This window comes from Spirosoma areae (genome assembly GCF_054781775.1).
In genome coordinates this window covers 1-51172 of sequence record NZ_BAAGTT010000018.1, presented here as the reverse complement: position 1 = coordinate 51172, position 51172 = coordinate 1, and the positions used below count along the sequence as shown (strand labels likewise).

Here is a 51172-nt window from a genome sequence, read left to right as displayed (position 1 = left end):
TGGTCGATAAAGCCTGTCGAATCCTACTAACAAATTATTTTTCATTTATTTGAGTGACCTACGGCTATGGCTTCCGTCAAAAGCACACGCTGGGTATTCACACCGATTCTATCGCCCGATCACTAAACTGATCGGGCTTTTCTGTGTTTATGCCAGTCTGATGGGTATTCCTAAGATGAAGAAGCTAATGTAGTATGGATTGATACATCCACACTCGGAGTAGCCGATTCGTCAAGCGCAACGGTAAGCTTGACTTTTAGCGCATTGGCTATTTTTTGCAGTGTATCGACGGTGAAGTTTTAGTCGCCTGTTTCGTAGCGGCCAACTGTCGTTCGGCCAATGCCTAATTTAGTCCCTAATTGCTCTTGACTTAGCCCCTTTTGGATTCGGCGTTCTCGAATTAGCTGGCCTATCTGTTCTCTAATGGCTGACATTTACGTAATTACTTTGGCGTACGTACCACTCTTACGACTGTGAAAATATAGAGCGTCACGCCCAATGATGACCGGTTAATCAATCTCTTTGCAGCAGACTGAGCCAGTAGCCTTCTGAAAAGTCCACACACTGAGCGTTTCACAGCGGATCGCCACTAATGGTATATACCTCTGTGGCTGAACGGTTCGGCCAAAAGAACGGTAGCCAGATCACTGAAACTGCTATTTACGAGCAGGTTATTGAGGAGAACACGACCCTGAGCCGGGCCGCCTGTAGCATTGCGGCAGGCGATACAGGTGAATGCGGAGTCTGTTCATCATAGAAAGAAAAGGCCTCACAATATCATCTGAAATAACGCCACCACCTTGACAAGTGGTGGCTTCTTATTTTGAACCCTGTGATTGACCGATTATCGTTTCTGCTGGTTTACTTGTCCACTTGCCAGCCACGCATCAATATCGCCCTTCCGATACCAGACGCTGTTCTTTCCTTTTTTGTAATAATCAAGACCCAGCTTTCGATAGTAAAGAAGCGTATCCTCGTTAATGCCACTCAGGTAGGTACACGCCTGCTGAATACTAAACTGCGTATTCTGGTCGGCCATCTGGCTGGCTTCGGCTAACTGCTGGCGCATCTCGATTAGCGTTTGCCTGCATTCAGCCAATGTACTGATTAAATCTTCGGCCAAGTCCTGGTCAATAACAAATGCCTTGTGTCCCATTGCTTCGTGTTGGTTTTACAGTTTTTAACGGGTAATTACGGACTAACTTAATCAACCAAAGCCATGACCTTAGTTGTTGATGAGAAATTGGGCGAGCGCCTACGAGTAGTACTGGATAAGTGCGAGGCTCACTTCGCAAAATCCGCCGAGCGTGAAATACAGATGCAGGCTGAACTCGAACGGCGACGGTTGTTGACCGAAAAAGAGGCAATGGCCTATTTAGGCCGGGATGCTAATCCGCTATTGTATTACCGCAGGCACGGACTTAACTACTACAAGAAGGGCGGTGATGCCTGGTATGCAAAAGGCGATATTGACGACTGGCTGGCGTCAGGCAAAGTGAATAGACGCGCTGGCTAAACTATTCAGGAATTTCCAGATAAAGACAACAGCCCGGACGACTGCCGAGGCTGTTACTACTATCACCCATTTATTCAACTAAACTATTCAGCAGGCGGAGGTGGCAGCTTATGCTTTGCCTTGTGGAGAATAGCGGCTGATTCAGAAAGACGAGTATACATCACATCAAGCGCTGCTATTTCGATTTCGTCAATGAGTTCCAGGATGAGGTTCTGCTGAGGGCCACTGGGCCAGTCGGCAACGCTCTGCCTGTAGGCAAACAGGGCCGACAGAAACACGTCTACCTGGGACGCACCCAAATTCACCTCATCCCGCCCCTGAACGGCCAGATAGATCGGAATACTGATGTAGGAAGGGTTGAAGGGTATGCCCTCCGCCAAGGGCTGTTGCGGATTATCCATTGGTCACCCCTCCTTTCTGAGCAGCCTTAAGCCGACCCTCTATGCGTTCCATCGGCTGTATCTGTTCCCATCGCGCATGCACCTCCACCAGAAATGTGCTTATCCGCAGTGTATTGTAGGTAATGGTAGCACTGTACTCCCTGGTCACCTTACGTTCGCGCTTGCGAAGCCAGAGATAAAACAGTTCGTTGATAACGGTGATATTGTCAGCCGCCTAAGTCGCCGACACAAAGTCGGACAGTAGTGCATCCAATTCCTGCCGATGGGTAGGCAGGCCGAGATGAGTCCTCCGCGTATCGGCAGAGGAAATCTGCTGGGTGGGGGCGGGGTTAGTTTTGGCCGATTGCTCAGAATCGGTTGCATGGGAAGCCCCTTCCCCGTAGTTTTGCTCGGTGTTCATTTGATTAAAGAAAGTTAGGTGAACTACTCGCCCGCGCTATCGCCTCGGAAACTGTAGCGACGGGCTTTTTTATTGATTATCAACTGGGTACATACGGTCCAGCGGGCAACCTCCTCAGTACTATAGCGCCTTTTCTGTTCCTGATTGACAATACAAATATAGGTGAAATATTGATTATAATTAACATTAATTGACACTAAACATTAATTATAACTAATTATTTATTTTCCGGTAGGCTTTTTAAGACTGAATGACACTTGTAGATCATACCCCAAAGCATCAGCTATTTTGTTTATTGTAGCGAGGGTCATATTTGTTCGTCCTGTTTCAAAGTGGGTATAGGTAGCGGTTTTAACACCTATTATTTCTGCTATGGCAGCTTGAGTTAAGCCCTTCAGCTTTCTCAACTGTTTAATATAGTCTCCTATCTCTTTGGGCGTATTCATTTTTGATCTTTTTTACAACAATACAAACGTACACTAAATATTAGCTATAATCAATATAGGTATTGGCATGTTAGTAAGCGGTACGCTGTCAGACCCAGAACATGCCCATTCTATGATTGGCTTAAAACATTCTTGTACCACTACTGCTGGCGAGTAAAGCCCCATGTTCGTAGTAACATCACCAACTCAATACAACCTATGGAAAGCAAGAATGCAACACCCGCAGAGACGCCCAAGCTGAAAGTACCACCCAAACCCAAACGACCGAAACGGCCAAGAATTAAAAAAGGGTCGCAAGCGGCATCAACAACATACTAATTAGTAGGCAATTATTTCATGTGTAAGAAATGCTTAAAGATGAAAAATAATTAAGCTATTTTTCATCTTTACCTATCCATAGAGGAGTACAAGACTAATGTAGCTACGCGAATAGTTCCAGCCAGCATCACTATTATAGTTCATCTGCTATTTCGGTCACGTAGTCGAATAAAATCGGATAAATGAAAGATTTTGCATACTTTGCTGCTTAAAGCTATCCGTATGGTTAAGGTTCTACTCGCTCTCACAATTGCCATAAATTCAGCTTATGGGCAGAATTGCAAGGACATCGAAAAGAAAGTGGATAGACTCAATGGCCGTATTTCCTTTATGGCACTGGCTACAGGTCAGCTTGGGCGAATAGGCGATGCAGGAACAATTAGTATTATAGGTATTGGGAAAATAATTGAAAGGCAGATACCGCTTACGTTCTTTCCCTCAGTATTGATGTGTATAGTATACCCGATTCGGCCTTAAGAAAGGGCGTAATCCTGCTTTTTAGCGATGGAACTCGAATCGAAAGGCCGGAACAGGCAGTAGCCCTTACCTCTTCGGGAGGACGAACCTATTTAAATGCAGAGTTATTGTTTGATGAGGCTGATTTTGGGAGGCTAACTAAAAAGACACTCACGGACGTGAAGATTGCCACAAAAGACAAAACCGTTCACCCAAAACTGGCAAGATCGGTGAATAATTTCGCGTATTGCCTCTTGAAATCCTGGTAGTAATGCCCATTAATCGTCCTGGTCTAAATTGTCATAGCGGACTCAGCTAAGCGCTACTCACCATGAGGGTGCGATTTCAAATCCGACCCTAAACAGTAAGGGGCGAGGGGTTTCTTACCGACTTTGTTACTTCTTATTTACCAACTGCCTGACTATGACCATGATGAGGAGATTTCCTGTTTTGGGAATGGATAATGCGCAATCGGGCAGACGGTTACTGTTTGTCCTGCTCATCGGATGCCCTTTCGTGAGTTACGGGCAGGGGCTTCGGCTGCTGGGCATTCCGCTCGATACCCTGCTGAAAACCGCCACACCACGCGTTGATCGGGCCTTCATCACAACGTATCACCGGCAATTACATCTGTATGCTGTCAGCGACCGGCAGGATTACTCGTTGCGGGTGGTTGGCAGGCCCCAGTCACTAATCTACAAACCAAATCTGGCCTGGACAGTTGGGCTGGGCCTCGACTACAAATGGGTCGGAACGGAACTAACGATAAAACTGCCTTTCTTCGGCTATAATATCGACCGGCGGGGCAAAACAAAGCCCTTTGGCGTGATCATCAATCTAAATAATCGTAGGCTTTGGTTTTCGGCCCAATACCAGTTTTACCGGGGCTTTTATCTGAGCAACCCCGACATCCTGCAAGCGAACTGGTTCGACCATACCTCGGCCTATCCGTACCGGAATGATTTACGAAGCCAGACCGTGACGAGTCGTGTGCTGTATCAATTCAATCCTCGGCGACTCTCAATTCCCGCTACCTTACTTCAACGGGAGGAGCAGCGAAAAAATGCCCGTTCGTGGGGCATCGGCGGGTCTTTCACCTATCAGTTTATTCGGGCCGATTCGTCGCTGGTGCCCTCAGCCCTGGAAGCCGATTTTCGGCCGGAGGCCCGCCTGCTGAATCTGCATTCGCTGTCAGTGGGTGTCGATGCAAGCTATACGCAGACGATTATTTTGGGCAAGCATTATTTTGCCAGTTTTAGTGTACGACCGGGTCTGACGATTTTGCATCAGCGAAGCAGCACCGTACTGAATGAATCGGAACGTCACGTTCAGGTGGGATGGGAAGGAATTGCATCGGTGACGGTTGGCTATAGCTCGAATGTCTTTTATGGCGGGTTGTATGGGTCAACCACACTGGCAAACCGGACGTTCTCCCAAGGGTTGATCAATACCAACGCCGACTATATCCGATTCGTTTTCGGCAAGCGGATTCGCTTCAAACCCAAAGGGATTTTGAAGCAAGTTCCTGGCCTGTAGGCATGTATACTGGATTCGAGCGGTCAAGCCTGACGCTACGAAGGACGATATTATTTTTCGACGGTTTAACTGAATTTATTAGGGCGTGTTGACAATCAAGCTAATAAAATCAGGGCCGAGTCCAAATAAATGAAGCCAGCAAAGCTGGTTACAGGGCCATAGAGGTATAGGTTTATAGAACTATAGCCATTTTTTTGCCAACCCAGAAACGGAGCAAATTTAAAGTTAGCAAGATGTGTTTTTATGGCCATAAAAACCTTTATAAGCCTATATCCCTATAGCCTCCGAAGTTGGCTAAGGTTTAGAAATTGTACGTTAAGGCAAACTTGTTTTTATCCTCTTTCCAACCTATGAACGAGGAGCAAGTTACTGCCTCAAGGCCCGGTTGCGTCAGGCAACTGAATAACAAACTCAGTACCTTCTCCTTCCTGACTCTTCACCAACAGCGAACCACCATGACCTTTGGTGACAATATCGTAGCTGAGCGACAAGCCTAAGCCCGTGCCCTCGCCGGTTGGTTTTGTCGTGAAAAAGGGCTGGAAAATCTTGGCTTTCACCAACTCAGGCATACCTACCCCGTTGTCTTTGACCCGAATTGTCACCTGACCATCGACTTGGGCAGTCCTGACCATGACAGTAGGCTGGTAATCCGAAGAAGCCGTCTTCTGTTTTTGCTGTGCCGCATAAAAGGCGTTGTTGTACAGGTTCAGCAACACTCGCCCAATCTCCTGAGGTATGAGATCAACCTTCCCCAGGGTCGAGTCAAAATCCGTCACTAACTCGCAGGTGAACGGGTTGTCTTTGCCCCGAAAGCCCTGATACGCCAGTCGTAAGTATTCATCGGCCAGGGCGTTGAGGTCAGTAAGTTGGCGTTCGCCCGTAGTGGTTCGGGAGTGTTCCAACATGCCTTTAACAATGCTACTGGCCCGCCCCCCATGTAGGGTGATTTTTTGCAGATTTTGTTTTAAATCGCCTAACAGTTCCGTTTCCAGTTGAGTATCCCGGGTGGGCTTTTTCTGTTCATCCTCCAATTCGCTAACCAACTCCGTGGAGACCTCTGAGAAGTTATTAACGAAGTTCAAGGGGTTCTGAATCTCGTGGGCAATGCCCGCCGTCAATTCGCCCAAACTGGCCATTTTCTCGCGCTGAATGAGTTGGGTCTGGGTGGCTTTGAGTTCGGTTAAGGAATGATTTAATTCAGCAGTACGTATGATTACCTGTTTTTCGAGAACTTCGTTCTGGGTGACGAGAATTTGCTGTTTTTCGGTGGAGAGCTGCTGGACTTCCGAAAGCTTTTCTGTCAAGGCGCGGCTGGTATAAGAAGATTCAAGGGCGAGGTAAACAGAAATAGCGACTGGAATGCCTAAAGCACTAATATTGTATGCCAGATGGACATAAAGCCTGCTAGGACCACCCGGTAAATACCCGAAGACGAATACATAAAAAAGTGCAAAAAAAATAAGATAACTGACCGCTCCCCAGAAAACGATGTTTGCTCCCCGTTGCCTTTTTTTTATTGCGAGAAAAACTATTCGTGTACATTCCAGAGGAATGAGGACTATGAGAACGGTTGATCCATAATTGAAGCCATTACGATAATCAGTAAATAATACGATAAGGCTAAATAATGCATATGCCATTATAGACCAATAAATAATACCCCTATGGTGATTAAAAATAGTGTAAACGGCTGTTAGGAACGGGATATAGCCTACTAGTGATGCTAAAACTGTCCCATAGAGAAAGAGCATTTTAGTAGCGGCAAAATCAATCTGAATGTAGACAAGGCCAATCAGGATAGAAGCAAGGGCATTCAGAAAGGCGTACAAAAAAAAATAGAGATTTGATTTTTGCGAAGGAGTAAACCAAAATAAAGCTAGATGGAGTATTGAAAGGCTTAAAAATAAGCCGAACCGCAAAAAGTCAAAATAGTGCGTGATTGTGCTTTGCGTAGTAGGCCCTATGGATTTTGTTTCTAGTAGCCGTAGCGCCACAGTGGTATTTGGTCGATTCGCGAAAAGCAGGTAAGGAAGGTTCTTCTGCACTGCAAATCGAACGGCCAGTACCTGCTCCCCCGATTTCTGGATTGGTATGCCGATGTATGTGCCATTAGCAGGGGTGGCAGCTCTAACCTGGCGAGAATCGTCACTTATTTCGCCAAATCGACCAATCAGTTGACCATTCAGGAAGATTTCCGACGCTCCGGTTTGCTGAACCAGCATAGCAATTGACTTCTGGGTAAGTGAGCTATCTATCGTAAATCGGAGTCGGAACCAGCCTATGTCTGTCTGCCACAGTTGAGGAATATCCATGATATCCCGCGTCGGGTCAATATTTTCCCAATTCTTGTCATCAAATTCCGGCCTGGTCCAATCGGGGTTATCTCCGGCCTGCCACTTCCAGCCTTTGTCGAACAACACACCTTGTGGCGGCAAGCTGTCAATCCGAAAAACGGATGCGGTATCGGCGGGTGGTTTATTCTGAGCCAGGACTGGCCAAGTAGTCAGCAACGAGAGCAGGGCGATTAAAACGAGTCGAGGCATCATCAGCGTCAGGAGAAACCAGAAGCGAATGTACTAAACTAAAGCATAGTTGGGTAGTTCGCGGTTGAATCAGAAGCTGTCAACCCAGCAGGGGGCAATTATGGAGTATGTATAACCACTAACCCAGGGTCGGATTTCAAATCGTACCCTTAACCCTTCACAGCCCTCACTCCTCCGCCTACCTGACCCGTTCCCTTCGTCTCCTCTCCCCACCTCATCCAGACCCGCCCACTGCACTTTCCAAAACCCAAAAGCAAACACAGTCCTCACAAAAAGACCCCTACCACCCTATTTACACAGGCCACCCCAACCAGGGGGGATAGCAAAAAACACCCCGCAGCCAGGTAGGGGCCCAGGCGATAGCCCCAGCTATGTACCGATGCGGTTTTTCATAAATCAGTTTTCTCCCGGCTGGATTCGCGCCTACCGGGGTAGTTTAAACTACCCTGTACCGGTCTTATTTAAAAGCGATGGAAGCGGCATGGCCCATTGGAACACCTAGTACAGAAAAGGCTCGACTTGGTCCAAAACCCTGAACGACTAAATTGAACGGGTTAATTGGACGCGAAAAGGCTGATTTTAGGCCACTTCTTGCCTACCCCGTCACCGTTCAAATAAACGTCGGTATGTTTTTCCGACAAGACATGAGATTTTACTATCTGTCCAAAGCTATCCGTCACATGCGCAAACAAAAGTGACGTTTATGCTTGTCCGTCAACCTTTTAGAATTCTATTTGAAATTTGGCCGCGCCACGGTGGCCTGCTTAAGTAATGGCAACCTACACCTTCTTAATTGAGGCCAAACGTCAGGTAGCCTCCCTTATAGCCTGTGGACGGATTAGGGCTAACCGCAAGGGTAATATATTGTTTACCCGCAAGGGCATACGTAGCAGGAATGCAAGTACCATTGCCCGGGAGTTGAACTTGCCAGAGTATTTCACCCGTTTTCTGGTCAAACGCCCGAAACGTTCGGTCTACTGTTGCAGCAATGAATATAAGCCCGCCCGCCGTAGCAATCCCCCCGCCCCGGTTGTAGATACCAGACTGTTTAATACCCATTTTGGCTAATTTAGGGTCTTCGCCCAGCGGCACTTGCCAAAGCGTATTCCCGGTATTAAGGTCGATAGCGTTCAACGTTCCGAATGGAGGTTTTATGGTAGGATTGCCATTACCATCCGTGTAAGAATCATAGCCCGAAAACCCGTAAGGTTCATTACTTTCTTCATACCTTGCCCGCTTTCCAGCGGATAAGCCAATTTGTTGGCCTTTCAAAAAGCCAATAATTGCCGATATTTGCTCCTGCGGTAAGTGCCTGAACGAGGGCATGGGTTCTGCTCCTTTGCGAATAATGTTCTCTAATTTTTGAACATTGTAAGAAGTCGTTTTTGCTAAGATATTTGGCCCATAATTTGTGCCTTTTCTATCTACACCGTGGCAGCTACTGCAATACATTTTGAACAGATTTTCTCCGCTCAGGTTGTTATTCTCTTTGATTTTTTTCAGTTCAGTGAGTTTGAGAAACCAGGGTAAATCGGTAGAGTTTACAAACAGGATACCCGTTTTTGGGTTAACTGAGGCACCGCCCCAATTAGCCCCACCATTTGCTGCAGGAAGGATAATTGAGCCATTTAAACTAGGCGGTTCGTAAATGCCCGTATTGTATTTATTCTCAGCGATTTGCTTCTTAATGTCTCGTTCAGATTCCGGGGTTAAGTTGCTAAAATATTCTTCTTTATATCCTTGTCTCGCAAAGGGAGCAGGTTTTGTTGGTATAGGTTGAGTCGGCCAGGGTTTTTCGCCGGGCATAGTACTTTTGGTCGAAACAGCTACTTCATTAATTGGGAATAAGGACTTTCCGGTGAACCTATCGAACAGAAATAAATAGCCCATTTTCGTTACGAGCGCTACCGCATCGACCTGTTTTCCCCCTTGATTAATCGTAACTAAATTCGGCGGAGAGCCATTGTCTCTGTCCCAAAGATCGTGGTGGGTGGTCTGGAAATGCCAGATACGTTTTCCCGTTTTAGCATCCAACGCTAAAAGGCAATTAGCAAAAAGGTTTTTCCCTGGCCGGTCGGCACCGTAAAAATCAAAAGAAGGGGAAGCCGTAGGCACATAGACAATGCCTCGCTTTTGATCTAATGCCATGCCTCCCCAGCAATTAGCACCTCCATTTTTTTCTCGGGCGTTTGCGGCCCATGTTTCAGCTCCGAATTCTCCTTTTTGGGGAATGGTATGAAATACCCAGACCAATTTTCCTGTAAAGACATTAAACGCCCGGATATCGCCCGAAGTAGAGGGAAGCTCGTCGGGAACTTTACAACCCACAATAAATAAATCTTCGTAAATAACTCCTGGAGCGTTGCTCGTCACATGAACCCGGCTTCTCATGGAATCGGCTACGGACAAACCGGTATAGAAATCTACCCGACCCTGCTTGCCAAATTCATCGATTAGTTTTCCATCTTGGGCGTTAACAGCGTAGAGAGTACCCCCCGAAATGAACAAAACGACATCAGGCTTGCCATTTTTGCCTGCGTGATAGGTTACGGATTTACTCCAATTAGCTATATACGTATTGTCGGGTATAAACTCCCAAATAAGTTCACCATTGGCCGCGTTGAGGGCTACTAATTTTTTGGAAGGTAATAACGCAATCATTTTTCCGTTGACTACTAACGGATTAAAGAAAATACTCGAGCCTTCCTGTGTTTCCTGATGATGCCATATTTCCTTTAAATTAATTACATTATTTACATTGATATAGGCTAAGTCTGAATACTTATTGTTGGTAGCATCATGACCATAGTGGCCCCAGTTTTCATCTAAACCTTCTTTTTTTTCTGTGAATGCATTTATAAACAAAAACACTACGGTCAACACAAGCAAACCTGCACCCATAAGTACTATATTGATGTGTTTCTTCATGGGATTGATTAGTTTGATTATTAACTACTTTTGCTGGTGATTGCCGAAGTATAATTTACTTAGAGAAAGCCTTGTTCAAGAATCACCTGTCTGTGAAAACGAATTGGTAAGATGCCGGTTAGGGTTAAAACTTAAACCAATAATTTCAGTGGATAAACTCCTTTTTATTTTAAAGGAGCGTTTTTATTCCACCAACTAATTGATTTACTTAGAATTTCCAATTTATCCCCTTTAATATTATAACACTGTAAACCAATAGGTCCCTCATAGCCCATATTTTTCAATGCATTAAGTAGAGCCAAATTATTAAATGTGCCTTCTCCAAGCGGCTGAATCAAGTAGTCCCAGATCGCCTGCTCACTAATGGCCTTTTTTTCTTCATCTGTTACCGGAGTGGCTCCACATATGCTGACCGCAAAAAGATAAGGTTTTGCTTTTCTCAATATAGTGGGTATATTCTCAATCTCGCTCTGTGGTTTTAGAGCAAGATAATGCGGTAAATTGAATGTGATCCCTACATTCTTTCGGTCTATACGCTTGACCAAATCGACACCCTTTTCAAAATCTTCGAGCCAAAACCAGATATGCGGATAAAGTATGATTCTTGTGCCTGTTGTTTCGGCTAAATCAGCTATTTCACGCACAATACGTATAGCGGTCGTATCGCCAGCGGGCGAGGAGGCAGCGTAAGTTTTTGCTTTGCTGGTTATATTCAGCCAAAGCATAGTTTTGCGCCCTTTTAATTTTTGAAGCACTGCGGGCAGGCGAGCATCATAGTGCGGTGTAGTTGGGTCAAGATTCACATTGACATAAATTGTAAAAAGTTGTAGTTTCTGACGGTCTAATTCTAGTAAAATCTCATCTATATTGTCGAAACCCCCTTTTTCCATACCATCGTACCCCAGATTTTTAAGCAAAGTTACTTGTTTCGCCGGGGTATCGTAATCTATAGATCGAACCCCATTGTTGAAGGCGAAAAATGGATTTCTTTGCCCTTCTACCTGTAATACATTGACTAATAAAAGGCCCAACAGCACCCACTGTTTTTTCTTTAGTATGCAATCCATAGTCTATTAGTTATTTAGAAAGATTAAGGTTACCGGCGGCACAACGGTGGTACTTTCCGTCTTTTTGTTTCAGGACAGCAGCAGGCCTATCAAGGCATAGGCAATTGGGGACATAACGAACGGTTTCATTTTTGGCAATTTAACGGGGTTCTACTGAATTGAGTTATCGATTAGCTACCATTCCGGGGTTAGCATGAACACTCAGTCTGGCCGTTTGGTCAATCGGGGTAGCTGGCTGGATCGTGATTCGGCTTACACCGGGATTGGGCGAATCCTGCGGATTGCGGGCGGCTGACACATCGTTTATCACAGCGGGCAAAGATGCGCGGGTGGGCGGGCAGCGTTTCGATGAACGACTCGGCCACGCTGTTCGGTTCCGTCTGTGCCCAGCCAATGCCTGGCTGAAGCAGACCGAGTAGGAGGGCGGTCAATAATAAGGAGGGCTGACGTTTCATAAGGTCGATTTCTCAGCAATCAAAACATGATAGTCCGGTACTAGCAAACGGGTGAACGTGTACATTTTCCCGGTTTTCGACTAACTATTTTTTGAAATCGCATACACCTCACCCGTAATTAAATCCACAAACACAGGCTGTGGAATATCCTTAGAGCAGGAAGGTGGCCACCAGAGCCCTGTAAGTCTTTTTCATGTTATGCTAATATTGGTAGACAACACAAAAGTAGCGGATGCTCTCTCAGCAGGTTAAGGCCAAGCGATCAAAAAGTGTGGCTAAACGGTCAACTTTGTAATTGGTATTGTTTAGGCGTAACGCCATAGGCATGCTTGAAGGATTGAATGAAACTCGACAGGTTTTCGTAACCAACCTGATAATAGACGTCGCTGGTTTTCAGATTGTCTTACACTGAAATCGCTCGATTGTGCGGGTACCATTGAATACCCAGGACAACTGGAGTAGGCAAACTGGATCTTGCTGGCTAACTCGTTTTGACTTCAGAAAGAAGCGGTACGGGCCCGCGACGGCGGACCGTTCGCAGTGGCCGGTACGCCGTCGCGGCCCCACCCCCGTCATCAACCTATACTGGTACATAGTAATCCTTACTGAAATCTGGGCTGGAATGGATAAGGTCTCCCAAAGAGGCACTTGTTGAATTCACTGGTACTTGCACAATCAGATGGTTTCAGGATGGGTCAAATCTAATTTCGTTCAGTAAAAGGGTAACCAATACTATTTAGTGAACTATCTATTTTACTATCAATGAATGGGTTGTGTTACTATCAGCAACCATTGTAAGTCGTCCACGAAACCCTCCGAATCCGGCCGGGACTGGCCAGGATGTAAAAGAGGAATGAAGTAGGTTTTTTCTTCCCTTTCCAACCGACTGTACCAAAAAATTCATTAGGCTAAGGAGCCGCGGCAAGACTCGACTGACGCGGCTTTTCTATTGGAGGAAGTGTGCTGGCTACATCACCTCTTTTACCCTTGATGTAGAAGAATAACCCGCCCCGAGAAGCGTAGATATTCTTGGCTGATGCGACCCTATTGCTTATCTGTGGACAATTCATTTGCTTTCAGTAAGTGTGTGTTTTCGATCACCGAAGCATATTGTACTCAATAATACGCTTACATTTAACACATGAAACTGTTAGTCGTTGAAGACGAACCTAAGACGCTCCAGGCTATTCAGCAGGGGCTGGAAGAGAGTCAGTTTGAGGTCGATGTAGCGTATGATGGGCTGATTGCCAAGCGTCTGGCCCTGAAAAACAATTATGCGGCCATCATCACCGACCTGATTCTGCCCGGACTCAACGGCTATGAACTCTGCCGACAACTCCGGGCCGAAGGGCTGACAACACCTATTCTGATGCTGACCGCTCTGGGCGAAATCGAGGATAAAGTCATGGGCTTCGACGCCGGAGCCGACCAGTATCTGACCAAGCCCTTCCAGTTTGCCGAATTGCTGGCAAGGGTCCGTTCGCTGACCAAACGGGGAACGCAGGTAGCCATGACGGCTCAGATGCTCCGCTACGGTGGGGTTGAACTGAATCTGGATGCGAAGACCATTACCCGCGACGGCCAGCCGATTGAGCTGACCGCCCGCGAGTTTGCCCTGCTCGAATTCCTGATGCGAAATCAGGGGCGGGTATTGTCGAAACCCACCATCGCCGAACACGTCTGGGACATCAACTTCGACACGGGGACCAACGTCGTAGAGGTTTACATCAATTACCTGCGCAAGAAAATTGACCGGGACTTTCCCAAAAAGCTGATTCACACCCAATTCGGCATGGGGTATGTTCTCAAAGAGGAGTAAAACCCATCTGATTGTCAAGGCGTTGTTAATTTATTTACTAACTGTCTAACTTTTTTTCAGGTGTCGGGAACAAATAGACCGACTGGTCTGTATTATGAACAATGAAGGCCAGTAACGCTATGATGAGTATTGACACCGACCGTCGCCCGTCTGAAGTCCGCCAACGGATTTTGGATACAGCCGCCCGGCTTTTTCACCGGCAGGGCTATAATTCGACGGGCATCAACCAGCTTATCGCCGAAGCCGGGGTAGCCAAAGCCAGCCTTTATCAGCATTTCAAAACCAAAAACGATATTTTGCACGCTTACCTGATGGAAACCAGCCGGGGCTGGTTTGAGGAAGTGGCCAACCGGATAGCCGCCACCGACACGGCAAAAGGCAAAGTACTGGCCCTGTTCGATATGTTGCATGACTTTACGGCAAGCGTCGATTTTCGGGGCTGCAATTTTCAGAATGCCCTGATTGAATTAGACGTTGCCGAAACCGACACAAGGCAGTTTATCCAGGCCCACAAATCGCGCATGGCGCAGGTGTTTGCTGATTTACTCACCGATGCCGGGCCAGACGTAGCCGACGAGGTGGGCCTGTTGTTCGAGGGTGCCCTGATTACCAGCCAACTCCACCGCACTACCGAACCCGTCAGCAAAGCACGCCGTATTGTGGAGCGAATTTTGTAATTTTTTTGTCCTGAATTATACAGACTTGTCTGTCCATTTATTACTCATAATACCCTGTTTATTTTCTACTCAGTTTCATAACAAACCAATCAAACACAATGACAACCTTCACAGTACCAACCCGCGACGAGGTGTCGCCCACATCGCAAGCCGCTTTCGATAGTCTGCAAAACGCCCTCGGTTTTGTGCCGAATCTCTACGCCACCATTGCCTACTCGGATAATGCCCTGCCGAAGTACCTGGCTTTTCAGGGCGCGAAAACGTCGCTCTCCAACAAAGAGAAAGAAGTGGTCAACCTGGTCGTGAGCGAAGTAAATGGCTGTCGGTATTGCCAAAGTGCCCATTCGGTGCTGGGCAAAATGAACGGTTTTGTGGATGATGAAATCCTGAACCTGCGGGCTGGTCACAGCAGTAACCCGAAATTGAACGCGCTGGTGACGATTGCCAAAGATATTACCGAAAACAAAGGCCGGGTGTCGCCCGCCAACCTCGACGCTTTTTATGCCGCCGGGTACACCAACGGCAATCTGGTGGACGTAATTTTGCAGGTCAGTGACAAAATTGCCATGAATTACCTGCACAACCTGACAGAGATTCCCATTGATTTCCCGGTAGCTCCCGCGTTGGAAACCGAAGCTACAGTTTGATGAGGAAAAAGAACGCAGATTTTTAGGATAACCCACTGATTTTATAAGTTGTAGAAATCTGCGTTCTATCCGTTGTGTAACCCAAAAAAGACGTGAACCCAACCGAAAATTTTGACGACGAAGCCCCCTTTGTTCGCGAAGAATGTGGCGATACAATGTGGGACGACAATGTACTAAACCAACTGACAATCACCATGAACCAACGCCCGCCCCTGCCGCCGTTTACGCTCGAAACGGCCCGCCAGAAAGTACAAGTAGCCGAAGATGCCTGGAATACCAAAGACCCCGAAAGGGTGAGCCTTGCCTACACGCCTGACACTGAATGGCGCAACCGCACTGATTTCATCAATGGCCGTGAGGAAGTAAAGGCGTTCCTGACCCGGAAATGGGCAAAAGAACTCGATTACCGGCTCAAAAAAGAACTATGGGGGTTCCGCGAAAATCGGATGGCTGTTCGGTTTGAATACGAATGGCACGATGAAAGCGGCCAATGGTACCGCAGCTACGGCAACGAACTGTGGGAGTTTGACGAAAATGGGCTGATGGCCAAACGCTACGCCAGCATTAACGATGCCCCGATTCTGGAAACCGAACGGCGCGTTTTCTGATATCTTTATGGCCCGAAACTACGCGTCTCTGGCGTTTACCGAACCCATTAAGGCGTTGCAGGAACGCTACGGTAGCCGCCAGACTTACGCCCGCGTGGAAGCGAAATCCCACTTTAACGGCCTGACCGACTCCGAAACAGAGTTTATCGCCAACCGCGACAGTTTTTACATGGCGAGCATCGGCGAAAATGGCTTTCCGTATATCCAGCACCGGGGTGGACCTAAAGGTTTTTTGAAGCCGATTGACCCCATGACGCTCGGCTTTGTCGATTTCACGGGCAACCGGCAGTACATATCCGTCGGCAATCTGCAAACGCATCCGCAAGTGTCGCTTTTTCTGATGGATTATGCCCGCAAAGCCCGGCTGAAAATCTACGCCGAAGCCCAAATCGTAGAGCTAACTGACCGCCCTGATTTGCTCGGCCAATTGAACCCGACGCACTACAAACACACGCCCGAACGGATGATTTTGCTACACATAAAAGCCTTTGACTGGAACTGCCCGCAACACATCACCCCGCGCTACACGACCGACGAAATCAACGAAGCCTTAACCCCACAACGGGACTATATAGCGAAGCTGGAAGCCGACGTAGCACGGTTACGGGCAGAAATGACCGATAAAAATACGTAGGTCATGGTATCGCTTTAGAGACTGTTGGCCATTATCGAAACAGACCGAGCATCTTTGCGGCTATTTCCAAAACTTGTCTGTCATGAAAATAGCCCTCACTGCGGTTCTATGCTGTTTAGCCACCTACTGTTCCGTTGCCCAACCTGCCGCTTCGCCCGCTGATACGCTGCCGTTTCGCCAAATTCCCGATTATCCGCCAACCTATACCGCCAAAACGATTCTCGTCCGTATGATTGACGGCCTGGGGTTTCGCTATTACTGGGCCACCAACACCCTGACGGATAGGGATTTAGCCTACAAACCGAACGAAAAAGCCCGAACCACCGAAGAAACCATCGACCATATTCTGGGGCTGTCCGCTGTGGTGGTTAACGCCATGCAGAAGAAAGTGAATACCCGGTCGGGGGAAGAAACCTCGTCACTGGCCTTCGCCACGAAGCGACAACGGACGCTCCAAAACCTCAAACTCGCCCGCGATTTGCTACTGACCGCCCCGGATAGCCTCGAAACGTATGCCATTGTGTTCCAGAACGGGACCAAAACAACCCGCTACCCGGTCTGGAACCTCGTCAACGGCCCGCTCGAAGATGCCCTCTGGCACATTGGTCAGGTCGTCTCGTTCCGGCGGTCTTCGGGCAACCCGGTGCATCCGAAACTGGACGTAATGACGGGGAAGGTGGGCCAGTAGCTGGCTTCAGTACCAGACCGCTATGTCGGCTAAAGGCTTGCGGGTCAGGACGGGAACGCGGGCATCGGGAGCCGGATAACCAACGGGAATCAGCAGAAACGGGCGTTCGTTGACGGGGCGGTTCAGCAGCGTGGTCAGGAAATTCATCGGGCTGGGAGTGTGGGTGAGGGCTACCAGACCCGCGTGGTGAATGGCAGCCAACAGCAACCCGCAGGCGATCCCGACCGATTCGTTGACGTAATAATTGGTACGCTTCGTGCCGTCGGGAAGCAGGTCGTAGGGTTTGCGGAAGACCACAATCAGGTACGGAGCCGTTTCCAGAAACGGTTTTTGCCAGTCGGTGCCAAACGGTTTGAGGTCCTTGAGCCATTCGTTGTTCATGCGACCCGCGTAGTTTTCCCGCTCTTCGGCTTCGGCCCCTTCGCGGATGTGGCGTTTCAGCACGGGGTTAGCCACAACGCAAAACGTCCAGGGCTGTTTGTGCGCCCCCGACGGTGCCGTGCCAGCCGTCCGCACGATCTCTTCGATTACGTCGCGGGGTACGGCCCGGTCCGTGAAGTCGCGCACGGTTCGGCGGGTGTCGAGCCAGGCATAAAAATCGCGGCTGCGGGTCAGCATCTCCTCCACCGGGTAAGACATGGGCGAATACCCCACAAAAGCAGGGTCGTTGGTGGGTTCGGTTGCTGGATTCATCGGGTAAAGATACAGGCTTATCCTAAAATCGTACCGTTGCCCGAACGGATGGCTATGCCGTTACCGACCGTTTCAACAGCCGCCGAATGGACACCAGATGCCCGAATAAAACGATAGGCACCACAAACGTAGGCAGCCAGCTAAAAGGGAAGTTGCCGATGGCGCGGTTGGGCTGCTCGAAGGCGAAACGTTGCAAGGGTGTGGGGGCCGATAAAAACGCGATGGCGATGATCGTCAGCAGCAAACCCAGACAAACGATGTTCCAGACTAAAATCAATTGTCGGCTCATTTTTCCTTTTGTCAGGCCGAACCAAGCCACAAACGGGGCCGTGATGCCGGAGAAAATATCGTAGTTCCGGCCCTCGAATGTCATTAGTTCCGGCACGGCTTTGTCCAGGAAAAGCCAGTACAGCACCAATTCGACCACTACCCGGACGGTGTTCAGGTACGTCAGATTCACGAGCGGCAAACTATCCGCAAACCGCCGACCGGCTGACGTAGCGAATACCGAAACAACCGTGAGCATAACGGGCAAAATGCCGAACAGCACAATGCGCGGTGGCCCGGCAGCGGGGATAGATTTGTACAGGCCATTGAACGTCAGCACGGCCTGAAGCAGTAGCCAGATGAGTAGCCCAATCAGAATCGGGGTCGCTTTTTGTCGTGCGGCTTCGCTATTGGCCTGATTGACAACTCGGTAGAAAAGCAGGAGCGTAGCCAAAACGGTCAGACCGAAGGTGATGGGTACGTAGACGGGTATGTTCGGAATCATGGCTTATTGGTTTAGGCGTTCGCGTTCGCTGGCATTCGGCACGGGCGTAAGGGGCATCATCATAAATTTTTTCATGGCCGATAGCCAGTTCCCGAAGCTGCGCTCCCGATACGGCGACCGGGCAAAGTAGTCCCGGGTGATGGTCTCAAAATCGTCCGGTTCACGGCCCGTCAGTTGTTTCACTACGTCGGTTGGCACGATGTCGAAGCGGTTCATCCGCATCTGCCGATTATAGAGATTGGCCTGCACAATGGCAAACGGGTCGAAGCCAAATTCGGGACCGAGCATCATGCCCGCTTTCAGAAATAACCAATCCGGCGAGTTAACAACCCGGACGGTTCGCCCACTGACTGTCGAGAAAATAGCCGCCATTTCGTTCGTATTGATGGATGTTGGCCCCGTTGGAAACAGTTTTTGCCCGTAATAGGGAGCCGGATTCTTAAGCAGCGCGGCAATCGACCGGCTCATGTCGCCGTTGGAAATCCAGGGATTTTTTCCCTGGCCAAAGGGTGATGGCAGCAGACCAAGCTGCAGCACAAACTCCGTGACGACGAAGGCATTATCGGCGAAATAGCCCGGCACAAAATACACTACGTTCAGGCCCGACTCGGCAAACAGGCGGTATGCGGTTCGGGTGTCGTTCGTCATTACGCTGCCTGTATCGGCAAATTCGGCAATGCGCTGCCCCATAAACACGACCGCGTCGATGGCTGCTTCTCTGGCCGCTTTGATGAACTGGGCCACGTTTTCGGGCATCCTGGGCATAATGGGGTAGCAGTAATAGACCCGGCTAATGCCCGTCAGCGCGTTTTGCAACTGCCTGTAATTATCGAACGTGCCGAGGGCGATTTCGGCACCGAGCTTTTCCAGTTCGAGTGCTCTGGCGTTTCGGGAGCGGACAAAGATGCGTACCGGATAGCCTTCGTTCAGCAGTTGCACCGTGGCGGCATAGCCCGTTTTTCCGGTGGCAGAAGTAATGAGAATTTTCTCGTTCATGGTCTTTCGTTGCGTCAACAATTGATGATGCAAAGGAAGACATGGCGGGCACGGCCACACCTGCCACAAGACAAGAACGCACTTGTCAATTGGCAAGAAAACAGCCAATCACCCTTTTCGGGCAAATTCACGCCGGATTCGGCTTAGGGACGTATCGGTGATGCCGAGGTAGGAAGCGATGTATTTGAGGGGTGCGTGCTGGAACAGGTCGCCGTTGGTCTCGATTAAATCAGCGTAGCGTTCCTCAGCACGTTTGTTAATCAGCGACAGGGTTCGCTGCTTAAAAGCCGCAAATTCTTTCACCAGCATGGCCCGGCCAAATTCCCGAAATTCGGGCAGCGAATGGAACAGCGTGTTCAACGTCCCGAACTCGATGACGAAGACGGTACTGTCGGTCAGAGCCTGCATGGTTTCGGTCGAAACGGTACGCATGAACAGGGACGACACCTCGAAAACGGCCCGGTTCTTACCAAAGAAATTGGTTGTCACTTCCTGCCCGTCGGCATCAAGCGTGAAGGCCCGCACGAACCCATCGGCCAGAAAAAAATACTCGTTACTGACCCGGCCTGCTTTGAGCAGGTACTCATTTTTGGCCAGCAGCCGCTCGTCAAAATGTCCGGCAATCGTCTCTACCGTCTGCCGCGTGGCCGGTACGTGCTGTTGAATAAACTGAATCAGCGGTTCTTTGTCCATGTAGCCCGGTAATAGCTGACCAGGTGGACCGGCGCGGTCAGCCTGTTTAGGACACAAGTTACAAATAACTCAACCACGAGTATGAATACCGACGTTTGATACTGCCGTACTAGCGGCAGGGGTAGTACATACCGACCCGCGCAAACCCATGCCAACCGTATTATCTTTGACGTAGTTTACTTAATTTGCCGTAGTAGCAGGCTATTACGATTGCTAAGAACCCAGTAGTTACGCAGGAACCTGTAGCCTATGACCATCCGTGACCGGCTGACCCTTCGCTTTACCGCGTTGGTATCCAGTATTCTGCTGCTGGCGTTTGTGAGTATCTACGCCTTCTGCTGGTACTTTATCGCGCAGGATTTTTACCGGCGGCTCGACCGCAAAGCCGCTACCACGGGCGATATGCTCATCCGCCACCGCTTGGATGCCAACCTTATTCGGCAACTCAGCCGCATCCGGCGCGACCAGTTGCCAAACCAGAAAATTAGGGCCTTCGACGGGCGGGATTCACTGATTTTTTCCACCAACGATACCCTGGCCCTGACCATTTCCCCCTCGGTGCTGGCTAACATTCGCCACAGCAAACAAGCCGATTTCCGGCAGGATGGCTACTACCTGTCGGGAAGCCGCTACATGACAGCCGCTGGTCAGTTTGTGGTCGTGGCCAGTGCCGAAAACGTCTATGGCGACGCGTTTCTTCGGCGGTTGCTGTGGGCGTTGGCCGGGCTGTTTGGCCTCAGTATTGGCATTACCGCCCTGGCGGGCCGGTTGTTTGCGGGCGATGCCCTGCGGCCCGTGCAACAAATTGACCAGACGCTCGGCCATATCTTTCCCAAAAATCGTGACGAGCGGTTGCCGGTACGGGCTGAGCCGGACGAGATCACCCGCCTGTCTGGCACCATCAACCGCCTGCTCGACCGGGTGGCCGAGTCGTTCCGGTTGCAGCGGCTGTTCGTGGCCAACGTTTCCCACGAGCTGAAAAACCCCCTCACCCAAATCAGCTCGCAGTTAGAGGTGAGCCTGCTCAACCAGCGCGAACCGGAAACCTACCGGCAAACCATCCGTTCGGTTTTGGACGATGTACGTCAGCTATCGGCTTTGACCCACGAACTGCTGCAACTCTCGCAGGTCAATCAGGAGGACGCGCCGGACCTGCTCACCGACACGGTACGGGTGGACGAACTGGTGTGGGACATCCGCGACGAGGTGGCCGCCATAAACCCGCGCTACCGGGTGACGGTTGAGTTGGGTACATTGCCCGAAGACCCTGACGGGCTGACCCTGACGGGCAACAAAACTTTGCTCTGTACGGCCCTGAAAAACCTGACCGAAAACGCCTGTAAGTTCTCCGACGACGGCCACGCACTCATCCGCGTTGGCTTTGCCCCCACCGGCGTGCAGATTGACGTGCAGAACAATGGCAATCCCATACCCGAAGCCGATCTGCCGTACATCTTCGAGCCGTTCTACCGCAGCCGCCAGACCGCCGATCAGGTGCGGGGGTACGGCGTAGGGCTGTCGCTGGTGGAGCGGATTGTGCGGCTGCACGGCGGGCAAATAAGTGTCAACTCGCAAGTGGGTATTCCGACAACTTTCCAGATTGCATTGCCGCGCTGATGCCGCGTTCTAAGCAAATTCTAAGGAGTTTATCAGCAAAAACTAAGGCTACGGGGAGAACTTTGATTTGTACGCAGCCCCATTGCCAATGTTGATTACCTCCGTAGTACATGCCTATTCAACTTTTTCGCCCGACTCTGCCCGAACCGATTCGTCGCGGGAGCAGGTCAGACCGCCTGCCGGGAATGAACCACCCCGAAAACCCGACTGGCTGCTGGTTATGGTGAGCATCCTGTTTCTGCTGACTCTGCTGATTGCCTGGCTGGTTGGCGTACCCGTGTTGGGTCGTTGATGCACCTGAAAAGGAAGCCTGCCCGTTTACTCCACAATCAGCTTGATGCGCTTGCTTTTGGTACGGCTTTGCAGCCACCGTTCGATACGCTGTCGCTCGGACCGGGTGTGCCGCCGGGAGAATTTGGCGTACACCAGCATGACCGTATCGGGCCGGGCACTGCTGGCGTTCATCACCAGCGACCGGGCGGCCGTGAACGTCTGCACGTCGGGCATGAGCGTTTTTAGCTCGTTCCGCAGGTCGGCCACGGGTAGCCGCGACGTTTGGGTCAGTTCGATGTATCGGCGCAGCGAGTCGATGGTTTGATCCTTGCGGGCAATAGACGACTGACTGAATTGGATAACCTGCTCGGTAATGGTCGTTTTGAGCGCATCTACGTCCACGTCTTCGTCCTTGAAACTCCCTTGCTTCACAAGTAGCTGGGCATCACCTAACCCGTAGGGGGGCATTTTGGCCCGCAGCAAATTAATGGAATCGGGGGGCAGCGGCTCCCCCACTACCGTAAGTTCCAGCCGACTCTGATGGCGGTTAAACCGCGCTGCGTAGCTGACGACCTGCCGGTACTGAAAGTTGCACTCGTTAGTCACGAACCGCTTGGTGGCCTGCTCAAAAATGGTTTTGCGGACGATCTGATAGGCAAGGTAGCTGCTCGGAATAACCACCAGCAGTACGGCCAGCCAGATCGTGTGGCGCACCCGCCGTTCGACCCCCGCACTCGGATATTCCTTCTGGTGGTAGCCCAGAAAGCGAACAATCAGAAACGTGGCTAAGCTGATGCAGACGCTGTTGATGAGAAACAGGTAAAAGGCCCCGGCGAAATAGTACAGGTTGCCCGATGCCAGCCCGTAGCCCGCCGTGCAGAGGGGTGGCATGAGGGCGGTGGCAATGGCGACCCCCGGAACAACGTTGGTCACTTTGTCCCGGCGCGACCCCGCCACGATGCCTGCCAGTCCGCCAAAAAAGGCGATAAACGCATCCCAGACGGTGGGCGAGGTGCGGGCCAGTAATTCGGCCTGGGCAATATGCAGCGGACTGACAAGAAAATACACCGTTGAGGTCAGCAGGCTGATGAACACGGCTAAACCCAGGTTCTTCAGTGCCCGCAGAATCATGGCCAGGTCATTGATGCCAATGCCAAGCCCGATACCCATGATCGGTCCCATCAGGGGCGAGATGAGCATGGCCCCGATGATGACCGCCGTTGAATTGACGTTCAGCCCGATGGAGGCAATGAAGATGGCAAAGATGAGCGTCCACAGGTTGATACCCCGGAACTCGATGCCCCGGCTGACGGACTGAATGACCCCGGCTTCGTCGTCCTTGTCTTCGTCTAAGCTGAACCGATACCGCACAAACGCGCCCAGGCGGGTCAGCACGTCCGGGCGTTTGGTGTGGGGCAGGTTGGGGTCGTTAACAAGCATAATCAACGGTAAAATGTATACGCTGGTAAACGGTAGTACCTTTACCAAACGAAAATTAGTGCAATCTTCCGTCATTCCCCCCCGTTCGATGAATTTATTTACCCTCATTACGCTCCTGATTGTTGTAGCCGCTCTGTTCGCCTACCTCAACACCCGCTTTCTGAAACTGCCCGATGCCATCGGGGTCATGGTGCTCTCGCTGCTGTTTTCGCTACTGCTCATTGGCGTAAACGCCCTACTGCCGACTGCGTTTACGCTTGTTCGGCAAACGGTGGCGCAAATCGACTTTGGGCGGGTGCTGTTCGAGGTGATGCTCAGTTTTCTGCTCTTTGCCGGTGCCTTTCATACCGACGCGGCTCAGCTCCGGGTCGAACGGCGGTCGGTGATGCTGTTCGCTTTTGTGGGGGTGCTGCTCAGTACCGCTCTCGTCGGCACAGGGTTGTATTATCTGTCACAGGGCATGCATCTGGGGATTCCGTATCTGGTTTGTCTGCTGTTTGGGGCGCTCATCTCGCCTACCGATCCGATTGCCGTGCTGGGGATTCTGGCTAAGTTCAAACTGCCCGAAAACGTGAAGCTCAACATCGTGGGCGAATCACTCTTCAACGACGGGGTGGGCGTGGTCGTGTTTGCCACCATTTATCGCCTTGTGGTCAATGGCTCCGATAGCGTAAGCGCGGGCGAAATTGGGCTGACGTTCCTGGAAGAAGCCGGGGGCGGGGTGCTGTTCGGGCTGGCCCTCGGCTACACCATGTACCGGCTGCTGCGCTCCATCAATCACTACCAGACCGAGGTGATTGTGACCGTAGCGGGGGTGATGGGGGGCTATTTGCTGGCCCAGCAACTGCATATTTCGGGGCCGCTGGCGATGGTGGTGGCCGGGCTGTTTGTAGGCGACCATGCCCGCGAACACGCCATGAGCCGCCAGACGGAAGACTATATCGATAAGTTCTGGGAGTTGATGGACAGCATCCTGAATGCCCTGCTGTTCGTGCTGATTGGGCTTGAACTGCTGCTGATTAAGTTTGACCTGACCCACTGGACCATTTACCTGTTGGCGATTCTGCTGGTGCTGCTGGCGCGTTACCTGGCCATTCTGATTCCCTTCACGGTGGCGCGTCGCTGGCTCGACCTCGACGATAACGCCCCCGTCATGCTCACCTGGGGCGGGCTGCGCGGGGGACTGTCCATTGCCATGGCCCTGTCGATTCCCGACACGCTGCCCCATAAAGACCTCATCGTCACCATCACCTACGCCGTGGTGCTGTTTTCGGTCATCGGGCAGGGCCTGACGATGGAGCGGCTCATCCGACGGTTGTATCCGAATGGGTAAGAGCGGGACAGCCGTTACCCCTCCCTGGTTGCCGTTGCTACCTGATTCAGGTTAACGGTTCGATAGGGCGGTTCATAGTAAATGGTCGTCTCAAACGGTTTCGAGGCAAACACCATCAACACGGCATCGGGGCTGAAGCGCTGCATCAGCCGCCAGTCGTGCGCGTCCAGAAACAGATACTGACTGGCCGACTCCAGTGTAAACTGCTGATCGATTGCCGGGGTCTGCACATAGACATCCACCGAACCCCGCAGGCAGTGCAGCACCATCTGGCAGGAGTGATGACGATGCCCCCCACGCGAGTCGGTTGGCGGAACCCCATATATCCAGAAAATTCGTTCAACAGGCTGCTGCCAAATTGCCTGAATCCAGTCCGATTCAGCTAGTTCACGCGTACCGGGGGTTAACAGGCGGGCCATTGGTTCAGGAAATTACATCGCTATAAGGTAACGAATTGATACCCAAAAGTAAGGCTCTTCCGGTTTTCTAAGCAAATCCTAAGCAATCTTTAAGCAGTCTGTTAGGTCTGAGCATGAGATTTGTGTGCATAAACGCTACGAATCACGTCGCTTAACTTACTACCGATATGGAAGACTACGAACAAAAAACGGGCTGGCTCACCTGGCTGCTGGGTGGGCTGTCGCTGGTGCTGCTGGCGGGGGGGATCTATTTCTGGAACGGCAACAAGACCCTGACCCGACAGAACGACCGGGCCGAACGCCGGGCCGATTCGCTGCTGTCGGTACGCCTGCAGCTTGAAACGGACCTGAGTAAGCTCAACGACCAGTTGGCCACCACCAAAGTCGATAACACGGACCTGAACAAGCGCATCGAAGCGGCTTACCAGCGACTGGCGCAAAACGATGCCCGCCTGGGCGAACTCCGGCGGAGTACCGCCGGGCGGGTGCTCACCATCCGCGAACTAAACCAGAACGTGGCGACCCTAACCACCCAGCGCGACAGCCTGGGCAACCAGATGAACGCCATGAACGCTAAAATTGGCTGGCTAACCGACTCCAGCACGGTTTACCAGAGCCGAAACGAACAGCTTGGTCAGGAAATAACCCAACTCAACAGTACCCTGCTGACGATGGTGCCACGAACCAGCCTGACGGGCGATGGATTTCGGGTCGAAGCTGTCAAGTCAAACGACAAGGCAACGGCCAAAGCCAAAAAAGTGGAGACCCTCACCATTTCCCTGAACGTACCGGCCGAACTGGGCCTGACCGGGCAGCAGGACGTTTATCTGAGCCTGACCAACGAAGCCAGCAAGGCCATGATGCCCCCCCTGCGAAGCGAAACCGTTACGCTGCCGACTCTCAACGAAACAATTCCGGTTCATGCCGTACAGTCGATTACGTTCGGTTCGGCAAAGCAGCGCATCACCTTCCGGCTCGACCCCGGCGCGAACCTCAAACCGGGCTTCTACCGGGCCGCTGTCTACACGAAGAACGCTTATTTAGGTTCAGTTGAGTTCCGGTTCCGGGATAGCTTCTGGTTTTTCTAAGTGAATTCTAAGCAAACCTTAAGCCCGCTCTCAGTTCCGGGTGGTTATTTGCTTACGTAGCCTTACCGATTGGGAAGGGCACACTGCTAAACGCTAATCAACGCACATGAAAACGTACCTGATAACACTGTTGACGACTGTCGCTACGGCGGGCGTTGCCACAACCGCTCTCGCGCAGACCCAAGCCCCTGATGCGGCTACCCTGATGAACATGGGCCGCTTTGGAGAAGTCAAAGCCCAGCTCATCCGCAACGCACAGCAGAATCCGTCGATGCAAACCAACTTCGACGCGGGCTACGGCTACCTCCGCGCCGGCCAACCCGACTCGGCCCGCACCTGGTTCGAGAAAGGTTTGCCGATGGACGAGAAGCGCGTACCGCTCAACGAAACGGGCGTTGCCCTGACGTACTTAGTACAGAACAACGCGGCCAACGCCGATCCGAAGCTGGACGAAGTCGTTAAACAAAGCAAAGGAAAAAACGCCGATATCCTCTACCGGATCGGCGAAGCCTACACCGGCTACCTCACGCCCGATAGTGGTTCCATCAAACCCCGGTATCCGAAAGCCGTTAACCCGGCCAAAGCGATTGATTACCTGAACCGGGCGGCTGAGCGCGACAAGAAAAACGCGGCTATTCAGTTAGCCCTCGGCGATGCGCATTACCTCAATAAAGATGCGGGAACGGCTGTATCGCGCTACGAGAGCGCGATGGAGCTGGGCATGATGCCCGCACGGGTGTACCAACGAATCGGGGATATTTACTGGCAGGGCCGCAACCTGAATCTGGCCGTTGAGAACTACAAGAAAGCTATTGAGGCCAGTTCCAGCTACGCCCCGGCCTACCAGCAGTTGTCGGAGTTGTACTTTTTAGTCAACCGCTATAAAGAGGCAGCCAACTACGCCGATCAGTACGTAGCCGTATCAAAAGACAACCGCCCCGAAACGCTGCTGCGGCAGGCGCAGTTTCACTTCTTAGCCAAGGACTACCAGAAAGCCGTTGACATCATCAACGCCAACCGGGCGGCTCTGGGCAGCAATCCCATCGTGTACCGCATTGAGGGCTGGTCACAATCGTCGCTCAAGCAGCCCCAGAAAGCCATCGAGAGCATTCAGACCTTCATTGCGAAGGCTCCCGAAAAGGTCATGTACGATGATTACAAGTACCTCGGTCAGGCGTACTTAGGTATTGAAAATCCTGGCAGCGACTCGCTCAAAGCCATCAGCGATTCGGTAGGTATTGCGTACTTAGAAAAGGCGGCACCCTTCGATACAACCGACAATCTCTACAGCGACATGGCGAAGTATTATTACCGGGCCAAAAAACACCCGCAGGCCTTAGCCGCGCTCGATTCGGCCAGTAAGCACGGGTTTAAACCCGACGCTCAGGATTGGTTTCGCTACGGCATGAGCAACTACACGCTTGGTTTTGGGCGCGACAGTCTGGGTAAATTAGTGCGCGATACCGTCCGGTTTGCCAAAGCCGATTCGGCCCTTGCGTTGTCGCAAAAGCCAACCCCCGAATACGCGCCCACAGTGCTGTACCGGGCCAAAGCCAACTATTATGCCTACACGCCGGAACAAGCCGTTCGGAACGGCAAAGCGAAGCCCTATTTCGAGCAGTTTATCGGCATGGTTGAAAATAAAGAAGACGACCGCAAACGGTATCAGAAAGACCTGGCTCTGGCCTTAAAGTACCTAATTTCATACCATGAATTAGTTACCAAAGACCAGGCCGCCCGAACAGAGTGGCTGAACAAAGGCCTGGCCCTGCTACCCGGCAACAAGGATTTAGCCAAAATAGCGTCGCCGGAAGCCGACGACTCGACCGATCAATAAGTACTGTTTTCATAGTTGAACGGATTGTGAACCGCCACCGAAACTTGATTTCCGGTGGCGGTTTTGTGTTGAGTCCAGACTAAACAGACCCGTGTTAATGCAGATTAACCATCTCGGCTGCTACCCGACAGTCAGCGATAATGTTTTTGGCATAATGTAGTTGGCCTTTGGGCACCATCAGATACAACTTGCTACCGCGCACGGCCGCCAGTTGACCGAGCAATTTCAGCTTAGAGATCAATTGCGGAGTATCGTCAGTGTCGATAAGTACCTCAAAATAGGACTTCTGGCCAAATTGTTTACCCGTTACGTCGGGAATGAACGATTGGCCATCCTGTTGCCGGTCGTAGGCAATGGGGGTCTGGTAACCCTCCGCGTTGGCCTTCACCTCAGTGAAGCCCCGCGCCCGCGCCCACGTGGCGGCTCGCTGACTATAAGCCTGTTTGTTTTCCATAGGTGCTGTTTGTTTTGGTTAAAAACTTACAAACCCGGCGCAGTCAGGTCCGCACCGGGCTGATTGTACGGCCAGACCACCCGCGCGCCCGTTAACTGTCCCGGTAACTCCGGGCGGATAGCCAGAACGGGCAGAAGGGCATTGTGGAGAATCTGCCGGGCGAACGAGCCGGTAAAAAACGCATCGCTTCGTTCGGTTGCCCCCGCCGTAATGACCAGCAAATCCACCCCGTACTCGGCCGCTTTTTCCAGCACGGTTTCGGCCATCAGGTCGGTCGGACAAAACTCGGTGCGGCTTTTCACGCCGTCCTGGGCCAACTTTACGTTCAGGGCGATGATGTCTTCTTCCAACTGATGGCGACTAATCACCTCATCGGGGCTGAACAGGGCCAACACGATGAGTTCCGCCTTGTTTTTACTAAGTAGCTGACGCGCAAATTCGTATTTATCCAGCGCACCTGGCACGGGCCGCACTGGAAACAGTACCCGTTCGACAGCCATCCACCCGTGCTGGTTTGGAATAGTCAGTACCGGACAGGGAGCCATTTTAACAAGCTGGCAAGCCCGATCAGCCCGGCGTAGTGCAGTCACGTCGATGCCGGGACGAGTACCGGCCACAATCAGGTCCGCGCTGACCTCACGGGCTACGGCAACCACGTGATCGACCAGCGGCCCGCTTCGATACGTGCCAGTGCAGCCAACACGATGCTGGCGGGCTATCTGCGCGGCCAGCGTCTGAATCATCATTTCTCCCTCAGTCACCAAACCAGAAGAGTTGATGGCTGTCGGGTCGGTGCTGTCGGGTTCCATGACGTACACCAGGTGCACACAGGCCTGTTTCTCCTGACTTATCTGGATGGCTACCGTCAACGCCTTCAGCGACGTTTCGGTATAATCGACGGGCACGACGATGGTGCTGAGGGGTTGACTGGGCATAGGAGTGCTAAAACGAAGCCGCTTTTGGGAGGCAGCGGCCGCCTGCAAATAAACCCACTGGCTTAGAAACTGCTTAGCCGTGCCTTAGAATTTGCTTAATTCGCTTTGGCCACGGGGCGTTCAAGCAGCTTGTCCAATACCCACTTCCCCACCTGTTCGCCCTGGTGAGTACCTTCCTCAACGCCATCCCGAAAGTGGATACCGCCATACACCCGACTGACGGATGCTTCCTGATAGGCCGCTTCAACCGACGCGAACGTTCGCACCCCGTGTCCGTAAGGGTATTCGGTTGAGTCCGTAAACGTTACGGACGGGCCGACCAAGTGCGCCATGACCTGTCCCGCAGCCGCCGAAATAGCACTATGCCCACTGACGTATTCGGGAAAGGCGGGGGTTTCCAGAAAAGGCCGCCACGCAGGGTCTATGGAGTTGTTAATCACCGTTTCGGGTCGAATTCGGACACTGGTGTATTTTTCGTCCCAGCAGGCAACGAAGGCATCGTACATGGCAATTGAACTCAGCGAAAACAACTGAGCCGCCTGAATCATAGTGAATTTCTGTTGCCGGGCCAGCGTCGTGGCTATGGCCAGCCAATGGCCGGGGGGGGTCATTTTTTTGCTGGCAAACATCACGTGGCCCGATATATTCATCACGAACGCATTGTCGTCCCAGAAATAGGCAATCGCCTGTTCATTTTTATCCTGCCGTTTCCCAATGGTATATACCTCCTGCGTCAGTTTCCAGAACGGGCTGGCAGGAGTCAGGTCGTATTTGGCCGGGGGTGGACAGCGAAACTGCCGGGCCGAATCGAGGGTAAACAGGCGCACCGTATTCCACTGGGGTTCGCAGGCATCGGCATACGTGGGTGGTGTGGGTACCCAGGTGCCGGGTTTGTTGGTAATGCTGTAACGAAACCCGCGCGTCTCCTTGTAGTGGTCTTTCCCGGCATAGGCCAACACCTGTTTGGCCACCTCTTCACCATATCGCATCGAACGGTCGAATACATCGTCGGGTATGTTCAATGCCTGTATTTTGGGCTTGAACTCCCTGTCGAATTTGTCCCATAAATCCGAGGAAAAGGTTAAGGCACGGGCCACTGTCAGGAAAGCGTTCAGGCTGGCCAGCGGAAAGCAATACGTTTCGCCCGGTTTGGGAACCGGGCCGGGCGTTGAGCCATTAAGCTTCCCCAGGAGCGACGGGTAAGCTGTAAAACCAGGGCGCAGGGCTTCGTAAGTCGCCAGGTACGTATAACTATAAATCCGGTTGGCAACGGGCGGTTTGAAAATATCGTGAATGATAATGTTCGTCAGCGTTTTGGAGCAGTCGTACAGCAATTGCGTGTTGGCCGCCCGTGCATTGTATTCGGCCGGGGTAGCATCTGGCTGACAGGCACTCAGAGGCAGCCCCAGCAGTGTACCAATCAATAGGACTTGCTTCATAACATTGAGGGTAGCGGTTAGAAATCAACCGCGAGTATTGAAAACATACGAATTTCGGGATATAGTTAGATAAATCCCAGACGGCCCGCGAATTCTAAGTAAATTCTAAGAAGTTTCTAAGCCATCATTTAATCCCTGATTGCTATTTGCCGATGGTAATAACACCTTGCCGGATGGTCATTTAGACATGTTTGCCCGTTGCTTTCAACCCTCATCTATGAGAACCTATCGAAGTTTACAAGTACTTATCGCGGGGGCTTTACTGGCCGGTTGCTCGGCCAACAGCGAAACCAAACAAAAAGCCGACAAGCCAACGGTCCCCGTCATTGAACTGACCCGGCAGGATGCTACTCTCGACCGCGACTACCCCGGCCAGCTCGAAGCGGTGCAGAACGTGGAGGTACGTGCCCGCGTGGCGGGGTATTTAGATAAAGTGCTGGTGGATGAAGGCAAGTCTGTGAAAAAAGGCCAGTTGCTGTTTCAGCTCAACCCGGCGGAGTATCAGGTGAAAATCGCCGAAGCGCGGGCCAGTTTGGAAAGCGCGACGGCTCAGCAGCAGTCGGCAGCGGTGGAAATGGACCGGGTGAAGCTGCTGGTGGATAAAAACGTCATTTCACCCACCGAACTCAAACTATCGCGGGCCAAAATGGCCTCCGCCAAAGCCGCCATCGACCAGGCTCAGGCTTCCCTCAGCAACGCCCGGCGGCTGGTGTCGCTGACCAGCATCCGCGCGCCCTTCGACGGGGTCATTAACCGCCTGCCCTTCAAGCGGGGCAGCCTGATTGGGGAAGGTGCCCTGCTGACGACTATCTCCGACCTGAGCAAGATGTATGCTTACTTTAACGTGTCGGAGCGGGAGTACTTAGCCTTTATCAAAAAACGACGCGATCCCACCAAAGCAACCATTCGGGACGTAGACCTGCTCATGGCCGACGACTCCTGTTATCCCCACGGGGGCAAAATCGAAACCACCGAAACCGTGTTTGAAGGCAACTCCGGCACGATTGCCTTTCGGGCCACCTTTCCTAATCCCGCCCGCCTGCTGCGCCACGGGGCAACGGGGAAGATTCGGTTAACCACCGACGTCGATGATGCCGTACTGGTGCCCCAGAAAGCTGTTTTTGAGGTGCAGGACAAGAATTTTGTGTATGTCGTGGACGGGGGCAACAAAGTCCGTACCCGCAGCTTCGTTCCCAGCAGCCGGGTCGATCAGTTCTACGTCGTTAAGTCGGGCCTGAAACCCGGCGACCGGGTCGTGTACGAAGGCATCCAGCAACTCCGCGACGGTATGGCCATTACGCCCCGTGCGCTGTCCACTGATAGTCTGAAAACGCTGTTTGCTTCGGCCCAATAACGCCCACTAACTCAACTTTATGTTCAACACCTTCATAAAACGACCCCTGTTATCGACCGCCATTTCGGTGATGATTGTGCTGCTGGGCATACTGGCTTTGACCGGCCTGCCCGTCACGCAGTTTCCCGACATTGTGCCGCCTTCCGTCACCGTCACCTCGCGCTATACCGGGGCCTCTGCCGACGTGTGCGTGAAAGCCGTGGCCACGCCCCTCGAACGGGCCATCAACGGGGTACCGGGCATGACCTACATGACCTCCATTTCGGGTAATGACGGCACCACGCTCATCACGGTTTTCTTTCAGGTCGGCACCGACCCCGACTTAGCCGCCGTGAACGTACAGAACCGCGTAACGACCGTATTGGACGAACTGCCCGAAGAAGTGATCAAAGCCGGAGTCGTGACCGAGAAAGAGGTAAACAGTATGCTACTCTACCTCAACGTCGTCAGCGACGACCCGACGGTGGACGAGAAGTTCATCTACAACTTCACCGACATCAACGTGCTGGCCGAGTTGAAACGCATCGACGGGGTGGGTTTTGCCGCCATCATGGGCAGCCGGGACTACGCCATGCGCGTCTGGCTCAAACCCGACCGGATGACGGTCTACGAAGTGTCGGCGGATGAGGTGGTGGCCGCTATCCGGCGGCAGAATGTGGAAGCCGCCCCCGGCAAAGCGGGCGAAAGCGCCGACCGCGACCCGCAAACGCTGCAATACGTGCTGCGCTACACGGGTAAGTTTTTCGAGCCGAAGCAGTACGAAAACCTCGTGCTGCGCACCAATCCCGACGGGTCACTGCTGCGGCTGCGCGACGTGGCCGACATCGAGTTTGGCTCACAGGATTACAGCGTATTGTCGAAAACGGACGGTCGTCCTTCGGCGGCTATCATGCTTAAGCAACGGCCCGGCTCCAACGCCCGCGACGTGATTGCCAACGTGAAAACGCGCATGGCCGAACTGAAAGAAAGCTCGTTCCCGCCGGGCATGACCTACAACTACGCCTACGACGTGTCGCGGTTTTTGGACGCGTCGATTGATGAAGTGCTGCACACGCTGTTCGAGGCTTTTATCCTGGTGTTTCTCATCGTATTCCTGTTTTTGCAGGACTGGCGGTCTACGCTCATCTGTGCGCTGGCGGTGCCGGTGGCCCTCATTGGTACGTTCGCGTTTATGAGTGCGATTGGCTTTTCGATCAACCTGCTCACGCTCTTCGCGCTGGTGCTGGCCATCGGGATCGTGGTCGATAACGCCATTGTGGTGGTCGAAGCCGTTCACGCCAAAATGGAAGAGACCGGGCCGCATTCGGCCGGGGACGCGGGCGTCCACCTGTCGCCCCGCGAGGCCACCTTTGCCGCTATGGGTGACATTGCCGGAGCCATTGTCTCGATCACGCTGGTGATGTCGGCGGTGTTCTTGCCCGTAGCGTTTATGTCGGGGCCGGTGGGCATTTTCTACCGGCAGTTCTCGCTGACGCTGGCCATCGCCATCGTCATTTCGGGGGTCAACGCCCTGACGCTCACGCCCGCCCTGTGCGCTCTGCTGCTCCGGCCCATGCACGGTGAGAAAAAGGGACTGCTGGGTCGATTTTTCACCCGCTTCAACCGGGGTTACGAATCGCTGGCGAGTCGCTATCAGGGCGTACTGCGACGAATCGTCAACCGGGGTGTCGTAACCTGGGGGCTGCTGTTGGTGTTTGTGCTGGGTACGTGGGGACTGGCGACCATCCTGCCGGGCGGCTTTATTCCGACCGAGGACCAGGGCATGATTTACGTCAGCGTGACCACCCCGCCCGGAGCCACCGTTTCGCGCACGGAGCGGGTGCTAGATGCCATTGAAGCCGTAGCCTCAGAAGAAGAATCCGTCGAGAACGTATCGACGCTGGCGGGCTACAGCCTGCTGACCGACGGCGCGGGGGCTTCGTACGGTATGGGTATGATTAACCTAAAACCCTGGGACGAACGGCCCGAGTCGATGCAAACGCTCATTGCCCGGCTCGAAGAAAAGACCCGAACCATCACCGACGCAACGATTCAGTTCTTTCCGCCCCCCACCGTGCCGGGCTTTGGTAACGCCAGCGGTTTCGAGTTGCGGCTGCTCGACCGGGGCAAAAGTGGCGACCTGCAAAAAACGGCCACTACGTCGCAGAATTTCGTTGCCGCCTTGAAGAACCGGCCCGAAATCGGCAGCGCGTTCACCAGCTTTGATCCCAGTTTCCCGCAGTACCTGCTGCACGTCGATCAGGAGAAAGCGGCTCAACAGGGCGTTTCCATTGATAACGCCATGAGCAGCCTGCAAACGCTGATGGGCAGCTACTACGCGTCGAACTTTATTCGCTTCGGGCAGATGTACAAGGTCATGGTGCAGGCCGATCCCCGCTACCGCACCAAACCCGACGATCTGCTGAGTATGCGGGTCAAAAACGAGCAGGGTGAGATGGTACCCTACGCCAATTTCATCCGCTTAGAGCGCGTCTATGGTCCCGAGCAACTGACCCGCTACAACATGTACACCTCGGCCATGATTAACGGCGAGGCCACGGTCGGCTACAGCAGTGGCGATGCCATTAAAGCGATTCAGGAGGTGGCCAAACAGACGTTGCCCAAAGGCTTCGGCTACGAATGGTCGGGCATGACGCGGGAGGAGATTCTGTCGGGCGACCAGGCGTTGTACATATTCGTCATCTGTCTGGTCTTCGTCTATATCCTGCTGATGGCGCAGTACGAGAGTACCTTGCTGCCACTGTCGGTGCTGCTGTCGCTGCCGACCGGCATCTTCGGCTCGTTTGCACTGCTTCAGCTCATGGGCTTGCAAAACAACATCTACGCGCAGGTGGCCTTAGTGATGCTGATTGGCTTGCTGGGCAAAAACGCCATTCTGATTGTGGAGTTTGCCAACCAGCGCTACAAAGAAGGGTTGCCGGTGGTCGAAGCCGCCATAGAAGGGGCCGTATCCCGCCTGCGCCCGATTCTGATGACCTCGTTTGCCTTCATTGCAGGACTGATTCCGCTCTGTATTGCGTCGGGGGCGGGGGCATTGGGCAACCGCTCCATCGGCGCGGCTGCTGCCGGGGGGATGTTCACCGGCACCGTGTTTGGCCTGCTGCTCATTCCCGGCCTGTTTGTTTTCTTCACTAAACTCGGCGAACGATTCGGTTCAAAACCAACCCCGGGCGACGGCTTATCGGGCCACTCTGCTCCGGTCCAGCCCGCCGAACCAACGTCAGTGTCCACGCAACAACATGTCAATGGAAGTCCCGTTAACTCGTAAGAATACCCCCAACCCCCTAAAGGGGGCTTTTACTCCGACGAATTTAGCCCCCTTTAGGGGGTTGGGGGTATTCCTCGCGCTGCTCCTAAGCGGTTGCCAGACGATCAAATCCCTGCAACCGGCGTTGCCCGTTTCGCCCACAGCCCGGCCCGTGCCGGTGGCCTTTGGCGGTCAAACCGATTCGGTCGGGATTGCGGGCCGGAACTGGCGCACCTTCTTCGGCGACGACAACCTCACAGCCCTCATCGACACGGCCTTATCGGGTAATCTGGACCTTCGTATCGCTACGCAGCGTATTGAACAGGCGCGGGCTACCTTCGACTACAGCCGGGGATTTCTGGCTCCGCAGGTCAGTCTGGCAGCCTCCGCCGGGGTAGACCGTTACGGGCGCAACACGCTCAACGGCGTCGGTAATTACGATACCAACCTGTCGGACAACGTGCAGGGCAACCTACTCATTCCCAACCCCACGCCCGACTTTTTTGTGGGTGCCCGCAGTACCTGGGAGGTCGACATCTGGGGCAAGCTCCGCAATCGGCGCAAAGCCGCGTACCTGCGGCTGCTGGGTTCCGAACGGGATCGTCAGGCCGTGATTACGGGTTTGGTGGCCGAAATTGCCCGGCAGTATTACACCCTGCTGGCGTTGGATGGAGAGATGGAAATTATCCAGAAAAACATCACCTACCAGAGCAACGCGCTGGAATTAGTGCGGGTACAGAAACAGGCCGGGCGCGTGACGGAACTGGCCGTGCAACAGTTTGCGGCCCAACTGCTCAACACCCGCAGTCGGCAGGGGCAGGTGCGCCAGCGGATCATTAAAGCCGAAAATCAGTTGAACCGCCTGCTGGGCCGCTACCCGCAGCCCATTGCGCGGGGCCGGTCGTTGCAGGAGCGCGAACTGCCTGGTCAGGTCCAGACGGGCCTACCGGCGCAGATGCTGCTCCGCCGACCCGACATCCGGCAGGCCGAACTCGACCTACAGGCCGCCAACGTGGACGTTGATGTAGCACGGGCCGAATTCCTGCCCAGCCTGAACCTGACGGGCTACGCAGGGCTGAACTCGTTCCGGCTGGGTACGTTACTTAACCCCGCGTCGGTGGCGGTCGGGCTGCTGGGCGGCCTATCGGTCCCGGTGTTCAACCGGCGGTTTATTCGGGCCAACTACCGGGGGTCGGTGGCCCAGAGCCGCGAAGCGTTTTACCGCTACCGGCAAACCATCGTCGATGGCTTCAGCGAAGTAACGACGGGTTTACGGGGCGTGGAGAATTACCGGCAGGTAGCCGAGTTGCAGACCGAGGAAGTGCAAACGCTGACCAACGCCGTGAACATCTCCAACGATTTGTTCCGCAGCGGCTATGCCACGTACTTAGAAGTAATTACGGCCCAGCGCAACGTACTGGAAGCCGAACTGGCACTCATCAACACCAAGCAGGCCCAGTTTCTGTCGCTGACGGATTTGTACCGGGCGCTGGGGGGCGGCTGGGAATAGCGTGGGGCAGGACAGAAATCTATCGGTCCAGCTTATCCAGCAGCCGCTTCATGTTGGCAATTTCTGCCTCCTGCGCCTTGATGATCTCCACCGAGAGTTGTTTGGCCTCGGGGTCGTTGAGGGTGGCGTGTTTGCTGGTCAGAATGGCCGACGAGTGGTGCGGAATCATGGCCTTCATCCATTGGTGGTCGCCCACGAAGGTCTGCCTGCGAAGCAAAACCAGCGTTCCGATAAAGACCGAAATACTGGCCGTGATGATGAGAGTATTCATCCGTTTGTCGGGGTACATCTTGCCCATCATACCCAGCATGAGCAGAGCCATCGCCGACACCATCAGTAGCGATATATAAGTGCGAGTGAGACTGATGTATACGTGGTCGATGCTATCCACGTTCAGAAACATGACCGCGTACATAATCAGGAACGAAATGCCCAGCATCGTCATGAATCTGGGGTAATGACTTTTTTGCATTGTGGCAGTCTGTTGCTCAGGGTGCATCATGTTGTGGCGTAAACTGTTGCAATGTTCTAACTCATTAAAGAAAGGGTTGTTTGAATAGCGACCTGTCATTTCTGCGGTAAACTTTCTGATAGTGAGACACTTATGAATATACCGGCGCATCGCAGACGGAAATACCGTAAAGAATCGGGTAAATTATATAAAAACTCTATCGGCTACAGGGGGTTATCGAAAGACAACAATTTACTTTACTCAACCCTTAATATTATGATTGCTCAGAAGTATCAGGACTGCATTGATGCCTGCCAGGCCTGTGGCGTTTCGTGCGACAATTGCTTCGAGGCCGACCTACGCGAAACGAACCATTTGCCAATGCTGGCCAACTGCATCCGGCTCAACCGCGACTGCGCTAAGCTGTGCTACACATCCGTTACATTCATGGCTTCCGACAGCCCGTTTGCCCACCAAGTCTGCGAACTCTGCGCCCAGGTGTGTGATGCCTGCGCTGAAGAGTGCGAAAAACACGCCCAGATGCACGACCATTGCCGCGAGTGCGCAGAAGCCTGCCGCCGGTGTGCCGAGGCCTGCCGCAACATGATGGCTATGGCCGCTTAACGGACCACCTATTTCACGCAATGAAGCCCTTTGGCCGATACGCTGAAGGGCTTTGTTGCCTATATTCTACTCCTATGACACGACGACTTATGCTAATCGGCTGTTTTGTCGGCCTGCTGCTGGGCGGGGCGATAATGGCCCAGACCCCAACGGCCTCCACCAGCTCACCGACCGATACGCTGCGGGCGAGTGGGGTGAAAACCAATATGACGCTGGCCAAAAGTCTGCCGCAGTCGCCCGACCATACGACCCTGCTCCGGCTGCTAAAAGCTTCAGGACTGACCAAACAGGCAGCGGGTAAAACGCAGTACACCGTATTTGCGCCGACCAATGCGGCTTTTTCGGTACTGTCGGAGTCTGATCTCCGGGAATTACTGCTGCCGTCGGGCAAACAGCGGCTGATTCAGTTTCTGGCGTATCACGTGGTGAAAGGCCGACTGACTACCAACCAACTCAGGGATGGCCAGACGCTCACCAACCTGACGGGTCAGATTTTAGTCGTTCACAAACAGGGCGACAACCTCACCATAAAGGACGGGCGCGGCACCGTTGCCGACGTAGTGCAAGCTAATATACGAACCACCAACGGCGTGGTCTATTCGATCAACAAGGTATTGCAGCGGGTAGTTAATAAAGGGCCGATTGTGCGCTGACAGTGAGCGGCAGTTACTGATTGGCTAACTTGCGTCACACCCTTCGTACTTCACAAAAAAACGTTTCGCCGTTCAGATGCTTACCCGCCTTCGTCAATACTGGCAGTTGCTGCGCGAATCGCTCTGGTTTGTGCCGGGTTTGCTGGTGCTGAGCGCGTTCGGGCTGGCTTATGGCCTGATTGAATTCGACAGCAAAACCTCTTTCAATGGGGCCAAACGGTTTCCGCTGCTGTTCGGAGTGGGGGCCGAGGGGTCGCGGGGGATGCTCACGGCCATTGCCGGGTCCATGCTCACCGTGGCAGCTCTGGCGTTTTCGCTCACGCTCTCGACCATTTCGCAGGTCAGCAGTCAGTACTCCCCCCGCGTACTGCGCAACTTCATGCGCGACCGGGTCAATCAGGTCGTGATGGGGTATTTCGTGGGTGTCTTTTCCTACTGTCTGATTGTGCTGGGGACGATTCGCGGCACCGACGAGCAGAAGTTTGTACCGGCCACAGCCGTGCTGGCCGGATTGATGCTGGCACTGGGGGGCGTGGCCGCGCTCATCTTCTTTATTCACCACATTGCCGAGTCGCTCCAGACGGGCACCATTGTCCGGCACATCTTCCACGAAACCGGCAAGGCCATTAGCGAGCTATTTCCCGACCGCTTCGGCCAACCCATTGACAACCCGGCGAAGGCCGAAGCGGCCCTGCGCTACAGCGACGAAGAAACCGGCTGGATGCCGGTGTTGTCGGACCAGACGGGCTACCTGCAGCGCATCGACACGGACGGGCTGTTGCGCTGGGCTACCCGGCACCGGGTGGTACTGCGGATCGAGCGCGATATGGGCGCGTTCGTGAACGAAGGGACGCGGCTCTTCAGCGTCCGCAGCGGTATGGAACGCTCCGACCCCGACGAGGCCGACTGGCCCGACGACCTGCTGGATTTTGTGAGTATCGGGCGGCACCGGAACGTCGAGCAGGACGTGGCCTTCGGCATTCAGCAATTGGTGGATATCATCCTGAAAGCGCTCTCGCCCGGTATCAACGATACCACGACGGCCATTATGGCGATTGATTACCTTGGGTCCATCATCGGGCGACTGGCCCGGCGCGAGTTTCCGGCCCGGCTCCGCTCCGATGGGCAGCACCTCCGCATACTGGCCCGTACCAGTGATTTCGAGACGTACGTGCGGCTGGCCTTCGACCTGCCCCGCATCAACGCCAGGGGCAACCATGCCGTGTTCCGGCGGTTGCTGCGGGCACTGGCGGTAGCCGCCGATGCTGCCTGTTCGCCCGACCGAAAACCTGTGCTTGGCGAACAGGCCCGGCTGCTGATGGACTACGCGAACCGGACGCTGACCACGGATTACGAAAAGCAGCAGGTACGTGAGCTGTACGACACCCTAAAAACAACTTGGGCGGTATAGCCAATTTTCTATGAAAGCACATCCTAAACTGGGCGAGATGTCCGCGTCGGCCATCTGCGGCAACGACATCAGTTCGTCCTGCCTGTACGTGTCGGCCCTGAGCATTCTCTACGCCGGTCAGTACGCCTGGGTATCGCTGCTGCTGGTGGGTGGTACGCTGTTTTTGTTCCGTAAAATTTACGGTGAGGTGGTGGGGGCCTTGCCGCTCAACGGCGGAGCCTACAACGTGCTGCTCAACTCGACCAACAAATCAATGGCTTCGCTGGCGGCCTGCCTGACCATTCTATCCTACGTGGCGACGAGTGTTATTTCGGCCAATGAAGCCATGCATTACGCGGCCTCGTTTAGCCCCGCGCTGCCCATTATCTGGGCCACCATCGGGCTGCTGTTTCTGTTTTTTCTGCTCAATCTGCTGGGGCTGAAAGAATCCGCCAAAGCCGCCGTGGTCATTTTTATTTTTCACCTCGTTACGCTCACTCTGCTGTGTGTGGTGTGCGGCTGGTATGTACTGCAAAATGGCATCGGGCAGCTTACGGTCAATATGGCGGCTCCCTCACGCCACAGCCTGTCGTTTCAGTTGTTTGCGGGGTTTTCGGCGGCTATGCTCGGCATTTCAGGCTTCGAGAGTTCGGCCAACTACGTGGAGGAGCAGGAACGGGGCGTGTTTCCGAAAACGCTGCGGAACATGTGGATCATCGTAACCGTGTTCAACCCGCTGATTGCGCTGTTTGCGCTGAGTATCCTGCCCATTGGCGAGGTCGCCAATCACCAGCAGTCGCTGCTGGCGTTCATGGGTGAACAATCGGGCGGTGCCTGGCTGGCCACGCTGGTATCGGTCGATGCCGTGCTGGTGTTGAGCGGAGCCGTGTTAACCTCGTTCGTGGGCGTGAGCGGCCTGATCAAACGCATGACCTTAGACCGGATTTTTCCGCAGGTGCTGCTGATCGAAAACAACCGGCAGGCTCCGTACTACATTCTGACCCTATTCTTCATCCTTTGCGTAGCGGTGCTGCTCACGACCGGGGGTAATTTACAGGCCCTGGCGGGGGTGTACACGCTCTCATTTCTGGCCGTGATGGGTTTGTTCGGTGTTGGGAACCTGCTGCTCAAACTCCGGCGCAAACGCCTGCCCCGCCCCGAAAAAGCGCCGGTTAGCTGGGTGTTGCTGGCCCTGCTGGCTGTTGGCACCGGGCTGCTCGGCAACGTGCTGCTGAACCCGCAGTACGTCTGGGTGTTTGCGGAATATTTTGTGCCGACGTTTCTGATAGCCCTCATCATGATGAACCGCTCGCTGTTGCTGACGGGGCTGCTGTCGGTGATTCTGTATATGTTCCGCCCTCTGAAGCGCACCATCGAACGGTTTACGCACTGGACTAACCGGCACATTAAGGAAATTAACGACCAGGAATTCGTTTTTTTCTCGAAGGGCGATGACATTGCTTCCCTGAACCGGGTGATGATTTACATTCAGGAGAACGAAGAAACCAACCGACTCCGCATCGTAACCGTTGAGAATGAGCATTTTCAGGCCCCGCCCAACCTGCACCGCGACATCGAAACCCTTGACCGGGCCTACCCCGACATTGCCATTTCGTACGAAAAAATTCAGGGGCACTTCGGGCCTGAACTCATCGAGGAACTGTGCGAAACATGGCACATACCCACCAACTTCATGTTTATCGGTTCGCCGAGCCAGCGGTTCGAATACCGCGTCGAAGAACTGGGTGGCGTCCGGCTAATCATCTGAACGGGTGGGAGCCGGTCTCTAAGCAGATTCTAAGTCCGCTGTAAGCACTTCCTAAGTTGGTCAACCGACTTTTGTGCTACATAGTGAACTGTATGGCAGTGAACTCAAAATGGTATGAATAATGAAGACTATCGTTTCCGCCCTCGTGCTGACCCTGCTGCTGGAGTCATGCACCCCGTCGATGAACTTTCTGCCCTCGTCGGTTGTCCCGGCCGCCAGCGGCAAGGTTCAGGTAAAGCGCGATAAAAACCAGAATTACGTCGTGAAGGTCGACGTGCGGAATCTGGCACCCGCCGACCGGCTGACGCCCCCCGGACGTACCTACATTGTCTGGATGGAGTCGGAACGGAACACCATCAAAAAATTAGGGCTACTCGAACCCCGCTCCAAATCGTTGGATGCCAGCCTGAGCGCCACGGCGGTGGCCGATCCAAACCGCATTTTCGTCACGGCGGAAGACAGTCCCGAAACCCAGTATCCGGGCGGTACCGAAGTGTTGGCGACCAAACGTCCGTAGTCAATCGCCTTTACCAAGACCTGCTTTGATAACGCAATCACCTACTTCTTCTATGGCTACCCCCTCGAAGCCCGCTCTTGATCCTAAAATTTTTCTGTATGGCATCATCATGCTGTTGATCGTTGGCGGGGGCTACCTGCTCTACCGCAACTGGCAGTTGGCCGGGCAGTTCGAGCAGGAACGCACGATGATGCGACAGACCGTCCGGCAAAACCAGTTGGCCAACGACCGCCAGCAGCTCACGTTTGGCATGAAAGCGTTCGTCTGGGCCGTGCGTAACGCCATGCTCCAGGATAAGCCGGGCGAAATCAACGAATATTTCAACACGCTGGTGAAAGACCGGGGCGTAAAGGAAGTGTTATTGGTCGATCCGGCGGGTAAGGTGTTGATTTCAACCAACAGGAAAAATCAGGATATCCCCTTTGGTAGCCGTTTTTCGGTTTCTCTGCTCCGGCAGCAGGCTGTTTACTTCAACGAAAAGCGGCCCTACGAACTGTCGGCTCCGGTAACGGCACCCAACCGGCGGCTAGGAACGCTGGTTATGTTTTACTCGCCCGCGCCCATCCTGCCCGGCACGGCTGTCAATTAAGTTAACGGACTTGAAGCGCGTTTTCACGCAACCCAATGCTATTACTACAGGCCCTTCAGCAACCCGGTCGGCTCACCGAGCCCCCGTTCACTCTCAGCGACGGTGCTACGCTGTTCTGGCGCACCGTGCGCGACTTCGGCAAAGGCACCGCCGAGCGCCTGCCTTATATCATCGTGGGGACGCTGGTGTTTGTGTTTTTCTGGATGCTGGGCAAGCTGGTCAAAAAAATCATCAATAAGGTAGCCGTGCAGAGCCACGCCATCGACGATACGCTGGCCAACTTAGTCAGCCGCATCGTCAGTACGCTCATCTCCATTTTCGGCTTTCTGGCGGCCTGCGTCGTTATTTTTCCGTCGTTCAAACCCGGCGACATCATTGCCGGGCTGGGCATTACGTCGGTGGCCATCGGCTTCGCCTTCAAAGACATCCTGCAAAATTTCTTCGCCGGGCTCCTCATTCTCTGGCGTCGCCCCTTTAAAGTAGGCGATCAGATTCGGCTAAAAGACTTTGAGGGCACCGTTGAAGAAATCAACATGCGCTCGACCCGGCTCAAAACCTACGACGGCGAACGGGTGATTCTGCCCAACGGCGATGTGTATACCAGCTCAATCCTCGTCCGCACGGCCTACGACATACGGCGACTGAAGTTCGTGGTGGGCATCGGTTATCCCGATTCCATCGAGGAAGCCCGCCAGGTGATTTACAAGGTGCTGACGGGTGTCGACGGGGTACTGAACGACCCCGTCCCCTGGGTCTACGTGTCGGAGCTGGCGGGTTCGTCGGTCAATCTGACGGTTTATTTCTGGGTGGAGTCGCAGCAGGCCAACGCCCTGAAGGTGAGTGACAAGGTGGCAACGGGTATTAAGCTGGCCCTCGACAAAGCCGGGATTGATATGCCGTATCCGCACACGGTGGTGCTGCTCGAACCACAGGCGGCCGGGTCAGGCCTTACGTCGCGTCCCCCGGTTAAATCGCAGACGATGGTCAGCGCAAACGGTCAGAAACCATGAGTAGAGACTAAGGGTGGGCTGACATTAAGCATTGAGCCGGAACCTGTTCAGATGTTCCGAATTATGTTACCTGTCGGGCACAATACGTTTATCGTTTACGCACTAAACACCAATAATTATGGAAAATTTAACCTTAAAAAAACTTCTGGTTCCCATTGATTACAGTCATACGTCACTCAATGCGCTGGATCTGGCCGTGGCCATGAGCGGGCGTCATGGTGCCGAAATACGGTTGCTTCACGTAAAAAATTCCCGGCAGGGGTTCATTCCCCGGAAGGATGATGACGGTTTTGACCCATCGAACGAAGCGGTAACGGAGGTTGAAATCATGCGGTTGCAAAACCTGGCAGAAACCATGTCAACCACCCATTCCGTTCATTGTTCGATTGAATGCCGGACGGGAGTGGTCTGCGATACGATTGTGAAGGCAGCTAATGAATTTAACGCTGACGTTATTGTGATGGGCACCCACAGTGCATCCGGGATTCGCGCCTATTTCATGGGTTCAGAAGCGTACCGCGTTGTAGAGACAGCCCAATGCCCCGTGCTGACGGTTCCAAATCACCGGAAATGGACCGATTTTAACGAAATTATCTTTCCTGTTCGGCCGATTCCGGGGTCTATTGAGAAATACGATATTACCCGCGCCAATAGTCTCAAGAACAATGCTCATCTGACTGTTCTGGGCTTATTTGACCGGTACGATGAACTGAAAAACGAAATTTTAACCAGCGTTGTGGACACCCTGAAGAGCCAGTTGATGCACGACGAAATCAACGGAGAGGTCCTTTTGCTGAAAACGGATTCGGTAACCCATGCCATTCAGCAAAAGATCAGTGAACGACACGCCGACCTGGTTGTTGTCACCGCCGACACCAATGCGGTCAGCCAATACTCATTGTTCGGGCCGTTTGTCCAACAGATTATCAATCACGCCAACGTGCCGGTATTGTCCATTCGGCCTCATTATCAAGCATTCGCTCAGGCATAATCAGCCCGGAGACCACACTCGGTTTAGATACCTGCTGGTGACAGGTATTTTCCCAGGACCAGGCGGTAGCAGGCTAAGCGGCTGAACGTAAGCGACCAGGTAATACATGACATTAGGTTGCCAAACAGGTATCACGTCTCGCCCGCCACCTGTTTGGCAGACCTGTCAAACGGTTAGAAAGCATGAGTAGAGAATTTTCGTTTGTCCGTCGGGTGGCAACCGCCGTCTTTATCGGTCTGCTGGTCACTGCCTTATTTCTGCTGATTGGCTACGCGGCCAATTTTTTCTTTCTGGTATTTGGCGGTATCGCGGCTGCCGTTGTCCTAAGCGCCCTCAGTCACTTCGTTAGCCGGAAAACGCCCCTTTCGTATGGTCTTTCGTTAAGTGTGGTCCTGCTGTTGCTGGTAGGTATCGTGGCGGGCACCATCTGGATACTGGCCCCAACCGTCAGCCGACAGGCCGACCAGCTAACGCAGTCGCTACCGCAGTCGGTGGCTCGCCTAAAAACGCAGTTGGAACAGTCGCCGGTGGGGCAGCGGCTGCTGGACGGCATCCCGCAGCAGCCGATAACGCTGTTCTCGCCCGGTGGGCCGGGCAAGGGCATCCTCTCGCAGGTGACGGGGGTAGTATCAGGTACGCTGGGAGGCTTCATCAACGTCCTGATCGTGTTGATTACGGGTATCTACTTAGCGGCCAGTCCGGGTACGTACCGGAAGGGCTTTGTCCGGCTGTTCACGCCCTCGTACCGCGCCCGGCTGCTGGGCGTGATGAACCAGTGTTATGAGACGCTGAAGAACTGGTTTATCAGCCGGTCGATCACGATGGTTGTGGTGGGCGTTACCACGGGAGTGGGGCTGGCCCTGCTGGGTACCCCCTTCGCCATTGTGCTGGGCATCATTGCCGGGGTGCTGAATTTCATCCCTAACCTCGGCCCCTACATTGCACTGGTTCCGGCACTGCTGGTTGCTTTTCCGCAGGGGTCGAGTCAGGCCCTCTCTGTCTTTGCCCTTTACATGGGCGTCCAGTCGCTGGAAGGGTACGTACTGACGCCCCTGCTTGACAAAAAATTCGTGTCGGTTCCCCCGGCCCTGCTGCTGTTGGGGCAGGTGCTGCTGGGTTTTTTAGTCGGCCTGATGGGGGTGCTGTTTGCTTCTCCGCTGGTTGCCGTCTTGCTGGTGATCGTGCAGGAGCTGTACGTAAAAGACCGCATCGAGCGTAACCAGTCGCAACCCAATTAGTAGTTCGTTAAAGCCTTGAAAACACTGACGTTCAAAACCAATAGTACGGATTCAGACGGCGTAGCGGCCGTAACGCCCCTGCTCAACGCCCTTGAGCCACTCGACAGCTTCGCCCTGGAAACCACCCATCCCGATCATCTGCTGACCGTTCAGACAGTGGACAACCGGATAGGTGAAGAAGTGGTCAACGCTGTTGAAAAAGTCGGATAGAAGGTTAAATTGCTCGACAACCCGTAAACAAAAACAAGTGATTATTGACGTACAGTACTGCTATGTTTCCTTCAGCCAAAAAATAGCTTGATAACCCCTTGTCAGGCTTCTGATACAGGTTACGTCGCGTTTTCTTTACACAACTTTCCCGTTTTTATCGGTACAGCCCTCCCCTACTCAACTGGCCGTTTTCGTCCACTAATAAGGTATAGAATGCTATTTAATGAACTCGTTATTTTGCTATCAATGAATGATTTACGTCAGAAACAACCGTCAACAAAATCGTTCACTTAAACCTCCGATTCTGACTTGGACTGGCCAAGGATGTGAATGGGGAGCGAAGCATTATTTTAATTCCCCTTCTAACTCACTGTGCCAAAATAAATAGTTATCAAAAAAGCCTCAGCCATTGAATTAGGACGCGGCTTTTTGTGCAGATTAGTGTACCAACGAAACCACTTGATTCTGTGTAAGATTACATATCGCGCCAGCTTACCTCTTTAGGGAGTTGACTTGTCAGAGCCGCTTTGGCCGCTACTTTACCGGCCGCTTCGCCCATCGGCACGGCGTTGCCCGTGACGCGGTAGCTGGCGTGGGCGTAAAAATCACCGCTTATGCAGCGGCCCGCCATCATCAGGTTGTTCACGTCTTTAGCAATCAGCGACCGCAGTGGAATCTGATAGGGTTTCATGGTCACACCACCACGGCCGTAGCCACCCCCTTCGCCTTTCAGCAGCGAGTGAATGTCGACCACGAACTTGACCAGACACACGCCATCCTCGAACTGCGCCCCCCGTATCAGATCGTCTTTGGTAAGCGTGTAAATGCCATGAATCCGTCGGCCTTCGCGAATGCCAATCTGAGCCGCCGAGGTTATAATGCGGGTGTTTGCCCACAAACCACCCAGCTTTCGCAGAGCCTCGATGATGCGGTTCACCTCATTGCGAGCCTCCAGCGTGGCTTTGGTGATGGCCTGGGCATCCATCGCCGAGACACCGTACTGGTGATTGACCATCAGGGCGACCATGTCGGGTCGGATGGCAAACAGCGTAGGCATGGTGTAGCTGGCGTCGATGCCCGCTTTCAGAATCTCGGCGTGCAGCATTCGTTTGGCCTGCTCCGAGGAGTTGCCTTCTTTGCCCGGCCCTTTGATATACCCCGCTTTGACCAACGATTCTTCGTTCAGACCGCTCAGAATGACCATCAGCGACATGGGCTGGGTTTTGCCCGTTCCAGGTTCTCCCACATCGAAACCGCAACCGGCGCGGGCGGCCAATTCGCCGTTGCCGGTGGTGTCGATAAACACCTTTGCTTTCCAGGCTTCGCGGCCCGAAAAACTTTCGGTGGCGATGTAGTCGATTTTGTTGGTTTTATCCCGGTAGGCGGCCGTTACGCGGGTGTGCAACCGCACCTCAACGCCCGCTTCCTGACACATCTGGTCGAGGGTCCACTTCATGTACTCGGCATCATATTTCTTGGCCGTGTACTGGGCGTCGCTGCCATCGAGCCGGTCGGTGAGTTCTTTCATGATGCCGGGCTTCCCCTCAAAATCAATGATGTTGCTCAATAAACTGGCCGTCCAGACGCCACCCAGACAGCCGTGTACTTCGATAAGTGTCGTTTTGGCACCGCTTCGGGCAGCACTCAGCGCAGCGGCAAAACCGGCGGGCCCACCGCCACAAACAATCACGTCGGTCTCTTTCACTAAGGGCAGGTCGCGCTTTGGCTCCTGAACGGTGTTGGTGGCCCACTCCTGTTCGGGAATGAGGGGCGATAGTGATGTGAAGGCCCCGGCTTTGAGGAAAGTTCGGCGATTGAGCATGGTCGTTTACTTTACGGATGAGTTGGTTTGGGCAAATAAGGCGTTCAGAAACTCGCCCCGATTCCAGTTGCGGGATGCATAAAGCTGCGTGGCTCCGGCGCGTTTCGGAGCGGGCAATTTACTGATCCAGTTTTTAGCCAGCGTTTCGTCCAATGGTTTTTGGGGTTCGATGCCGTGATACAGAGCCGCATCCCGGTACTGTAACTTTATTATTTTCAACGGCACTAAGTTGATTTCCTCCAACGGATACAGGTCATGGAAAAAGCCTTTACCGCCAAAATACTGCACGGCCTCGAAGTAAGGCGAATCGGCCCCGACATCGTTCACGTAGATGAGTTGGGCCTTATTTTTACGCAGAAGAGCCTGTAAATCACCCACATTTACGCTCGCCACCGAATTTCCGTTTTTAAGGCTCAAATGAGCGGCCAGCCCTGCCGCCTGCCCCAGCGATGACCAGGTTGGCTCCAGCCGAATCCCACAGAAACCAACGTGGCTTGATGAAATCGCGACGGGCACCAGCAGGTTGTCGAACTTTTTGGGCAGCATCACGCCGTAAGGAATCTGAAAAGGCGAGGGGAGGTTATTGAAATCGCCCTCCGTCATGTCGGCATATACCGGACCGGGAGCCGAAACACCGTGGCAGTTGAGCGCGTAGTCGCAGATGGCAATGGCGTTGGGATTCAGCACACTACGAATAGAATGCGGGGCCTGGTAGGTATCATGCTCCGTAAACACAACATCGCCTATAATCCGGCGGGCCTCTCGGATGTAAAGCCGATACGGGAAATTGTCGTTATCCGTAAATTCGTCTTTGGCCAACCCCCACACCTGTGCCTCCTGCCGAACCGCGAGGGAAATGCTTTCGTCGTTTTGCAGGAAATAAATCATTCCCAGAATATGCTCCCGGTGTTCCTGAATGATCCGACTTCGCACATCAGGACTACCATCGGGGTAGTCGTAGTTTTTACCCAACGACGACATGCGGACGGGGGCGTTTTTGATATCGTTAATGTCGGCCTTGCGGTTCACCAGGGGTTGCACTCGCAGAATGCCTGTAGCATCCTGGGTAAAGACGTGGCTGACTTTGCCACTCGAAAACACCTTTGCGATGGGCAGGTAACGTTCCCGGTCGTAATTGGCGGGCTTCTCGACCACCTGGCGGTTAGCTGCCGAATCGGTCATGATAATCCGGAAGTTGTAAGCTTGCACCCGCTTGTCGCCCTCGCCGGTGCTGCCCGCTAATACCTGCCCGCTTTTCGAGAAAATATGTCCGGCGAACCGTTCACAGTACTCGCTTCGCGACTCCCGCCCGATGCGATACTGCGCCCCAGCGGCCACAGCCAGATCACCTTCGTAGGTGGCGTCGATAAAGACCATCCCGGAGAGTTGGCGGGAGCCTCCTTTTGCCAAATCCTGAAACGTTGCCGACTGGATTCGAGTCAAGCCCTGCGCCGTTTTCCCGGTCGTTGCTTTGGTGAGCCGGTGTTCAGTCAGCACGTCGATGGACGGCTGCTCGCCCAGCATTTGCCGGAACAACGTGAGCGTGACGTGCGGCTCGGCATTGACCCCCTGGTAGCTATCGGCTACCTGCTGTGAGTTGGGGCCATACTTGGTTTTGTAATAGTTCAGCGCCCGCAGCCGGTACTCGTCGAAGGTGCCCCCCAGGGCTTCGAGCGACAGAAAATCGGTAAACGACAGGCCGCCGGTCATCAATCCGCCAATATGCTTATATTCTTCAACAAGGGCCACCGAATGCCCCTGTCGGGCAGCGTTGAGGGCGGCAAACACCCCCGACGGCGTGGCCCCGTATACGACAACATCGTAGCGCGTGCGCTGGGCGTTTACCTCCAGTACCCAAAGCAAAAGCATCGCCACCAGTACTGGTTTTTTGTTGGTTTCAAGAATGAGACGTCTTTTCATGGAATGAACGATTAGCGTGAACTTGGTTGCAACGCGTTTCTACCGACCGTATCCCGGCTGCCGGTGTAGCCCGGGCCGCCCGCTGCCACGTACCCATCACTCCGACCGGTTGCATCCTGACTCACCCAGAAGGCATACAAGGACCCACCCGTTAGCTCAAAATGCAGCCGCACCGGCTGTCCCCGCAACACTGACAAGTCCTCTCCTCCCCGCCACCGCATCTGAGCCAGGGTACTGTCCCCGGTGAAGGGTATACTGTTTTCTAGCGTGAAAGGAGCCAATGGCTGACCAGACAAGTCCTGCACCTCGGCCCGCAGTACACCCCGTGGCACCGAAGCATTGATGAACAGATGCTTTCCAGAAAAGGTGATGGGCCGGGTGGTGAGCGTGCCGGTGTCTGGTCCGGCGTCAAGGGAGACAAACCCGTCCCGACGCAGAAAAGCCAGCCCGATGCTGGCACCGGTATAGGATCCTCGGGTGCCATCGGCAGCTACCCCAGAAAAAGCCGTGAAAGGAAAGACGAGTTTATCTCCAAGTACACCGAATACTCCTGTGACAGAATGAACGTATCCACGGTCCCAGGCGCCTTCTGTCCGTTCAGCCCGAATAAATCCCCGCCGGTCAGGGCGATGCCAGTGGAAGCCATCCCGGCTAAAGCCCAGTTCCAGATCGGTCAGCTTGGGAAACTTACCCGCATCGCATACGGCGTTCTGTGGCCCCCGCAGAATCTGGTGCATCCCTACCAGTATG

The 51172-nt window shown here is 53.3% G+C and carries 49 protein-coding genes; 26 read left to right on the top strand and 23 right to left on the bottom strand.

What is annotated here, in order from left to right; translation table 11 throughout:
* Positions 1-299: 299 nt before the first annotated feature.
* Together ACYVI1_RS08665 and ACYVI1_RS08660 are read right to left on the bottom strand one after the other, a co-directional pair.
* Positions 300-434 carry a helix-turn-helix domain-containing protein gene (locus ACYVI1_RS08665; protein WP_460908901.1) on the bottom strand — a complete coding sequence of 45 codons (135 nt, stop codon included), beginning with the start codon at positions 432-434 and terminating at the stop codon, positions 300-302.
* A 410-nt stretch (positions 435-844) separates the two neighbouring features.
* Entirely contained in the window at positions 845-1156 is a 312-nt protein-coding gene (locus ACYVI1_RS08660; RefSeq protein ID WP_460908899.1) for a helix-turn-helix transcriptional regulator, read from the bottom strand.
* Between the two features lie 63 nt (positions 1157-1219).
* Between ACYVI1_RS08660 and ACYVI1_RS08655 the strand changes: the two genes are divergently transcribed.
* Complete coding sequence (locus ACYVI1_RS08655; protein WP_460908895.1) at positions 1220-1516, top strand: hypothetical protein; 297 nt, start codon at positions 1220-1222, stop codon at positions 1514-1516.
* Positions 1517-1599: 83 nt separating this feature from the next.
* Here the strand turns inward: ACYVI1_RS08655 and ACYVI1_RS08650 are convergent, their stop codons facing one another.
* The 3 genes from ACYVI1_RS08650 to ACYVI1_RS08640 form a co-directional block, all read right to left on the bottom strand.
* On the bottom strand, positions 1600-1917 hold the full coding sequence (locus tag ACYVI1_RS08650) for a hypothetical protein (RefSeq protein WP_460908893.1): 318 nt from the start codon (positions 1915-1917) through the stop codon (positions 1600-1602).
* 214 nt (positions 1918-2131) lie between these two features.
* A complete protein-coding gene (locus tag ACYVI1_RS08645) occupies positions 2132-2317 on the bottom strand; it encodes a hypothetical protein (protein WP_460908891.1) in 186 nt (61 codons plus the stop codon).
* A 221-nt stretch (positions 2318-2538) separates the two neighbouring features.
* Positions 2539-2763, bottom strand: coding sequence for a helix-turn-helix domain-containing protein (locus ACYVI1_RS08640; protein WP_460908889.1), 225 nt, complete (start codon positions 2761-2763; stop codon positions 2539-2541).
* Between the two features lie 1230 nt (positions 2764-3993).
* On the opposite strand from ACYVI1_RS08640, the gene ACYVI1_RS08635 reads away from it, so the two are divergent.
* Positions 3994-5073 carry a DUF4421 family protein gene (locus ACYVI1_RS08635; protein ID WP_460908887.1) on the top strand — a complete coding sequence of 360 codons (1080 nt, stop codon included), beginning with the start codon at positions 3994-3996 and terminating at the stop codon, positions 5071-5073.
* Between the two features lie 374 nt (positions 5074-5447).
* Here ACYVI1_RS08635 and ACYVI1_RS08630 read toward each other — a convergent pair whose 3' ends face one another.
* The 5 genes from ACYVI1_RS08630 to ACYVI1_RS08610 form a co-directional block, all read right to left on the bottom strand.
* Entirely contained in the window at positions 5448-7619 is a 2172-nt protein-coding gene (locus ACYVI1_RS08630) for an ATP-binding protein (protein WP_460908885.1), read from the bottom strand.
* A gap of 786 nt (positions 7620-8405) precedes the next feature.
* The gene (locus tag ACYVI1_RS08625; protein WP_460908883.1) at positions 8406-10544 is read right to left on the bottom strand and encodes an outer membrane protein assembly factor BamB family protein; all 2139 of its coding nucleotides are present in this window, start codon (positions 10542-10544) and stop codon (positions 8406-8408) included.
* Between the two features lie 164 nt (positions 10545-10708).
* Positions 10709-11611 carry a sugar phosphate isomerase/epimerase family protein gene (locus tag ACYVI1_RS08620; RefSeq protein ID WP_460908881.1) on the bottom strand — a complete coding sequence of 301 codons (903 nt, stop codon included), beginning with the start codon at positions 11609-11611 and terminating at the stop codon, positions 10709-10711.
* Between the two features lie 218 nt (positions 11612-11829).
* Positions 11830-12066 (bottom strand): hypothetical protein, encoded by a 237-nt coding sequence (locus ACYVI1_RS08615; protein ID WP_460908879.1) that lies wholly within the window; start codon positions 12064-12066, stop codon positions 11830-11832.
* Positions 12067-12349: 283 nt separating this feature from the next.
* On the bottom strand, positions 12350-12463 hold the full coding sequence (locus tag ACYVI1_RS08610) for a helix-turn-helix domain-containing protein (protein WP_460908907.1): 114 nt from the start codon (positions 12461-12463) through the stop codon (positions 12350-12352).
* 744 nt (positions 12464-13207) lie between these two features.
* On the opposite strand from ACYVI1_RS08610, the gene ACYVI1_RS08605 reads away from it, so the two are divergent.
* The 6 genes from ACYVI1_RS08605 (at position 13208) to ACYVI1_RS08580 (ending at position 17139) form a co-directional block, all read left to right on the top strand.
* Entirely contained in the window at positions 13208-13885 is a 678-nt protein-coding gene (locus tag ACYVI1_RS08605; protein WP_460908877.1) for a response regulator transcription factor, read from the top strand.
* Between the two features lie 101 nt (positions 13886-13986).
* Positions 13987-14562 (top strand): TetR/AcrR family transcriptional regulator, encoded by a 576-nt coding sequence (locus ACYVI1_RS08600; protein WP_460908875.1) that lies wholly within the window; start codon positions 13987-13989, stop codon positions 14560-14562.
* A gap of 98 nt (positions 14563-14660) precedes the next feature.
* Positions 14661-15209 carry a carboxymuconolactone decarboxylase family protein gene (locus ACYVI1_RS08595; RefSeq protein WP_460908873.1) on the top strand — a complete coding sequence of 183 codons (549 nt, stop codon included), beginning with the start codon at positions 14661-14663 and terminating at the stop codon, positions 15207-15209.
* Positions 15210-15364: 155 nt separating this feature from the next.
* Positions 15365-15817, top strand: coding sequence for a nuclear transport factor 2 family protein (locus ACYVI1_RS08590; protein WP_460908905.1), 453 nt, complete (start codon positions 15365-15367; stop codon positions 15815-15817).
* On the top strand, positions 15780-16451 hold the full coding sequence (locus ACYVI1_RS08585; protein WP_460908870.1) for a pyridoxamine 5'-phosphate oxidase family protein: 672 nt from the start codon (positions 15780-15782) through the stop codon (positions 16449-16451). The genes ACYVI1_RS08590 and ACYVI1_RS08585 overlap by 38 nt, the downstream gene beginning before the upstream one ends.
* 82 nt (positions 16452-16533) lie before the next feature.
* Positions 16534-17139: a hypothetical protein gene (locus tag ACYVI1_RS08580; RefSeq protein ID WP_460908868.1), complete on the top strand. Its 606-nt coding sequence runs from the start codon at positions 16534-16536 to the stop codon at positions 17137-17139.
* A 6-nt stretch (positions 17140-17145) separates the two neighbouring features.
* On the opposite strand, the gene ACYVI1_RS08575 is transcribed toward ACYVI1_RS08580, so the two are convergent.
* The 4 genes from ACYVI1_RS08575 to ACYVI1_RS08560 all read right to left on the bottom strand — a co-directional run bounded on the left by ACYVI1_RS08575 (position 17146) and on the right by ACYVI1_RS08560 (position 20293).
* Positions 17146-17832: a nitroreductase family protein gene (locus ACYVI1_RS08575; RefSeq protein WP_460908866.1), complete on the bottom strand. Its 687-nt coding sequence runs from the start codon at positions 17830-17832 to the stop codon at positions 17146-17148.
* 52 nt (positions 17833-17884) lie between these two features.
* On the bottom strand, positions 17885-18604 hold the full coding sequence (locus ACYVI1_RS08570; RefSeq protein WP_460908864.1) for a hypothetical protein: 720 nt from the start codon (positions 18602-18604) through the stop codon (positions 17885-17887).
* Between the two features lie 3 nt (positions 18605-18607).
* Positions 18608-19600 (bottom strand): NmrA family NAD(P)-binding protein, encoded by a 993-nt coding sequence (locus ACYVI1_RS08565; RefSeq protein ID WP_460908862.1) that lies wholly within the window; start codon positions 19598-19600, stop codon positions 18608-18610.
* Between the two features lie 108 nt (positions 19601-19708).
* Positions 19709-20293 (bottom strand): Crp/Fnr family transcriptional regulator, encoded by a 585-nt coding sequence (locus ACYVI1_RS08560; RefSeq protein ID WP_460908860.1) that lies wholly within the window; start codon positions 20291-20293, stop codon positions 19709-19711.
* 249 nt (positions 20294-20542) lie between these two features.
* Between ACYVI1_RS08560 and ACYVI1_RS08555 the strand changes: the two genes are divergently transcribed.
* Entirely contained in the window at positions 20543-21910 is a 1368-nt protein-coding gene (locus ACYVI1_RS08555) for a sensor histidine kinase (protein WP_460908858.1), read from the top strand.
* A gap of 88 nt (positions 21911-21998) precedes the next feature.
* On the top strand, positions 21999-22202 hold the full coding sequence (locus ACYVI1_RS08550) for a hypothetical protein (protein WP_460908856.1): 204 nt from the start codon (positions 21999-22001) through the stop codon (positions 22200-22202).
* 26 nt (positions 22203-22228) lie between these two features.
* Here ACYVI1_RS08550 and ACYVI1_RS08545 read toward each other — a convergent pair whose 3' ends face one another.
* Positions 22229-23623, bottom strand: a complete 1395-nt coding sequence (locus ACYVI1_RS08545; RefSeq protein ID WP_460908854.1) for a DUF389 domain-containing protein — start codon at positions 23621-23623, stop codon at positions 22229-22231.
* A gap of 88 nt (positions 23624-23711) precedes the next feature.
* Here ACYVI1_RS08545 and ACYVI1_RS08540 point away from each other — a divergent pair, with 88 nt between their 5' ends.
* Positions 23712-24956, top strand: a complete 1245-nt coding sequence (locus ACYVI1_RS08540; protein ID WP_460908903.1) for a cation:proton antiporter — start codon at positions 23712-23714, stop codon at positions 24954-24956.
* Between the two features lie 14 nt (positions 24957-24970).
* Here ACYVI1_RS08540 and ACYVI1_RS08535 read toward each other — a convergent pair whose 3' ends face one another.
* Positions 24971-25375 (bottom strand): sugar 3,4-ketoisomerase, encoded by a 405-nt coding sequence (locus ACYVI1_RS08535; protein ID WP_460908852.1) that lies wholly within the window; start codon positions 25373-25375, stop codon positions 24971-24973.
* 167 nt (positions 25376-25542) lie between these two features.
* Between ACYVI1_RS08535 and ACYVI1_RS08530 the strand changes: the two genes are divergently transcribed.
* Positions 25543-26463, top strand: coding sequence for a hypothetical protein (locus tag ACYVI1_RS08530; RefSeq protein WP_460908850.1), 921 nt, complete (start codon positions 25543-25545; stop codon positions 26461-26463).
* Positions 26464-26569: 106 nt separating this feature from the next.
* A complete protein-coding gene (locus ACYVI1_RS08525; protein WP_460908847.1) occupies positions 26570-28300 on the top strand; it encodes a tetratricopeptide repeat protein in 1731 nt (576 codons plus the stop codon).
* A 94-nt stretch (positions 28301-28394) separates the two neighbouring features.
* Here the strand turns inward: ACYVI1_RS08525 and ACYVI1_RS08520 are convergent, their stop codons facing one another.
* The 3 genes from ACYVI1_RS08520 to ACYVI1_RS08510 all read right to left on the bottom strand — a co-directional run bounded on the left by ACYVI1_RS08520 (position 28395) and on the right by ACYVI1_RS08510 (position 31128).
* Positions 28395-28754: a hypothetical protein gene (locus ACYVI1_RS08520; RefSeq protein ID WP_460908845.1), complete on the bottom strand. Its 360-nt coding sequence runs from the start codon at positions 28752-28754 to the stop codon at positions 28395-28397.
* 26 nt (positions 28755-28780) lie between these two features.
* A complete protein-coding gene (locus ACYVI1_RS08515) occupies positions 28781-29689 on the bottom strand; it encodes a universal stress protein (protein WP_460908843.1) in 909 nt (302 codons plus the stop codon).
* 95 nt (positions 29690-29784) lie between these two features.
* Positions 29785-31128: a vanadium-dependent haloperoxidase gene (locus ACYVI1_RS08510; RefSeq protein WP_460908840.1), complete on the bottom strand. Its 1344-nt coding sequence runs from the start codon at positions 31126-31128 to the stop codon at positions 29785-29787.
* A 217-nt stretch (positions 31129-31345) separates the two neighbouring features.
* On the opposite strand from ACYVI1_RS08510, the gene ACYVI1_RS08505 reads away from it, so the two are divergent.
* From ACYVI1_RS08505 to ACYVI1_RS08495, 3 genes are read left to right on the top strand one after another with little or no spacing between them, the layout of a single operon-like run.
* A complete protein-coding gene (locus ACYVI1_RS08505) occupies positions 31346-32482 on the top strand; it encodes an efflux RND transporter periplasmic adaptor subunit (protein ID WP_460908838.1) in 1137 nt (378 codons plus the stop codon).
* A 19-nt stretch (positions 32483-32501) separates the two neighbouring features.
* Entirely contained in the window at positions 32502-35750 is a 3249-nt protein-coding gene (locus ACYVI1_RS08500) for an efflux RND transporter permease subunit (RefSeq protein WP_460908836.1), read from the top strand.
* On the top strand, positions 35728-37239 hold the full coding sequence (locus ACYVI1_RS08495) for an efflux transporter outer membrane subunit (protein WP_460908834.1): 1512 nt from the start codon (positions 35728-35730) through the stop codon (positions 37237-37239). Before ACYVI1_RS08500 ends, ACYVI1_RS08495 begins: the two co-directional genes overlap by 23 nt.
* A 19-nt stretch (positions 37240-37258) precedes the next feature.
* On the opposite strand, the gene ACYVI1_RS08490 is transcribed toward ACYVI1_RS08495, so the two are convergent.
* The gene (locus ACYVI1_RS08490; protein ID WP_460908832.1) at positions 37259-37711 is read right to left on the bottom strand and encodes a DUF305 domain-containing protein; all 453 of its coding nucleotides are present in this window, start codon (positions 37709-37711) and stop codon (positions 37259-37261) included.
* A 255-nt stretch (positions 37712-37966) separates the two neighbouring features.
* Between ACYVI1_RS08490 and ACYVI1_RS08485 the strand changes: the two genes are divergently transcribed.
* The 10 genes from ACYVI1_RS08485 to ACYVI1_RS08440 all read left to right on the top strand — a co-directional run bounded on the left by ACYVI1_RS08485 (position 37967) and on the right by ACYVI1_RS08440 (position 46680).
* Complete coding sequence (locus ACYVI1_RS08485) at positions 37967-38314, top strand: four-helix bundle copper-binding protein (RefSeq protein ID WP_460908830.1); 348 nt, start codon at positions 37967-37969, stop codon at positions 38312-38314.
* Positions 38315-38388: 74 nt separating this feature from the next.
* Positions 38389-38967: a fasciclin domain-containing protein gene (locus tag ACYVI1_RS08480; protein ID WP_460908828.1), complete on the top strand. Its 579-nt coding sequence runs from the start codon at positions 38389-38391 to the stop codon at positions 38965-38967.
* Between the two features lie 76 nt (positions 38968-39043).
* On the top strand, positions 39044-40378 hold the full coding sequence (locus ACYVI1_RS08475; protein ID WP_460908826.1) for a DUF2254 domain-containing protein: 1335 nt from the start codon (positions 39044-39046) through the stop codon (positions 40376-40378).
* 10 nt (positions 40379-40388) lie between these two features.
* Positions 40389-42125: an APC family permease gene (locus ACYVI1_RS08470; protein ID WP_460908824.1), complete on the top strand. Its 1737-nt coding sequence runs from the start codon at positions 40389-40391 to the stop codon at positions 42123-42125.
* Positions 42126-42246: 121 nt separating this feature from the next.
* Positions 42247-42642: a hypothetical protein gene (locus ACYVI1_RS08465; RefSeq protein WP_460908822.1), complete on the top strand. Its 396-nt coding sequence runs from the start codon at positions 42247-42249 to the stop codon at positions 42640-42642.
* Positions 42643-42694: 52 nt separating this feature from the next.
* Positions 42695-43231, top strand: a complete 537-nt coding sequence (locus ACYVI1_RS08460; RefSeq protein ID WP_460908820.1) for a hypothetical protein — start codon at positions 42695-42697, stop codon at positions 43229-43231.
* 35 nt (positions 43232-43266) lie between these two features.
* Positions 43267-44241 carry a mechanosensitive ion channel family protein gene (locus ACYVI1_RS08455; RefSeq protein WP_460908818.1) on the top strand — a complete coding sequence of 325 codons (975 nt, stop codon included), beginning with the start codon at positions 43267-43269 and terminating at the stop codon, positions 44239-44241.
* A gap of 118 nt (positions 44242-44359) precedes the next feature.
* Positions 44360-45232: a universal stress protein gene (locus ACYVI1_RS08450; RefSeq protein WP_460908816.1), complete on the top strand. Its 873-nt coding sequence runs from the start codon at positions 44360-44362 to the stop codon at positions 45230-45232.
* Positions 45233-45414: 182 nt separating this feature from the next.
* Complete coding sequence (locus ACYVI1_RS08445; RefSeq protein ID WP_460908814.1) at positions 45415-46470, top strand: AI-2E family transporter; 1056 nt, start codon at positions 45415-45417, stop codon at positions 46468-46470.
* A 15-nt stretch (positions 46471-46485) separates the two neighbouring features.
* Positions 46486-46680, top strand: a complete 195-nt coding sequence (locus ACYVI1_RS08440; protein ID WP_460908812.1) for a copper chaperone — start codon at positions 46486-46488, stop codon at positions 46678-46680.
* A 475-nt stretch (positions 46681-47155) separates the two neighbouring features.
* Here the strand turns inward: ACYVI1_RS08440 and ACYVI1_RS08435 are convergent, their stop codons facing one another.
* The 3 genes from ACYVI1_RS08435 to ACYVI1_RS08425 form a co-directional block, all read right to left on the bottom strand.
* Positions 47156-48502, bottom strand: coding sequence for an FAD-dependent oxidoreductase (locus ACYVI1_RS08435; protein ID WP_460908810.1), 1347 nt, complete (start codon positions 48500-48502; stop codon positions 47156-47158).
* Between the two features lie 6 nt (positions 48503-48508).
* A complete protein-coding gene (locus tag ACYVI1_RS08430; protein WP_460908808.1) occupies positions 48509-50422 on the bottom strand; it encodes an FAD-dependent oxidoreductase in 1914 nt (637 codons plus the stop codon).
* An 11-nt stretch (positions 50423-50433) separates the two neighbouring features.
* Positions 50434-51172: hypothetical protein (locus ACYVI1_RS08425; protein ID WP_460908804.1), on the bottom strand; the 739-nt coding region annotated here is incomplete at its 5' end.

Bases quoted from the DNA above. Each gene is read 5' to 3' on its own strand.
- ACYVI1_RS08665 (WP_460908901.1), bottom strand. From the start codon at position 434: ATGTCAGCCATTAGAGAACAGATAGGCCAGCTAATTCGAGAACGCCGA.
- ACYVI1_RS08660 (WP_460908899.1), bottom strand. From the start codon at position 1,156: ATGGGACACAAGGCATTTGTTATTGACCAGGACTTGGCCGAAGATTTA.
- ACYVI1_RS08655 (WP_460908895.1), top strand. From the start codon at position 1,220: ATGACCTTAGTTGTTGATGAGAAATTGGGCGAGCGCCTACGAGTAGTA.
- ACYVI1_RS08650 (WP_460908893.1), bottom strand. From the start codon at position 1,917: ATGGATAATCCGCAACAGCCCTTGGCGGAGGGCATACCCTTCAACCCT.
- ACYVI1_RS08645 (WP_460908891.1), bottom strand. From the start codon at position 2,317: ATGAACACCGAGCAAAACTACGGGGAAGGGGCTTCCCATGCAACCGAT.
- ACYVI1_RS08640 (WP_460908889.1), bottom strand. From the start codon at position 2,763: ATGAATACGCCCAAAGAGATAGGAGACTATATTAAACAGTTGAGAAAG.
- ACYVI1_RS08635 (WP_460908887.1), top strand. From the start codon at position 3,994: ATGGATAATGCGCAATCGGGCAGACGGTTACTGTTTGTCCTGCTCATC.
- ACYVI1_RS08630 (WP_460908885.1), bottom strand. From the start codon at position 7,619: ATGATGCCTCGACTCGTTTTAATCGCCCTGCTCTCGTTGCTGACTACT.
- ACYVI1_RS08625 (WP_460908883.1), bottom strand. From the start codon at position 10,544: ATGAAGAAACACATCAATATAGTACTTATGGGTGCAGGTTTGCTTGTG.
- ACYVI1_RS08620 (WP_460908881.1), bottom strand. From the start codon at position 11,611: ATGGATTGCATACTAAAGAAAAAACAGTGGGTGCTGTTGGGCCTTTTA.
- ACYVI1_RS08615 (WP_460908879.1), bottom strand. From the start codon at position 12,066: ATGAAACGTCAGCCCTCCTTATTATTGACCGCCCTCCTACTCGGTCTG.
- ACYVI1_RS08605 (WP_460908877.1), top strand. From the start codon at position 13,208: ATGAAACTGTTAGTCGTTGAAGACGAACCTAAGACGCTCCAGGCTATT.
- ACYVI1_RS08600 (WP_460908875.1), top strand. From the start codon at position 13,987: ATGAAGGCCAGTAACGCTATGATGAGTATTGACACCGACCGTCGCCCG.
- ACYVI1_RS08595 (WP_460908873.1), top strand. From the start codon at position 14,661: ATGACAACCTTCACAGTACCAACCCGCGACGAGGTGTCGCCCACATCG.
- ACYVI1_RS08590 (WP_460908905.1), top strand. From the start codon at position 15,365: ATGTGGGACGACAATGTACTAAACCAACTGACAATCACCATGAACCAA.
- ACYVI1_RS08585 (WP_460908870.1), top strand. From the start codon at position 15,780: ATGCCCCGATTCTGGAAACCGAACGGCGCGTTTTCTGATATCTTTATG.
- ACYVI1_RS08580 (WP_460908868.1), top strand. From the start codon at position 16,534: ATGAAAATAGCCCTCACTGCGGTTCTATGCTGTTTAGCCACCTACTGT.
- ACYVI1_RS08575 (WP_460908866.1), bottom strand. From the start codon at position 17,832: ATGAATCCAGCAACCGAACCCACCAACGACCCTGCTTTTGTGGGGTAT.
- ACYVI1_RS08570 (WP_460908864.1), bottom strand. From the start codon at position 18,604: ATGATTCCGAACATACCCGTCTACGTACCCATCACCTTCGGTCTGACC.
- ACYVI1_RS08565 (WP_460908862.1), bottom strand. From the start codon at position 19,600: ATGAACGAGAAAATTCTCATTACTTCTGCCACCGGAAAAACGGGCTAT.
- ACYVI1_RS08560 (WP_460908860.1), bottom strand. From the start codon at position 20,293: ATGGACAAAGAACCGCTGATTCAGTTTATTCAACAGCACGTACCGGCC.
- ACYVI1_RS08555 (WP_460908858.1), top strand. From the start codon at position 20,543: ATGACCATCCGTGACCGGCTGACCCTTCGCTTTACCGCGTTGGTATCC.
- ACYVI1_RS08550 (WP_460908856.1), top strand. From the start codon at position 21,999: ATGTTGATTACCTCCGTAGTACATGCCTATTCAACTTTTTCGCCCGAC.
- ACYVI1_RS08545 (WP_460908854.1), bottom strand. From the start codon at position 23,623: ATGCTTGTTAACGACCCCAACCTGCCCCACACCAAACGCCCGGACGTG.
- ACYVI1_RS08540 (WP_460908903.1), top strand. From the start codon at position 23,712: ATGAATTTATTTACCCTCATTACGCTCCTGATTGTTGTAGCCGCTCTG.
- ACYVI1_RS08535 (WP_460908852.1), bottom strand. From the start codon at position 25,375: ATGGCCCGCCTGTTAACCCCCGGTACGCGTGAACTAGCTGAATCGGAC.
- ACYVI1_RS08530 (WP_460908850.1), top strand. From the start codon at position 25,543: ATGGAAGACTACGAACAAAAAACGGGCTGGCTCACCTGGCTGCTGGGT.
- ACYVI1_RS08525 (WP_460908847.1), top strand. From the start codon at position 26,570: ATGAAAACGTACCTGATAACACTGTTGACGACTGTCGCTACGGCGGGC.
- ACYVI1_RS08520 (WP_460908845.1), bottom strand. From the start codon at position 28,754: ATGGAAAACAAACAGGCTTATAGTCAGCGAGCCGCCACGTGGGCGCGG.
- ACYVI1_RS08515 (WP_460908843.1), bottom strand. From the start codon at position 29,689: ATGCCCAGTCAACCCCTCAGCACCATCGTCGTGCCCGTCGATTATACC.
- ACYVI1_RS08510 (WP_460908840.1), bottom strand. From the start codon at position 31,128: ATGAAGCAAGTCCTATTGATTGGTACACTGCTGGGGCTGCCTCTGAGT.
- ACYVI1_RS08505 (WP_460908838.1), top strand. From the start codon at position 31,346: ATGAGAACCTATCGAAGTTTACAAGTACTTATCGCGGGGGCTTTACTG.
- ACYVI1_RS08500 (WP_460908836.1), top strand. From the start codon at position 32,502: ATGTTCAACACCTTCATAAAACGACCCCTGTTATCGACCGCCATTTCG.
- ACYVI1_RS08495 (WP_460908834.1), top strand. From the start codon at position 35,728: ATGGAAGTCCCGTTAACTCGTAAGAATACCCCCAACCCCCTAAAGGGG.
- ACYVI1_RS08490 (WP_460908832.1), bottom strand. From the start codon at position 37,711: ATGCAAAAAAGTCATTACCCCAGATTCATGACGATGCTGGGCATTTCG.
- ACYVI1_RS08485 (WP_460908830.1), top strand. From the start codon at position 37,967: ATGATTGCTCAGAAGTATCAGGACTGCATTGATGCCTGCCAGGCCTGT.
- ACYVI1_RS08480 (WP_460908828.1), top strand. From the start codon at position 38,389: ATGACACGACGACTTATGCTAATCGGCTGTTTTGTCGGCCTGCTGCTG.
- ACYVI1_RS08475 (WP_460908826.1), top strand. From the start codon at position 39,044: ATGCTTACCCGCCTTCGTCAATACTGGCAGTTGCTGCGCGAATCGCTC.
- ACYVI1_RS08470 (WP_460908824.1), top strand. From the start codon at position 40,389: ATGAAAGCACATCCTAAACTGGGCGAGATGTCCGCGTCGGCCATCTGC.
- ACYVI1_RS08465 (WP_460908822.1), top strand. From the start codon at position 42,247: ATGAAGACTATCGTTTCCGCCCTCGTGCTGACCCTGCTGCTGGAGTCA.
- ACYVI1_RS08460 (WP_460908820.1), top strand. From the start codon at position 42,695: ATGGCTACCCCCTCGAAGCCCGCTCTTGATCCTAAAATTTTTCTGTAT.
- ACYVI1_RS08455 (WP_460908818.1), top strand. From the start codon at position 43,267: ATGCTATTACTACAGGCCCTTCAGCAACCCGGTCGGCTCACCGAGCCC.
- ACYVI1_RS08450 (WP_460908816.1), top strand. From the start codon at position 44,360: ATGGAAAATTTAACCTTAAAAAAACTTCTGGTTCCCATTGATTACAGT.
- ACYVI1_RS08445 (WP_460908814.1), top strand. From the start codon at position 45,415: ATGAGTAGAGAATTTTCGTTTGTCCGTCGGGTGGCAACCGCCGTCTTT.
- ACYVI1_RS08435 (WP_460908810.1), bottom strand. From the start codon at position 48,502: ATGCTCAATCGCCGAACTTTCCTCAAAGCCGGGGCCTTCACATCACTA.
- ACYVI1_RS08430 (WP_460908808.1), bottom strand. From the start codon at position 50,422: ATGAAAAGACGTCTCATTCTTGAAACCAACAAAAAACCAGTACTGGTG.